Consider the following 57,671-nt stretch of genomic DNA (forward strand, 5'->3'; position numbering starts at 1 on the left):
TAACCCGGTCTCGGCCTCAATATCCCGATACCTCCATAAATCGGCGAGTTGAGTGCGCCGGTCCCGCGCACTCCCACGCCTCATTCCGGCAAGACAATGCCGAGCTTGGCCATCACGCCGCCATCGATCTTGAAATCGCTGCCTGTGATGAAGCGCGCCTTGTCGCTGGCCAGGAATGCGACGGCCTCGGCGATCTCCCAGGGCTGGCCGATGCGTCCGATCGGGTGACCCCTGCCCCAGGCGGCAAGCGTGGCTTCCGCGGTCGAATCGCCCTTGTGGAGATCGGCGGCCCAGCGCAGCATCGGCGTGTCGACAGAAGCCGGGCAGACGCTGTTGACGGTGATGTTCTCGCCGGCATGGTCGAGCGCCATCGCCCGCACCAGGGCGTTGATGCCGCCTTTGCTGGCGGTGTAGGCGGCGACGGAGGTCTGCGACGCGAAGGCCTGTACAGAAGAAATCGCCACGATCGCGCCGCCACCGCGCCGGCGCATTGCGGGAATGGCGTATTTGGCTGCCAGATAGATGCCCTTCAGATTGACATCGAGCACGTCGTCCCAGACCTCCTCCGGCGTCTCGACCACCGTACCGTAGCGCTGGATGCCGGCGCAGCACACCAGGATGTCGACGCCGCCGAAGGCGCTGGCCGCCTCGGCCGCGGCTGCCTCCATGTCCGCCGCCTTGCGTACATCGCCTGTGAAGCCACGGGCCCTTGAACCGAGGTCCGGGAGCGCCGCTTCGATGGATGCCTTGTCATTGGCCACGATGAGCACGTCGGCTCCACCCTGCGCAAAGCGCGTGGCGCAGGCCAGCCCCATGCCGAGGCTGCCACCGGTTACGATCACGGACTTGCCGGCAAAGTCACTCATGCATTCCCCCTTGCGTCGTCGGCCCCCGAAGGACTGACGCTTCCTTTTCTGTTGTCGAGCGTCTGTAGGAAGATTCTGCCGCTCTGTCCCGTTTTTTGAAAGCCATGCGGGACTCTCGCCATTTTGCGATTTTGTCAGCCTCAAGAATCGGGAAGACGCCCCGAACCATAGAACTGGAGCGAAGAAGCGTTGAGGCTTGGACGCATTCTCCTCGAAAGCGCGCCTGTGCTGTTGCAAAAATGTCCCATTTCAGGCAGGAGCGGCACTGGCTGACCGGTTTGTGCCGCAGCGGCCATTGATCTGCCATAATGGAGCTTCCAAAAAGGCAGTTCATTCTACTAAATTGTTTTTGTTTTTTTATTTTGATCCAGTTGGTCTCGTGGCGCCACATCGCTCGGATGGGGATGCCAAGCGCCGCAGCGGCTGGCATCTTGCGATAGGGCGCGTGATGATAGCAGCAATTATTCGGCGTTTTCTTCCTTCCAATCGAGTCGCCCAGCGTCATCAGCTGCCAATATTCGCCCTCGCGGCTTTGCTTGGCTCGACCGCCATGGTGCCTGTGCTCGTCTCGCCGGCCGCGGCGCAGATGCCCAATGCGGGCCCTCCCGCTGTGGGATTCATCGTTGCCGCCAAGATGCCGATCACCCAGACACAGCAATTCATCGGCCGCGTCGAGGCGATCAATCGCGTCAGCGTGGTGGCGCGCGTCACCGCCCAGCTCGAGGAAACCCCCTTCACCGAAGGACGCGAGGTCAAGAAGGGCGAGGTTCTCTTCCGGCTGGAACAGCCGCCCTACCAGGCCGCCCTCGACGTCAACAAGGCCCTGATCGCCCAATATGAGGCGCAGCTTCGCAACGCGAAGCTGACGACCGAGCGCGCCCAGGCACTGCTCAAGACGCCTGCTGGCCAGCAATCGACGGTCGACACGGCGATCGCCTCGCAGCAGGCCCTCGAAGCCCAGATCCTGGGGGCCAACGCCCAGTTGCGCACCTCGCAGATCAATCTCGACTACACCACCATCGCCTCGCCGATCGACGGCAAGATCGGGCGCTACGCCGTCACCACCGGCAATATCGTCGGGCCGACCACCGGAACCCTCGCCACCATCGTCAGCCAGGATCCGATGTATGTCACCTTCCCGGTCCCGTCGCCGCAATTCCTGGAAATGTCGAAATATTACGGTAGCCGCGGTGGTTTTGCCGCCGTGCGCATCAAGCTGAAGCTGCCCGACGGATCGACCTATGAGCAGGACGGCAAGCTCAATTATGTCGACCCGACCATTGCCAACGGCACCGATACGGTGACCCTTCGCGGCGAGATCGCCAACCCGACCATCGCCGGCGCCCAACCCGGCGAAATCAACCGCCGGCCGCTGATCGACGGCGAGTTCGTCACCGTCCTGCTCGAGGGCGTCGAGCCGATCCAGGTTCTCGGCATCCCGCGCGGTGCCGTACTGACCGACCAGCAGGGCAGCTATGTCTATGTCGTCGGTCCCGACAACGCCGTCGAGCAACGGCGCGTTCAGCTCGGCCAGACAACGCCGGCAACCGCCATGGTCTCGGCCGGCCTCAACGAGGGCGAGAAGGTGATCGTGGACGGCATCCAGAAGGTCCGTCCCGGCATCAAGGTCGCCCCCTCGCCGGCCCCCGCCTCCAACAATGGGGCGGCCAAGTAAGATGTTTTCATCCGTCTTCATCGACCGGCCGCGTCTTGCCGTCGTCATCGCCATCGTCATCACGCTGGCGGGCGCGCTCGCCATGGGCTTCCTGCCCGTCGCCCAATATCCCGACCTGGTGCCGCCGCAGGTCTCGGTCAGCGCGACCTATCCGGGCGCCTCGGCCGCCGTAGTCGAATCCTCCGTGGCCCAGCCGCTGGAAGCGCAGATCATCGGCGTCGACAAGATGCTGTACATGCAGTCGAACAGCGGCAATGACGGCAGCTACGGCCTCACCGTCTCCTTCGCGCTCGGCTCGGATCCCGACATCGACACGGTGAACGTCAACAACCGCGTGCAGGCGGCGCTCGCCAAGCTGCCGGATACGGTGCGAACCCAGGGCGTGACGGTGCAGAAGCGCTCGTCCTCGATCCTGCAGTTCGTCATGTTCTCGTCGGACGATCCCAAGCTCGATCCGCTTTTCATCACCAATTATCTGGCGATCAACGTGCTCGACCGGCTGTCGCGCACGCCCGGCGTCGGCCAGGCCAGCTTGTTCAGCCGCCAGAACTACTCCATGCGGATCTGGTTCGATACCCAGCGCATGACCAATCTGGGGCTGCAGCCCTCCGATATCGCTAGCGCGATCCAGGCGCAGAACGTCCAGGCGCCGGTCGGGCGCATCGGCGCCCAGCCTGCAGCCGCGGACCAGCAATTGCAGCTCAATCTGCAGACTCAGGGACGCCTGGCCACGCCCGAGCAGTTCGGCAATATCGTGGTGCGCGCCAATCCCGACGGCTCCGTGCTGCGCGTGCGCGACGTCGCTCGCGTCGAGATGGGAGCCCAGAATCTCGATCAGACCGCTCGCCTCAATGGCAAGCCGGCCGTCGCCGTCGCCATCTATCTGTCGCCTGGCGCCAATGCCGTCGCGACCTCCAAGGAAATCCAGAAGACCCTCGCGGAGGTTCAAAAGAACTTTCCCAAGGGGCTGTCCTCCACCATCGTCTATGACACCTCGACCTTCGTCTCCGACACCATCGGCGAGGTGATCCGGACGCTGATCGAGGCCTTCATCCTGGTGGTGATCGTCGTCTTCCTGTTCCTGGGCAGCCTGCGGGCCACCATCATTCCGGCCATCGCCGTGCCCGTCAGTCTGGTCGGCACCTTCGCCGTCATGCTGGCGCTTGGCTATTCGGCCAACACGGTGTCGCTGCTGGCCCTGGTGCTCGCCATCGGCATCGTCGTCGACGACGCCATCGTCGTGGTCGAGAACGTCGAACGCGTGATGGAGGAAGAGCCGGACCTGTCGCCGGTCGCCGCCACCAAGAAGGCGATGAGCCAGATCACCGCGCCGATCATCGCGATCACCCTGGTGCTGCTGTCGGTGTTCGTGCCGATCGCCTTCATCCCGGGCTTGACGGGAGAGCTCTTCCGCCAGTTCGCCGTCACCATCTCGGCCGCCATGCTGATCTCGGCCCTCAACGCCCTGACGCTGTCGCCCGCTCTGTGCGCCGTCTTCCTGCGCCACAGCAAGAAGCGCGGCATCATGGCCTGGGTGATGCGGCGGATCGACAATGTCCGCGACGGCTACGCCGCCGTGGTGACGAGGCTGGTGCGCGTCTCCGTGCTTAGCCTGGTCGCCGTCGCCGCCTTTGCGGTGGGCACCTATGTCCTCTCGCAGAAGACGCCGACCGGCTTCGTGCCGGAGGAAGACCAGGGCGCCTTCTTCATCGTTCTGCAATTGCCGGACGGCGCCTCGGTCAACCGGACTACCGCCGTGGTGGAGCAGGTCGAAGGCATCCTCAAGCAGATGCCGCAGATCCAGGACAATCTGGCGATCGTCGGCTTCTCCTTCCTTGACGGCGCCGCCCAGTCGAACAGCGCCTTCATGGTGGCGCGCCTGAAGCCGTTCGAGGATCGCAAGAAGGCGACGGACTCGGCTCAAACGGCGATTGGCAAGGTCTTCGGCGCGACGCAGGCGATCAACACCGCCCAGGTGCTCGCGCTCAACGTGCCCCCGATCATCGGCCTCTCCACCACCGGCGGCTTCCAGTACATGCTGGAGAATCTGGAAGGTGCCGAGCCGGTAGCCATGGCCGGCGTCGCGCAAGGCCTGATCGCGGCCGCAAACCAGGATCCGAAATTGTCGCGCGTGTTCACCACCTTCAGCGCGAACAATCCCTCGATCTTCCTCGATATCGATCGCGACAAGGCGCAGGCCCTGGGGCTGCAGATGTCGGACGTGTTCGCCACCCTGCAGGCGACACTGGGCTCGGCCTATATCAACGATTTCAACCTTTACGGCCGAACCTGGCAGGTCAACATCCAGGGCGAGATCGGTGATCGCAACGATACCGAGGCGTTGTGGAAGATTTATATCCGCAACAACAAGAACGAGATGGTGCCACTGCGCTCCATCACCTCGATCTCGACCCAACTCGGGCCGCAGACGATCGCGCGCTACAACAATTATCGCGCCGTGAGCGTCAACGGTTCACCCAAGCCCGGCATTTCCTCGGGCGATGCCATGACGGCGATGGCCGAGGTCTCGGCCAAGACCCTGCCACCCGGATACGGTTTCGAGTGGACCGGCACCTCCTACCAGGAAAGCCAGGCCTCCGGCCAGACGGGCATCATCCTCGGCCTCGCCGTGCTGTTCGCCTTCCTCTTCCTGGTGGCTCTCTATGAGAGCTGGGTGATTCCGATACCGGTGTTGCTCTCGGTGGTGGTGGCGGTGTTCACCTCCTTCCTCGGCATTCTGTTCATCCCGCAATTCCTGGCCTGGGTCGGCTCCATAACGGGCATGCCCGTCGCCACGCTCTCCCTCGACGTCTACGCCCAGATCGGTCTGGTGGTGCTGATCGCGCTCGCCGCCAAGAACGGCATTCTGATCGTTGAGTTCGCCAAGGAGCAGCGCGAAGCGGGCCTGCCGATCCGGGATGCCGCCATTCTCGGGGCCAAGATGCGGTTCCGTGCGGTGATGATGACATCGATCGCCTTCATCCTCGGCCTGGTGCCGCTGGTGATCGCCACCGGCGCCGCCATGGTCAGCCGCCGCGCCGTCGGCACCGCCGTGTTCGCCGGCATGCTGGGCGCCTCGATCCTCGGCATCTTCCTGATCCCGATGCTCTACGTCTTCTTCCAGGGCTTGCGCGAATGGGTGAAGGCCCGCTTCGGCGGCAAGGCCCATGCGTCGGGGGATACACCCTCCCATTAAGCTGGGCCCTTCCGCAGCGCTACATCCCCCGCCACGGCAACGTGGCGGGGTTTTTCATGCCTGAATGGGCAAAGGAAAGAACGGATCTGGCAACTTGGGGCGCGCCTTACTCTATTGCGGGGGAGCTTTGCGGCCTCAACCAGGAAATATACGACCCGTTTTGCCAATGCGCCCCCGCCGCACCGTTTGCAAGGATTGGAGGACATGACGGTCGGTGCAAGCGAATCCGCGCCGCGCAGGCGGAAAAAACGAAATAGCGAATGGCAAAGGAGCTGAACGCGGCCGGTGCATCAAGCAGTCCGGTACACCTGGCTAGAACAGGATCTACAAAAGAAAACGGAGGAATGAGCCTGCAACTCAATTCCTCCGATCCTGAATTCATCAACGTCGAGTTCTCACAGGTGAAATCTACGCTTGGATGCTACGTGAAGCACCGCCCGGCAGAAGAACACCCACAACCCCGCAACGCAGTCGCTAGCCTTGGCGCCTCTGCTAGCTTGGGTAGGATCTTACGGCAACACGCTCACAAGTCTACCCGTCAAAAATGCCGGGGTCTTTGCGAGAACATTCTTCCCGGCGTTTTTCGCTAAGAATTTCTCATTGAATTTCAACAAGATAGATCTTCAGGCCAATTCCGTCCCGGCGACCGGTCAAATCCATCCTCTGCGCCAAACTCGTCCATTGTTGTTCTTGCATGCGACAGCACGCGCAGACGAGTCCGCAAGTACAGCATCTGGAATCTATGGAAAGGACGAATGTTTTTTCTTTTCTCCTTTGCATGAATGGAGCAACCATGTAGAGAATATGGCCAAAATAGGGCTTTCATAGGTTGAGTTGGCCAAACACGATCCAGATGGAAACAATGACGGATAATTGTTCTGCGATTGCCTATATCGATACGGAATACAAAAATCCGCTGCGCGACAGAATTGCCCGAATCGAGGGATGGGTGTCGTCAGATCAGCCGATTGATTCATTTTCGGTCTTCGTCAATCGGCAGCAGCTCGGTTATGTCGATACCTGCGAGCGGCCTGACGTTCCCGTTGCAACCAACCGCCCGCATGCACTCGGCTGGAATGTCTATTTCGAACCCCGTAAACATTTGATCGGTGAACTCGGCACGATTCTGGTCGAGGTTGCGGTCAATGGCAACGTCGTTCAGCGTCGTTATCATCGCTATGACCCACGCCCCAATTCGGCGCGGCCAGCCATCTATTTCATGCATATCCCCAAGACGGCGGGAACCAGCACGCGGCGTGCCCTGCAAAGCGACCCGGATATCCAACTACTGCAGGTCTATCACCAGTACCCATGCCTGCATGAAGAGCAGTTCGCCACCTTCACCAACGGCGCCCTTGATGATGTCGACATCGTATTCGGTCATTATATGTATGGGCTTCACAGACATTCCGGCCGGGCCCACCAATATGTCTCCATCGTGAGAGATCCGATCGACCACGCCATCTCATGTTACCTCTACATGAAGTATGTCGTCGGGGATACGCGGATCGTCACATGCTCGTCGATCTTCGATGCATTCGACAATGTCGACGACGTGACATTCGATAATTACATCACGCGATATCTGGCCGGGTATGCAGACCAACAGAAAGTGGGCCCAGCGCAGTTCGAGACAGCCCTGAAAAACGTCAACAATGACTTTGCCTATATCGGTACGGTCGAAAATTACAGGCAAAGCCTGGAGGCAATCAGCTTCTACCTCGGCAAGGAGCTGCCGCATCATGTCGACAATGTCACACCGGCGTCGGATGAGATGGCGGCGCTCGACAAGAACGAGGTCGCAGAGCGTCTCGGCCCTCGACTGACCCATGACCTGAAGCTTTATCAGGCGATACGCCAGAGATTTCCGAGCAACTATTTCTTCGAGACGCGTACGCAATCCCACGCGGGATAGTCCAATCAAGGACGGCGGTCCGGAGGCGGCTCGCTCATCGGCTCGGGCTGACTTGACGACCCCCGGCGTCCGGTTCAGGTTCTCCGATGCGTCGCGAAAATGAAGGACTTTCCATGCGCACGAAACTGATTCTGGCCACGATGGCCGCCAGCCTGGCAATCGGACTGAGCGCCTGCGCGACGGAGCGCGGCATCCCCTACAGTGCCACCGATTGCGCCCGCGCCGGCCGACTGCCCAAACACTGGACGCCGAGTGCCGGCAATTGGTGTCAGCATTTCAAACCGAGATGGCAGTCGAACCGCCATTGGCGTCAACCGGCCTGAGCCCGAGCGTTCGCGCCGGGGGGCGTCGTGCTCACCGCGATTTCGCGGAAATCGCGGGCGCTTTCTGCCGCATCGGGCGGAATTGCGGCATCGGCCCGATGCCGCCGGTTGTTGTAGCAGCATCATTTTTGCCGAAAATCGGGCGGCCCCTTTTCGACACGGTGCTCTAACGCCGCTGCACGAAGTTCTGCGACCTTGCCCTGCGACCTACTTCGCCAACCTTATCGCCAGCAACGTACTGAACAGTTGCTGCCTGTCCGATTCCCTCAGATTGGGCTCGTGAACGACCTTGAAGAAGCTGGCGCGTTCACTCGGCGTGAACGGCCCGTTCTTGAGGTCTTGCGCCACCTGTTGCAGAATCTCCTTGCTCAACTGGGCGATGTCCTGACGCACCCTGTCGAGCGGACGCGGTTGCCATCCCGCCTCCGGCTGCGCAAGCCAATCTGCCAGATAGCGATATTCGACAGCCTTGGCGGCGTTGATCTGGGCAATGATGAAGGGTTCCACCGTGGCGGGATCCAGTCCCAGCTTCGCAGCCTCCGACTTGGCGCTCTCGAGCACCTTGGCCTCCTGCGCCAGATCTTCTATCGGCAGATGATTTTGCGCCTTATACCCAGCAACGTCCTTCATGTAGGAGAGACGATGGCTGACCTTTTCAGCCAGGGGCGTGATCTCGGCGGCAAAAGAGCTTGTCTGAGCCGCCAAGAACAGGCTCACAAACAGCACTGGCAACAGTCGCGCCATTGCCTGGTTCAATCCGATAGGTGACTTGTTCAATCCAGGATCCTCATGGTGATTGAAGCTGACCGTCCGAATGGCGCTGCGACCTATCCACACGATCGTGGAGGCGACTTCACGGATCGCGTGAAGCGCACTCGCCCGCTGCCGGCGCGAGATGCCATGATCCTCTTGCTCCACGCGCATCGAGCCGACACTCTTTGTGCGTTCATGCCATGATTGAGGGAATCGGAAAACCGCGATGAATGAACTCTGGCGCTTGGACGCGATGAAAATCGCCGCGCTCATCAAATCCCGGCAGGTGTCTGCGCACGACGTCGCGATGGCGGCACTTGAGCGGCTGTCTGCCGTCAACCCATCGATCAATGCCGTGGTCGACATGCGGCCTGAAGACGTCCTGGTCCAGGCCAGCCGGATAGACGCCGCCATTGCCCGCAGCGAAGAAACCGGAGTGCTCGCGGGCGTTCCGGTTACCGTCAAGGTCAATGTCGACCAGAAGGGATATGCCACCACCAACGGCGTGACCTTGCAGCAGGATCTGCTGGCGACGGATAACAGCCCCGTGGTCGATAGCCTGATCGAGGCCGGGGCGATCCTTCTCGGTCGCACCAACACACCCGCTTTTTCCTATCGATGGTTCACGAACAATCGCCTGCACGGCCATACGAAGAACCCGCATGATCCCACGCTGACGCCAGGCGGCTCGTCCGGTGGTGCGGCCGCAGCGGTCGCGAGCGGCATCGGCCATATCGCCCATGGCACGGATATCGCCGGCTCGATCCGCTATCCCGCCTATGCCTGCGGCGTTCACGGCTTGCGCCCCTCGCCCGGACGTGTGGCGGCCTATAATTCCTCGTCCCCCGAGCGCGATATCGGCGGCCAGATCACGGCGGTATCCGGGCCGTTGGCCCGCTCGATCGACGACCTCGAGCTCGCGCTCAAAGTGCTGTCGCGCCGGGACGCGCGAGATCCATGGTGGACGCCCGTGCCCCTGAAGGGACCGGAAGTGGCAAGGCGCGTCGCCCTTTGTCTCGATCCGGGCAAGATCGGCACCTGCGGGCCGATCCGCGTCAAGTTGCGCGAGGCCGCCCGGTATCTGGAGGCGACCGGCTGGATCGTCGACGAAGTCGAGGATCTGCCGCCGCTGCGCGAAGCAGCTGAGTTGCAGATCCGGCTCTGGATCGGCGAAGGCTACGAAGCCAAGCTGGCCGCCGCCGAAAAGGAGGACGATCCGGGGGCGCTCGCCGTTTTGCAGGGTCACCAGGCGCTTGGACGCTCCACGACCCTTGCCTCCTTTTCCCAGGCGCTGACCCGGCGCGCCACCCTGATCCGGCAGTGGCAGCTCTTCATGGAGACCTATCCGGTGGTGCTGCTGCCGGTATCGGCCGATCTACCCTTTGAGGATGATCTGGACCTCAAAGGCCGGACCGCGTTCGAACGGGTCTGGAACGCTCAGATCCCGCAGATCGGCGTGCCCTTCCTCGGCTTGCCGGGGCTCTCGGTCTTTACCGGATTGAACGGGCGGACCCCAACCGGGGTTCAATTGGTCGCGCCGCGCTTTCGCGAAGATCTATGCCTTGCGGCCGGCGCGATCATCGAGACTGCCTTCGGACCACCATCCGTCGTCGATCCCGTCGGCAGTTGATCCTTCCTTGCTGCAGCCTGGGAAGCTGCTCGCCCGCGCCATTCGCAGGAGCGGCACGGGCCATGGCGGAAAGGCCGATCAAAAGACCGGCCCACCATCACCGCGTGTAGTCGAGCTTGCCGTCCGCACCCTTTTTCCAGGTGTAGAGGACATAGCCTGCCTTGGTCAGGTCGCCTTTCTTGTCATAGGAGAGTTCGCCCAGCACGGTCTTGAAGGCCTTGCCCGAATGCATGACCTCGGCGATCTTCTGCGGATCGACCGACTTGGCTTCATCGGCCGCCTGCTTGAGGATCTGCACGGAGGCGTAGGCATAGAGCGTGTAGGTTTCCGGCCTGAAGCCGGTCGCCTCGAACTTCTTGACCAGGCCCGCATTGGCCGGGTCTTCTTCGGGCCTCGGCTGGAAGGTCATCAGCGTGCCGAGCACGGAATCACCGCCGATGGTGGCGAATTCGCCGGAAGCGACGCCGTCACCGGTGAGCATCACGGTGTTGGAGCCCTGATCGCGCAGCTGCTTGAGGATGAGGGCTGCTTCGGTATAGAGCCCGCCATAGATCAGAAGGTCGACACCGGCGGATTTCAGCTTGGTCGCGATCGCCGAATAATCCTTCTCCCCGACATTGATGCCCTCGAACACCGCTTCCTTGACGCCGGCGGCATTGAGATTCTTCTTGGCGACGTCAGCCAGGCCCTGACCATAGGTCGTCTTGTCGTGGACGATGGCGATCTTCTTGCCCTTGTAATTGGCCAGCGCGTAATCTGACCAGACCTTGGCCTGCTGGTCGTCGCGGCCGCAGGTGCGGAAGATGTTCCACAGGCCGCGTTCAGTCACCACTTCAGCCGTGGAGCCGGGGGTGATTTCGATGACGCCATTGTCGGCATAGACATTGGAAGCTGGCGTGGTCACGCCGGAATTATAGTGACCCACCACCCAGGTCACGCCGTCGCCGACGAATTTGTTGGCGACCGACACACCCTGCTTGGGATCGGAGGCATCGTCGCCGATGGCAACCGACAATTGCTGGCCCTGTACGCCTCCGGCGGCATTGATATCCTTGACCGCCATGTCGACGCCGTTCTTGAACTGGGCGCCGATGGCGGCGTTGGGGCCGGTCATCGGACCAGCCACGCCAAGCTTGACCTGCGCCTGCGCGCTCGCACCCAGGGCCAGGGAGGCTGCAAATACTGCGCCAATCAGTAAAGATTTTCTCATGGAAAAATACCCGTTTCGTTCGATCAATTCGTGAGTCGATTGTATTTCTTCAGGATATCTCTGAGACGATCATGCGGAATGGCAAAGGAGACATTGTCGTCGCGCCCCTTCATGGTTTCCGCCGCGATCATGGCATTGATGATCGCCTCCTCGGTTGCCTCTACAGTTGCACGCATCAACGGGTCCATCTTGTCGTTGGACATCGTCTCGACTGTGTTTATCTTTTCTCGTGAGAAGGCACCAGAGTTCGCAGTGGAGAAGGCGATGAAGATATCGCCGTCGCCATTGCTGCCGAAACCGCCGGTCCTGCCGATGCCGACCGGCACGCGGCGCGCCAGCCGCTTGAGCTGATTGGGCAGCAGCGGTGCGTCGGTGGCGACGACGACGATGATCGACCCGTCCGATTCCTTGCGCTGCCAGGACACGTCGGGCATCAGGTCGGTGATTTCCTTGCCGACCGGCACGCCCGCAATGGTCAGATCCGGACGGGATCCGAAATTGCCCTGTACCAGCACACCGAGCGTATAGCCGCCGTCTTCCTTGGACAATTTGCGCGAGGAGGTACCCGTGCCGCCCTTGAAGCGGAACAGGTTCATGCCCGTACCGCCGCCGACATTGCCTTCGGCAATCGGCCCGGATTTCGCCGAATCCAGCGCGGCATAGACATGCTCTTTCTTCACATGCATGCCGTTGATGTCGTTGAGGATGCCGTCCCAAGTCTCGGCGACCACGGGCAGGACCCAATAAAGGTCGCGCAGCAGCGGGGCAACGAGCTTGTTCTCGGCGGACCATGAGATCACCGCGTCACGCACCACGCCGACGCTGTGGGTATTGGTGATCATGACGGGGCCTTCGAGGAAGCCGCTTTCCTCGACCCAGGTCGTTCCGGTCATCTCGCCATTGCCGTTGAGGGAGTACCAGCCGGCGTAGACAGGATCAAATTTCTTGCCGCGCGGCAGGATTGCCGTCACGCCGGTGCGGACCGGCCCCTTGCCGACCTCGAGCTTGCCATGGCCCTCGATGATGGTGGAATAGCCGACGGTTACACCCGCGACATCGGTGATGGCGTTGTTCGATCCGGGCGTACCGTTGAAAGGAATGCCGAGATCGCGAGCGCGGGGCTTTTCGGCGGCGAGGGCCGTGCCGAGGCTGAATGCCAGGGCAATCGCGCCTGCCGCACCCAAGAGGCGTTTCGCAAGGAGCCGTTTCGTATTCTGTGCCATGAGGTTCCTCTCCAGTGAGAATGAGCGTGCCGTCGCAGGCGCAATCGTGCATGGCCGGCCCCTGCCGGCGGCAATGCAATCAGCGGTGATGGTGAGCGGCTCCATCTCGGCGGCCGACGGCTACCCCAGCCAGCCAACCTGTCTTTTTCGGCTCGACGAGAACAGGAGGGGTCTAAGACGCCTTGCGCCTGGGCCGAGTGACCTGAAATTGCAAAGGCGCGTTGAAACAAAGTATTGGAGCAAACGGGCCTTCCGACATGAAGGCGCTTTTCCCGAGACCCGACGGGGCGTGCATGGTTCCCCCTTGTTTTCTTGCTATGGCCAAGCTTATGAGCTGGTTGTAGTTTCCGGGGGAGGATGATCGAGCTCTCGGTGGAATACCATGCCACAACCAGGGTATTTCCCGGCTCAAGCGATACCCTGAAGTGGGTAGACTATGCGATTCACCACGCAAGATTTGTCTTTTCATCAGCGTTTCGGCCATCTCCTGGAGCAGGTGGAGAGCGAAACCTTCTGGCCGCGATTCGCTGCCTTCCTGCGCGAGAGCGTGCGTTTCGATTCCTGGGTGGTGCTGATCTTCCGCAAGGCCCATTCACCCCTGCTCGTGCATGAGGGCGACCTCGACAATGTCGTCGACGAGCTGTTCGGCAGCTATCTGCGCCGCTATTTCACCGATGACCCCTTCTATCGCTTCGCCTTGGGGGGCTTCTCGCCAGGGATCTATCGGCTTGACGAGATCACCAGCCCACAATTTCGGTCGTCCGCCTATTTCCGTGACTATTTCCGGTACAATGTTGTCGAAGATGAATTGCAGTTCCTCATGCCGTTCGGAAAAGGAGAAGAACGTCGTGGGGTCTTGTCCCTCTCGCTGGGATCGGAACAACGCTTTTCCGAACAGGATTACGGCCTGCTCTCGTTGATGAGTCATTGGGTGCTGCCGCTGATCGGCATGGCCGCGCGCAGCGCCCTCGCAGACACCCAGGTGCCGGCCGACAGGCCGGACATCTCCTCGACTGCCGATCTGGAGCAGCGCTTGCGCGCCCATGACGGCCCCCACCTGACGGAGCGTGAAATCCAGGTCGCCTTGCTGCTGCTTTCAGGCCAGAGCAACAAGGGCATTGCCATCCATCTCGGCATCTCGCCGGAGACGGCCAAGGTCCACCGGCGCAACCTCTATGAGAAACTCGGCATTTCCAGCCAGGCCGAGATCTTCACCCGTTTTCTCGGCACGGGACGCCTTCAGGCCTGACGAAACTCGCTGGTCGTTTGGTTTCGGAATGAAGCGCCGCAAGTTAATTTTGCCGGCTAATAAATATCTTGGGCTGCCGTCGACGGAACTGAAGCCGGCGATCCCACCCATGGCGATCGCTGGGGCGCCGCATCCGCAAGCAGGTTCCAATCAGCCCCGATCCTGCGGATTCCCGATCATGGCGCGCAAATCCGGCGCGCGTTCGAGCGATACACCTTCTTCGTGATGATCGAAGTCAGCGCACAAGTCCTGCCAGCGGATTGACTCGCGGCTATTCTCGGCCTTCCTGAGCAGGCATTGGCGATTCACCGGCGGGCTGGCGGCGCCCCCACGATTGATCCGGCATATGAGTGATGTTTCTTGACTGACGATCCCAAGGCCCCTGGCGAGGCGCGACAATCGGGAGGCCAGAGCTTCCACAGGCCCGGGCGCCGGCCCACGGTGGCCGATGTAGCGCGCGCCGCCAACGTCTCCTCGATGACCGTGTCGAACGTGGTCAACGAGCGGTTCGGCTCGATGACCAAGGAGACTCGGGCAACCGTGGAGCGGGCTATCCGCGAGATCGGCTATCGCCCCCATGCCAGCGGCCGCAGCCTCAAGCTTGCCAAGCGCTTCTCGATAGGCGTGGTGGTGATCGATGAATCGCCGACCTTCCTGGCCGATCCTTTCATCACCTATCTGATCGCCGGCCTCAGCAACTATCTCAACCAGCGCGACTACGGCCTGGTCGTCCAGGGCATGTCTGCTGAGCAGTTGCAGGAAGCCGCTCTGATGAAGCGGCATGAGACGGATGCGCTCTGCGTGTTTCTGTCGGGCCCGCAGGCATCGCGCCGCAAGCTGATCGCCCGCTTCGCGGCCCTCGATCAGCCCGTGGTGGTGTTCCAGGAACCGGCTCCTGACAAGCCCTTATTGCACTCCATCCGCCAGGACGATTTCGGCGGCGCCAGGGCATTGGCCGAGCATATGCTCGAGCGCGGCGCCGAACGGATCGTCTTCCTCGCACCGGAGGTCTCCTGGCCGGCGATCGAACAGCGCGTCGCGGGTGCGCGGGCTGCCATGACCGATGCCGGCCGCGCCGAAGCGTACAAGGTCGTCATCTGCGGTGATGGCGGCTTTGCGGCCACCCACCAGGCGCTGGCGGAGGAGACCGCCGCCTCCGGCTGGCCCTCGGCCGTGATGGGCGGCAACGACCAGATCGGCATCGCGGCCCTGAAATGGCTGGCGGGCCGTGGCCTGCGCGTGCCGGATGATATCCTTGTCAGCGGTTTCAACGCCTTCGACGCCTGGCAATATACCGATCCGGTACTCACCACCGTCTCCTCACCGGCCTATGCCATGGGCGCCAAGGCCGGCGAGATCGTGCTCGATACCCTGCACGGCAACCCGCCCGCCACGCGCGAACATCTGTTCCCGGTGGCGGTGCAGATCGGCGGTTCAACCTGAACGCCGGCCCGGCTTTCAGTTCGCCGCCTTGATGCGCTCGAGCGCCTTGCCTTCAAGATCTTCCACCCCCGGCTGGATCGGGGCGGCAAAACGGATATTGGCAAGATCCTGCTTGGTGAACGAGCCCTTCACGGAGGCCCTGACATTGTCCGGCAGCAGATCGATCCCGTCCTTCACGGCGATGATCGACCCCGTGGAAGCCGAGAGCTTCTTCACGATATCCGGGCGATAGACGAAGTTTATCCACTTGTAAGCGGCCTCGTCAGCCTTTCCCTTGCGTGGAAGCGAGAAGGTATCGATCCATCCGAGCGCCCCCGATTTCGGCGGCACATAAACGATATTGGGATTGTGGGTGACCAGCTTGAAGGCCGTGGAGTCCCAGGTTTCGGCCGCGACCACTTCGCCAGAGAGCATCAGGGCCGAGAGGTCGTCCCCACCCTGCCAATAAGCCTTGAGATTGGGCTTGCAGGCAATGAGCTTGTCGGCGACCTCATCGAGGATCTTCCTGTAGGCATCGAGATCGGAATAGGCTGCGAAAGGGTCCTTGCCGAGCGCAAAAGCGGTACCGACCAGAATGGTGCGCTTGAGCCGCATCGAGGTGCGGCCCTTGAATTTCGGGTCGCACAGGTCGAGCCAGTCGCGGACTTCCGCGGCCTTGGTCTTGTCGACCATCAGGCCGGACGTGCCCCAGTCGAACGGCACGGAATAGACCTCTCCCTTGAGGGCGGCATCGGCCTTCACCTTGTCCAGCAGCATTGGGTCGAGTGCGTCGACATTTACTTTCGACAGGTCGATCGGCTTGTAGATATTGTATTCGGCCTGCGCCGCAGCGACCCGGTTGAACCCGGGCTGGACGAGATCGAAGCCCGATCCGCCGGTAGCGCGGAGCTTGGCGATCATTTCCTCGTTGTTGGACAAGGTCACCTCGACTTCGATGTCGGGATATTCCTTTTCGAACAGCGAGATCACTTCATCCGGAGCATAGCCGCCCCATGTCAGGATACGCAATTTCTCCGCCTGGGCCCCGGCGACCGAAATGGTCGTCGCCGCGAGCGCAGCCATCACCAGTTTTGAAACCCGGCGTATGAACATTTTTCCCCTCCCCAATGAGAAAACCATCAAGGAAGAAGGGTGCGATGGCGGCCAGCGCCATTCCCGAAAGTTTGGGTATCCACTTTGGACCGTGGCGTGGCTCGCTTAGCCTTTCGGTTCCTTGCCTCGCTGCACGAGAATGCTGAGCAGCGCCAACACGCCTGATCCAACCATCAGGAAGACGGAGACGGCATTCAAGACCGGCGTCGAGCCCACCTTCACCATGCGATCATACATGGTGATCGTCAGCGGCGCATCGGATCCCACCAGCATCAAGGTCGTGTTGAAGTTCTCGAAAGAGACGAGAAAGGCCACGACGAAGGCAGAGAACAGTGCCGGCGCCAGATAGGGCAAGGTGACGGTGCGAAGCACCCGCAGGCGCGATGCCCCCAGATTGAGTGCCGCCTCCTCCAGGGCCTGATCGAATTTGCGCAGGCGCGCCGCAATCACCAGCGAAGTGATGGTGACCAGAAAGGAAAACTGGCCCAGTATGACAAGGAAGGTGCCCGGCCGGAGGAAATCCCACTCCAGGCCAAGCGCATCCTCCAGGCCATTGGCGATCGCACTCGCAAATACCAGGATGGAGATGCCGAGGATCACGCCTGGAATGACCAGCGGCACGATCATCAGCACATAGAGCAGGCTTTTGCCCGGGAACTGCTTGCGCTCGAACAAGAAGGCATTGCAGGTGCCGACCACGACCGACAAAGCCGAGACGGCCAGTCCAATATAAAGTGAATTCCACAGGCCTTCCATGAGCCGGCGATCGTGGAACATGCCTAGCTTCGGCCCGCTTGTGCCGAAGAACCACTCCAGCGTGAACCCTTTCCAGGGAAGCGCCGGAAAAATCGAATCGTTGAAGGCAAAGATGGCTGCTGCGGCCAATGGCGCGGCGAGGTAGAGGAAAAAGGCGAGCATATAGCCGCCATAGATCCAGCGCAGGAAGAGAGATTGCGGCGCGGCGACGTTCATGGGTTCAATCTTTCGCCACGGTGGAAGCCAGGCTCTGTCCGGTCAGGCGAAGCCCCAGCCAGACGACCAGCGAGGTGAAGACTAGGAGAAGCACGCCGAACGTGGCGCCGGATTCCCAATTGTAGCGGGTCACGAACTGCTCGTAGATCTGCTCGGTGAACCACATGCTGTTCTTGCCGCCGAGCAGGATCGGGGTCAGATAGCTTCCCGCCGTCAGCATGAAGACGATGATGCAGCCGGCGACGATGCCCGGCATGGCATAGGGCACGACGATGCGGCGAAATACGGTGAAGCGGCTGCCGCCCAGATTGTAGCCGGCCTCGATCAACGAGTTGTCCATGCCGTCCAAGGTCGAGACCAGGGGAACGATCATGAACAGCACGACCGTATAGACCAGTCCGATCACCACGGTGATGTCGTTGTAGAGCAATTCGATCGGGCCGCTGACCAGACCCGTATGCTGCAACAGGACGGAGATCAGGCCGGTCTCGCGCAGGAGCACGATCCAGCCGAAGGCGCGTACGAGGTCACTGACCCAGAGCGGGATCAGGCACATCAGGAACAGGGCGGCGCGTGAGCGCTGTCTGGCGATCTTGGCGATGTAATAGGCGACCGGAAAGCCGACGACCAAAGCCAGGGCCGTCACCAGGATCGACATCCAGGCGGTCCGCAACAGGGTGTTCCAGTAGACCGGCTCGCGCAGGAAGTCGGTGTAATTGGCGAAACCGAAGCTATATTCGCCCGGGCCCAGCTTCTCGCGCAGCGATAGATAGCCGATGCCGAGCTGTGGCAGGACGATGAGCAGCACCATCCACAGGGCAAACGGCGTGAACAACAGGATCAGTGACAATTTGCCGGCGTCGGAACGGGGCATCACGTCTACCCCGCCTGGCTGAAGCAGAGGCAGTGATCTCTCCGCCAGGAAATGTCGGCCTTGTCGCCGGGCTTGACCGGTGAGGAACCGTCCATGACGGCATGGCCGACTTCAACCAAGCTGCCTCCCGCCAGCCGCACCAGCACGCGGCTGTTGGCGCCGTTGAACAACAGGCTGTCGACCGTGCCAGGGAGCCGGTTACCATCCCGAGATTCGCCCAGGGCGATGGTCTCGGGACGAACGAAGACCTCGACCTTCGCGCCGGCAGCCACCTTGTCGTCTCGCGCCATGGCGATGACCTCGCCGCCATCGTCGAGCTCGACACGGGCCTGGCCATTGCTGAAGGCCGTCACTCGGCCGGGCCAGCGATTGGCATCGCCGACGAAGCCTGCAACGAAACCCGTTTTTGGATTGTTGTAGAGCTCTTGCGGCGAACCAATCTGCTCGAAGCGGCCGGCATTCATCACGGCCACGTTGTCGGACATCACCAGGGCTTCGGACTGGTCGTGCGTGATGTAGAGGAAGGTAGTGTTGAACTGGTTTTGCAACTGCTTCAGTTCGATCTTCATCCGTTCGCGCAGCTTGAGGTCGAGCGCGCCGAGCGGCTCGTCGAGCAGCAGGACATCGGGTTCCAGCACCATGCAGCGCGCGATGGCGATGCGCTGCTTCTGGCCGCCGGACAATTGCGAGACCTGCTTTTCGGCTACACCCGGCAGGCCGATGCGCTCCAGCACCGACCCCACCTTGCGCGCGATGTCGGCCTTGTTCTCGCCGCGGCAGCGCAGGCCATAGGCAATGTTTTCGCCGACATTCATCATCGGGAACAAGGCCAGATGCTGAAAGACCATCTTGACGCTGCGCCTGTTCGGCGGCGCCGAGAGAACCGACTTGCCCTTGATGCGAATGTCGCCATTTGACGGCGCTTCGAACCCGGCGATCATGCGCATGAGCGTGGTCTTGCCGCAGCCGGACGGCCCCAGGATCGAAAAGAACGAGCCGCGGGGCACCTCGAACGAAACATCGTTGACCGCAACATACCGGCCGAACTTCTTGGTCAGGCTCTCGCATTCAAGATCGTGCATGGAAGCTCGTCGGTTTGGGCTGAATTGCCGGTCCGCAGGGCACTAGCCCATGCGGACCTCTTCATTGTGGGTGCGTCTCAGTTGGAGGCGGCCGCCTTGATGCGTTCCAGCGCCTTGCCTTCCAGATCCTCGAGCCCCGCCGGGATATTGGCGAAGAACTTGAGATTGGCCAGCGCCTTGTCGTCAAAGGCCACCTTCACGGCTGCCTTCTTGTCATCCGGCAGGAGATCGACACCGCCCTTGACCGCCGAGATCGCGCCTGTCGAGTCCGACATCAGCTTGACGATGTCGGGACGCAGGACGAAGTTGATCCACTTATAGGCGGCTTCATCAGCCTTGCCCTTGCGCGGAATGGCAAAGGTGTCGATCCAGGCCAGGGCCCCAGTCTGCGGCGGCACATAGACCAGGTTCTTGTTCTGGCCGTAGAGCTTGAAGGCGGTCGAATCCCAGGCTTCCGACGCAACCACCTCGCCCGACAGCAACAGCGTCGACAGATCGTCGCCACCATTCCAGTAGGTCTTCACATTGCTCTTGCAGGCGATCATCTTCTCGGTCACCTCATCCAGCATCTTCTGGTAGGCGGCCTTGTCGCCATAGAGCGCGAACGGATCCTTGCCGAGTGAAAAGGCCATGCCGAGCAGGATCGTGCGCCTCAGCCGCATCGACGTCCGCCCCTTGTACTGCGGATCGCAGAGGTCGCCCCAGCCCTTGATGCCAGCAGCTTTCGAGGCGTCGACCACCAGGCCGGAAGTGCCCCATTGATGGGGAACGGCATAGACCTTGCCGTCGATCGTGGCGTTGGTCTTCACCGCTTCGAGCAGATTGTCCTGCATGGCGGCGGTATCGATCTTCGACAGATCGAGAGGCTTGTAGATGTTGTATTCCTGCTGCGCCGCAAAGATGCGATCATGGCTCGGCTGGGCAAGGTCGAAACCGGCCCCGCCGGTCGCGCGCAGCTTGGCGATGATTTCCTCATTGTTGGAAAGCGTCACCTCGACATCAATGTCGGGATATTCCTTCTCGAACAGCTGGATGACATTGTCGGGCGCATAGCCGCCCCATGTCAGAATTCGAAGGGTTTCGGCGCTGGCAATGTTCGAAACGACCATGGCGGCGGTGGCGCCGACAAGCGCGGCGATAAGTTTCTTCAAGATCACAACTCCCTCCAGATTTGTCAGCGGCCGATCGACCCGTCAGCCTGCCTCCCGGCAAGACTATGAAAGGCTTGGTTGCGGCACATAAGGTCCACTCTCGATCAATGATGAGGCCGCTTGCCGGCTTAGAACGGAATTCGATCGATACGGCTCGAATTCCGGTCAAAATCCCAAGGAAACAGACGCATTTTCCGATCTGAACAGTCGGAAAATGCCATGGCGATCAGATCCGAAGTGTCACCGTCTTGGTCCTGGTATAGGCGGAGAGCGCAAGCAGGCCTTTTTCCCGGCCGATACCCGATCGGCGGTTGCCGCCGAAAGGCGTTTCGATGCCGCCTGCGAAATACTCGTTGACGAACACCTGGCCGGCATCGACATCGCGGGCGATGCGATGCGCCTTGGCCAGATCGCGGGTAAACAGGCCGGCAACCAGTGCATATTGGGTACAATTGGCCGCTGCGACGGCCTGCTCGACGCCATCGACGATCTGCACAGCCAGCACCGGCCCGAAGATCTCCTCCTGGACGATGGGATCGTCCCAGTCTGCGCCGTCCACGATGGTCGGCTCGAAGAACCAGCCCTTGCCGGTCGCCGGATCCACGGTCACCTTGCCGCCGGTGACGATCTCGAGCCCTCTTGCCTTGGCTCCCTCGACATAGGAGGCCACCTTGCCCAGATGCTCGGCCGAATTGATCGCGCCGAAATCGACCCCCTCGGTCAGGCCGTGGCCGATCCTGAGGCGACGGGCGCGTTCGACGAGCCTTTCGATGAACTGGGCATGGATCGAGCGCTCGATAACCAGCCGTGAACCGGCCGAGCAGATCTGCCCGGCATTCTCGAAGATCGCGCCGACGACATTGTCGAGCGCCAGATCGATATCGGCGTCGGCCAGGACGATATTGGGCGACTTGCCACCGAGCTCGAGCGTGACGGAGGCGATGTTCTGGGCTGCCGCCTTCATCACATTAATGCCGGTGACGGTCGAGCCGGTAAAGGTGACGTGCCTGATATCAGGATGCGAAACCAGCGGGGCGCCAGCCGCGATGCCGGTGCCGGTCACGACGTTGCAGGCCCCGTCGGGCAGTCCAGCCAGGACCAGGATCTCGGCCAGCAGCAGCGCCGTCATCGGCGTCTGTTCCGCCGGCTTCACCACGGCGGTGCAGCCAGCGGCCAGGGCCGGCGCGATCGAGCGGCAGGTGGTCGACAGCGGGTAGTTCCAGGGCACGATATGCGCGGTGACGCCGACCGGCTCCTCGATCGAATAGGAGGTGTAGTTCGGCCCGAGCGGATAGGCCTTGCCCTCATGCTTGTCGGCGGCGCCGGCATAATATTCGAAGGCCCGCGCGGAGCCGCGCACGTCGCCGCGGGCTTCGGCGAGGGTCTTGCCGCTGTCCAGCACTTCGGCAACAGCCAGGCGCTCGATGTTCTCGCGGATCAGCTCTGCCGCACGCATCAGCACACGCCCGCGCTCGGCCGGCGTCGCCCTGCCCCATTCGCCATGCTGGGCCTGCCTGGCGGATGAAACCGCTTCGGCGACGTCCTCGGCCGTTCCGGCAGCAAATCGCGCATGCGGCTCCGCTCGGCCGGGATCGAAGGTCTCTATCGCCTGTCCGGAGGCCGACTGGCGCCAACCGCCATGAACGAAGTGCTGGGACGGCAGCGGTTCGAGTTCCGCCGCAACAGTTGCGAATGCGTTGGTCATCATGCCACCTCGCTGACCTGGTAGCTCGATCGGGCAAGCCATTCGGGATCGATTTCCACGCCCCAGCCCGGTTCGTTCGAAACGGTGACCATGCCATCCTCGACCGCATAGGGCGATTTGACGAAAAGTCCTTCCTGCCAGGGATAGTAGTCCGGCCCCTCGATCGAAAACTCCAGATATTTGCCCGCCCCCTCGATGGCACGCAGCAAATGCATGGTGAACAGCGTCACCAGCCCGAGATTGGCGCTATGGGGCGTCACCGGCAATCCTGCGGCTCTCGCCATGGCGCAGACGCGCAGGGTGCGGCTGATGCCACCGAGATAGAGGATATCGGGTTGCACGACATCGACGGCCCGCATCTCGATCATGTGCCGCCAGGTCGGGATCTCGCAATCCTGCTCGCCGCCGGTCACGGCGATGTCGAGCGCGTCAGTGACTTCCTTGGTCTGCTCGAGCTCCCAATAGAGGCAGGGTTCCTCGAAATGCTCGATACCATTGTCCCTGAGCAGGGACCCGACTTCGATCGCCCGCTTGGGCGAGAAGCCGCTGTTGGCGTCGACCAGCAGGGACACCTTGTCGCCGAGCGCCTTGCGGATGGTCGGAACGATCTCCTCGGTACGTCCCGGCCATTCGTCGACGTCATGGCCATATTCGGCGGCGATGCGGAACTTGAAGGCGTCGAAGCCGAATTGGTCCCGCAGGCGCTTGAAACGTTCAGCTTCCGCGGCCGGGGTGATGTCGCGTTTCATCGAGGAGGCATAGGCACGCAATTTCCCCGGTGTCCCACCGAGCAGGCTGACGACGGGCAATCCGGCCGCCTTTCCGCGCAGGTCCCAGATCGCGGTGTCCAATCCGCCAAGGGCCCGCTTCATGTAGGAGCCAGGAAATTTGTGCTCGCGCTCGATCACCCTGTCGGTCAGCGCATCGATATCGTCGAAGTCGACGCCGAGCACATAGGGAGCAACCTGCCGGTGCAATACGGTCGAGGTGATGTCGGAATGATAGGTCGAAACCTGGCCGAGCCCTTGGGTTCCGTCCTCGGCCGTGATGCGGACGAAGCCGACATATTGGGTGGAGAATGTCTCGATGCGTTTGATCTTCAAGTCCGCTCTTCCTGAAAATGCCAGCCAATGCGATCGAGACTGACCTATCAAACCGGTCCGTGGGTCATAAGGTCCACTTTCGAAAAACCTGAAAGCCGGTTATGGCGGATCGGTGAACCAAATGTTCACAGGGGCCGAAGCGAAACCGCTGGAGCCTGTGCTTAAGCGTTTTGCGATTAGGCGGAATCACCTCGAATCGCAAAGACGCTCTAGCCAATCCTTTAGATTGGCTTGGAAACAAAGAGTTAGAGCAAACAAGCGTTCACGCTTGAACGCGTTTTGCTCTAGGAAGCCGTAAGAAAAAGCGAGCGCGGCTGCCGGCATTTGTCGCGGTGTGCCGCGGCCTTGCGCTCCAACCGTCGGGAAACATGGTCAATGGTCAAGCGGTCTTCGGGCGAATTGCTGTTTTCGATCGCCGTCGACCGCTCTCTGGACAAATCCATCACCACCCAAGTCTATCATGCGATACGCCAGCTGATTGCGGCGAGCCATCTGCCCGCCGGCAAGCGACTGCCGTCGAGCCGCACGCTGGCAAGGGAGTTGGGGATCTCGCGCACCACCGCGATGACGGTGTTCGAACGCCTGACCTCGGAGGGGCTGATCGTTTCGCGAACTGGGTCGGGCTCCTATGTTTCGGAGCTTGCCGAAACCAGAAAGCCGGAACAGGCCCTGGTGGTGCATTCTCCTGGCCCCGTCTCCGCCAAGCTCGCCGACATCATTGCCGATGCCTCGCCGCGCTTCTTCCAGAGACTGTCCCATCCGCATCACATACGCGCCTTTGTGACCGGCCTGCCGGATTATGCGGCATTTCCGATGGCGGTCTGGGCCCGCCTGACCGCCAAGCATTGGCGCGAGCCCCGCGAAGAGGTGATGGGTTATTCCGACGCCAACGGCCATCCGCGCCTGCGTCTGGCGATTGCCGAGCACCTCCGCGCCAATCGCGGCCTTTCCTGTGACGTCGACCAGATCTTCATCGTCAACGGCGCCCAGCAGGCCTTCGACCTGATCGGCCGCGTCCTTCTCAATCCGGGCGACCATGTCTGGTTCGAAAATCCCGGCGCCATCGGCGCCCGCAACAGCCTGGTTGCCTGCGGCGCCTCGATCGTGCCCGTTCCCGTCGACCAGGAAGGGCTCTCCGTGGAGGCGGGGCTCACTCTGGCGCCCGACTTCCGCCTTGCCTTCGTCACCCCGTCGCACCAGCATCCCACGGGGGCGGAGATGAGCCTCGCACGGCGAGCGCAATTGCTGGCGGCAGCCAACCAGAACAATGCCTGGATCATCGAAGACGATTATGATGGCGAGTTTCGCTACGATGGCCGCCCCCTCCCCACCCTGAAAAGCGGCGATACCGGCGAACGCGTCATCTATGTCGGGACGTTTTCCAAAACGATGTTTCCGGCACTGCGTCTGGGCTTCTACATCGTGCCCAAACCGTTGGTGCCGATCTTTCAGCGCATCTGCGGCGCGTTCCTGCAAGGCGTGCCCTCGAGCATCCAGGCGGTTCTGGCCGCCTTCATCGACGAAGGCCATTTTGCCACCCATCTGCGCCGCATGCGGGAGATCTATGCCGCTCGCCATGCCGTCTTCCACGAAGCAGCCGAAGGATATCTCGGGGGGCTGTTGCACACGAACCGCTCGGTTGCCGGATTTCACGCGGTCGGTCGCTTTGCAGCCCCGTTCATGAATGATGAGACTGTCGCGGCGGACGCAGACGCAGCCGGTCTCCAGGTCTCCCCCATCAGCCGGTTCTGCCTCGACCAGGCGCAGATCCATCGCGGGCTGGTACTCGGCGTGAGCGCCATCGACGAGCGTACCATACGCAAGGGCGTGGAGACGCTCGCCGGCGTCCTGGCAAAGCAGCGCCCCTGAGCGTTTCCAAATTCCCGGGAAGATGCCTTAGCCATTGTCCCGGAGAATCATTCCCGCCGCCTTTTCGGCCACCATCATGGTCGGCGCATTGATATTGCCCGAGGTGACATTCGGGAAAATGGAAGCGTCGACCACACGCAGCCCCTGCAACCCATGCACCCGCAAGCGATCGTCCACGACATTGGTTCCGTCGTCCGGCCCCATGCGGCAGGTGCAGGAGGCGTGAAAGACGCTGCCTGAGCGGGCGCGAATATCCGCGACCAGATCAGCTTCGTTGCGGATGTTCGGGCCAGGCTTCATCTCATCGAGGATGACGGCGCGCATGGCGGGCTGTTCGGCAATCGTCCGGATGAGGCGCACGCCTGCCAGCATCTCCTCGATATCGCCGGCCGTCGACAGATAGTTCGGCTCGATGACAGGCGCAGCCATTGGGTCGGGCGACCCGATGGCAATGGAGCCACGGCTTTCGGGCCTGCAGGGCTGGACCCCGATGAAGAAGCCGGGAAACGGATCAGGCAGGGTCAATCGCCGCACGCCTGGCGTCGGCTTGCTGTAGCTGACTGGCGAAAAGTAGAGCTGCATGTCCACCCGCCTGGCATCGGGCCTGGATTTGACGAAACCGCCAGCCTGGTTGACGCTGAGCGATAGCGGTCCGTCGCGAAACAGAAGGTAGCGTGCGCCGAGCGTCGCCCTGCCCCACCACGGACGCAGCAGGGAATTGAGCGTTGGCTTGCGCGAGCGATAGAGATAGTCGATGCCGAGGTGATCCTGCAGGTTCTGCCCGACCGCGGCGATGTCCTTCACGACAGCCTTGTCGAATTTCCTGAGCAGGTCCCCAGGGCCGACCCCCGAATGCTGCAGCAGGATCGGCGAGTGCACCGCGCCGGCCGCCAGGATGATCTCGCGCCGGGCCCGAACGGCATGCTTTTGTCCGTCGCACTGATATTCGACCCCGCTCGCCTGCAGGCCGTCGAACAGGATGCGGGTGGCAAAAGCGCCGGTGACGATCTTCAGATTGGAGCGCCTGGCAACCGGATGCAGGAATGCCGTTGCGGATGACGCACGAAAGCCCTTCCTGGTGGTGATCTGGTAGACCGAGACACCTTCCTGGTTCAGGCCGTTATAGTCCGGTGTCCGGGCAAAGCCGGCCTGCTCCGCGGCCTGAAGCCAATCCTGGCAAAGCGGGTGCACGGATGGCGTCATGTCCGTGACATCAAGTTCGCCCGATCCACCGCGCCAGGCATCGCCTCCCCGTTCGAACGTCTCGATCGATTTGAAATGGGGCAGGACATCGTCCCAGCCCCATCCGGGATTGCCGGCGCTTTTCCAATCCTCGAAATCGTTTCGCTGGCCGCGGACATAGACCATGGCGTTGATGGAAGACGAGCCGCCCAGAACCTTTCCGCGCGGCCAATAGCTCGTGCGTCCCGCCAGGGCTTCCTGCGGCCGGGTCTCGAACTTCCAGTTCACCTTCGGATTGTAGAAGCTGTGGCCATAGCCGATCGGCATGCGGATCATGAACCGTTGATCGCTTCCGCCAGCCTCCAGGAGCAACACGCTGAATTCACCCGTGGCGGTCAGACGATTGGCAAGCAGGCAACCGGCAGATCCTGCCCCGACAACAATGAAATCGAAATCCGCCACGCACCGTCTCCCAGAGCGTCTTGCGATTAGACGGAATCACCCAGAATCGCAAAGACGCGTCGAAACAAAGAGTTAGAGCAAACAAGCGTTCAGTTGTGAACGTGCTTTGCTCAAGACCTCACGAGCGGGTTTTTACATGGTGTCACCGGGCGGGGCAGGAGCCATTGCCACAATAGGGTAGAGCCATTGCCGCGGCTTCTTTCATGCGCGCGAGCGAAGGAGGCCCCGAGGTGCAAGCTCCCGAGGGCGCGCATGGAAATGCGATAGCTGACTGGGCAGCGCCTCTTCATCGAAGGCCTTGAACCGCCCTCATCCGGATGCCCGCGCGATCTTGCGGGCTCCTTTGGGCGAGATCGACAGCGAGCCACGATGGATGTTTCGATCGTCCATTCTCGATGTGATGCACAGCCCGGGCTTCAACAGCACATCTGAACTGGACAGAAGCAAATAATGGCTCTGCGAGGCCGCGATGGCCCTTGAGCAAAACCCCTTAGCGGCGTTCGCGCAGGCATTCGATCCATTCCGGCCCCATGACGAAGCGAACAATGCCCGCCCCCGCCACGAGCCCGGCAAGGGGTAGAACCAGAAAGGGCCAAAGTTCGATGGTCATTACGTCGCTCTCCTCACACGGGCGGCCTTCTGCCCTGCCGGCATGACAGGCCGATGACGCGAGCCCTTGCGATCGCAGTCGAGCATGCGGAACTGGGACCCCAGCGAGCCAAGCGCCGCCCTCGCTTCAGGAATTGGCTTGCGGCCCTCTGCTCTTCTCGGTGGCGTAGAGCGCGACCGCCATGGCGCGATTGCGCACCTCGAGCTTGTCGTAGAGATTTTTGAGGTGATATTTGACCGTGTTTTCCGAGATCCCCGTGCGTGCGGCGATCTGCAGATTGGTCCAGCCATCCGCCAGCACGGCAAGCAGTTCGCGCTCGCGAGTCGTCAGGCGCGAGAGTGGCGTGTCATTGATCTTCGACACGTCCAGATAAGGGATGCAGATCCGGCCATGGGCGACCGCCACCAGCGTGTCGAACAAGATGGCGGGATCGTCGAACTGATAACAATAGCCTTGCACACCCAGGCGCACGCATTGCTTGAGAATGGCGACGTCGTGGTCGTTCGAGAACATGACGACACGCACATGCAAGCTGCGCTGACGCAGTTCTTCCAGCACCTCGGCGCCGTTCATGTCGGAGAGCTTCCAGCCAAGGACGGCCACGTCGAATTTTGGCTCGGCCGCAGCCGCGAGAAAAGCCTCACCGGACTGCATGCTGCCGACCAGCTCGAAGCGCACATCATTCTTGATCATGTCGCCGAGGGCAGCCACCACCAGTGGGTTGCGCTCGGCGATCAGCACCCTGAACAGGCCTTCCGGAGCTCCCCGCATCCTATCGACCTCGATGCCCTGACGCTGGCGTTTCCCCTCGGCGTTCATATGCCCCCCGATTTGCGGCGCGCGCCACCTCTGATCCGACGTCTTCTGTTTTGGGCCTTCTGTGTTTCGGGGCGTTTCAAGCCACGACGACGATCCAGTTCCTTCCGCCTCTCATATTCATACAGTGAAACATTTTTTCATTCCAGTTCATTCTTCGATTTCAGGGTGCCGGAGCCGTTTCATTCCCCCATTGGTTGTCCGCAATGAACCAATCTTTGTCCGCAAATCGCAACATAGTTTGTCCTTAGACAAAAAATCCGCTCCGAGGGCGTCGTATCGTTTTCGCGACCGCCGGTCGGTCAAGGACGGAATTCATCCCCCGGATCTGATTGCATCGCGTTGCATCCGATCGGTCTTTCTTCGGCCTTGCCGCCACGCGTCGCTTCGGCGCCTGGGTGCGCAACTGCAGGCCGGGCCGCGCGTTTCATAGGGAAAACAGGGCGCGTGTCATCGCGTGGTCGGGGTCCGCCAACCCATCCAGGATGTTGAAATGGTGGCGGTCCGGTTCTTCGACGACATCCGTCTCGACGCCGAGTCCCCGCCAGATATTGCCGAGCAGCGCGTTCTGCCGGAGGAATTCGGACGTTTCCCGCGCACCGGCCCAGCAGATCAGCCGGCTTCCGGGCAATGGCTCGAGCAAGGCCGGGCTCTCGCTTTTCGCCTCGGTCATGTCGATCTTCAGCGTCGCATTGCGCGCGATATTCATCAGCGGCCGAAGATCGTGCAGGCCGGATACAGAGAGCGTCCCAGCGATCCGGCCATGCAACTCGTCCGGGAGGGGCGTCGTCTGGCTGATCATGCGCGTCACCAGTTGGCCGCCGGCGGAATGACCGACCAGACGGATCGGTCCGGGGACGATGCTGGCGGCAGCGCCGATGGCCTGACCGATAAACCTCGTAATGTCGGAGATGCGCACATTCGGAGCAAGCGGGTAACTGGGTATCGCCACCGCATATCCGTGCGCCAGCGGTCCCCCTGCAAGATGCGACCAGAAGCTCTTGTCGAGTGCCATCCAAAATCCGCCATGGACGAAGACGACCAGGCCCGCCGGGCTCCCTTTCGGATAGAACAGGTCGAGGCGTTGGCGGAGATCGCTGCCATAGGTGAGCTCCAGCCGTGCACGGTCGTCAGCAACCAGCGCGTCGCGAGCCACCCGGGCTGGCTCCACCCAGGCGTTCGGCCACGCTTCGCTCTTGGGGATGTTCGCGGCGTTGTCGTAGGCCCAGGTCCAGTCGACCACCCGGTATTGCATCTCTCTCTCGCTTTCAGGCCCGCACCCGGACAGCGGGCACTTGCGACACCCCGCTCCCGCTTTCCGGAATGGCCAACGCTCAGTCGTTGGCCTCTGGAGGCAGGAAGTCGACGTCGTGTTCAGCGGAAGCGCGTATGACCGCTTCGACATCGGACATGTTGTGCAAAGTCTTGAACAGGTCACGCAGCCTGCCGGCAGGAGACACCCAGAAAAGCGCTCGAGCGGGCTGGTCCGACTTGTTGAAATAGCCATGCGGGATGCCGCGGGGCAGGCGCACCAGGTCGCCGGGTTTCGCCGTCAGCCATTTTCCGTCGAGTTTCAGCTCCAGTTGGCCTTCCAGCAGAAAGATGAATTCCTCCTGTGTCGGGTGGACATGGACCGGCACGAATTGGCCGGGTTCGGAATTCGTCTCGAAGGCGAAGGCCGACCCGCAATCGGCCTTCGGAAAATACCGCTGGCCAAGAATGTTCCATTCGACCTGCTCATACCCCTCGCCGTGCGGCGTGATGCCGCCATCCAATTCCATCGTCATGACGATCCCTCCCCTCTTGTCTCATTGTTTGCAGGAAAAGCTTGCGCTGCTCGGCTTTGCAACTACCGCACGTTCGCCGTGCCCACGACCTCGCCCAGAGCCCGTTCGAGATTGCCCACCGTGCGGTCGATATCAGCGAGCTTGTCGAGGCCGAAAAGGCCGATACGGAAGGTCTGAAAGTCAGCGGGCTCATCGCACATCAGCGGTACCCCGGCTGCCGCCTGCACGCCGACGGCAACGAACTTGGCACCGGACTTGATGCCAGGATCGTCGGTGTAGCAGACGACGACGCCAGGTGCCCCGAAACCCGACGCGGCAACACTGGCAAAACCGCGTTGGGCGAAGAGCTGCCGCACCCGAGCGCCGAGTTCGAGCTGGGCCGCCTTCACCTTTTCGAAGCCTCTCGCCTCGGTTTCCAGCACAGTGTCGCGGAAGCCGCGCAGGGCATCGGTCGGCAAGGTGGCATGGTAGGCATGGCCACCCTTCTCATAGGCTTCCATGATCTCCAGCCACTTCTTGAGGTCGCAGGCGAAGGAAGAGCTGGTGCTGGCCTTCACCTCGGCTTTGGCGGCTTCGCTCAGCATGACGATGCCGCTGCAGGGAGAAGCGCTCCACCCCTTCTGTGGCGCCGAGATCAGCACGTCGACGCCGACCGCTTTCATATCGACCCAGACACAGCCAGAAGCGATGCAATCGAGGACAAAAAGCGCCCCGACCTTGTGAGCCGCGTCAGCAATTGCCTTCATGTACCCGTCGGGAAGCATGATGCCGGAGGCGGTTTCCACATGCGGCGCGAAGACGAGATTCGGACGCTCGGCCTCGATGACGGCCACGGCCTCCTCGATCGGCACGGGCTGGAAGGGTTGCTGGCGTGCCCCAGATTCCGATTGCGTCTGCCGCGCCTTCAGCACGATGCTCTCGGCGGGGATGGCGCCCATATCGAATATCTGCGTCCAGCGATAGGAGAACCAGCCATTGCGGATGACCAGCACCTTCTTGCCGTGGGCGAGCTGGCGCGCGACCGCCTCCATCGCATAGGTGCCACCACCGGGCACCAGGGCCACGCCCCCACCTTCTTCCGTGTTGTAGACCCGGCGCAATGTTTGCGAGATGTCCCGCATCACACCCTGGAAGACCTGCGACATGTGGTTGAGCGCGCGATCGGTGAACACGACCGAATATTCGAGGAGACCATCGGGGTCCACGGTCGGCAGCAGGGCAGTCATCATCCATTTCCTTTTGGCGCAATGTGCATCCGGATGGCGAGACACTACAGCAATTGGGCCAGCCGCCAAGCATGCTCGAACGAAGGAATCGGCGGTTCTTCGGGGACATCGATCGCTTGCTGCGATCAATCAGGCCAAAACGAAAATTCCCGGCTCGCGAGAGCCGGGAATACCAATGCCGTTCGTCAAACCGCAGGCCGCGCTTTTCCTAAAACTCCCTGCTTCAGGCAACCTTGTCGGGTACCGCCCTGCCATCGAAAAAGGCGGTGAGATTGTCGACTGCCCGCATGCCCATCGCGACCCGGGTTTCCTCCGTGGCGCTGCCCAGATGCGGCAGCAGAACTACATTTTCCAGGCGCATCAGCGCGGCAGGAACGGCCGGTTCGCCGTCATAGACGTCGAGGCCCGCGCCCGCGATCGTCCCGCTTTCGAGCGCGTCGACCAGGGCCTGCTGGTCGACGACGTCGCCGCGCGCGGTGTTGATCAGGAAGGCGCTCGGCTTCATCGCCCGCAACCGGGCCGCATTGATGAGATGCCGGTTCTCGGCGCCGCCGGGGCAATGCAGGGAGACGAAATCCGCCTCGGCCAGCACCTCCTCGACGCTTGCCAGCTGCCGTGCGCCCATGGCGCTGACAGCCTCGTCGTCGACTTTCGAGCGGTTGTAGAAGACGACCTTCATGTCGAAACCGAAATGGGCGCGCCTGGCCGCTGCCTTGCCGATCCGGCCCATACCGATGATGCCGATCGTCTTGCCGCTCACCTTGGCGCCGATCATGTGGGTAGGGCACCAGCCCGTCCATTGGCCGGCGCGCAATTGGCGCTCCCCCTCCCCGGCCCGGCGCGCCACGGCGAGCAGCAGGCTCAGGGCGATGTCGGCGGTGCAGTCGGTGAGCACGCCCGGCGTATTGGTCACGGTCACGCCGCGGGCGCGCGCCGCGTCGATGTCGATATGGCTGAAGCCGACTCCGAAATTGGCCAGGAGCCTGGTGCGCACGTCCACCTCGGGAAAGACCGAAGCGGGCAGCCTGTCGCTGACCGTGGGCAGCACGGCATCGAACTGGCCAAGCGCATCGCTCAATTGCGATGGGCTCAGCGGCGTGTCGTCCCGATTGAACGTCGTGTCGAACCTATCGGCCAGAATCCGTTCGACCGAGGCGGGCCAACGCCGCGTCACGAGTATCCGAGGTTTCATCACGCTTCCCCCTTACGACACCCTCGATTCGACGAGGATGGGCGGCCCAGAGCAATTAATAAGCCAGCAAAGTATAATCAGACCTCACCCTGCTCGCCATGACGGCCTCGAAGCGGCCCGCAATCGAAACAAGATAGCACCGGGGCACGCGCGGTCGCCGAGATGGCCACGGCCACGCGTCCCCAGGAGCAAAGCGCGTTCATGTCTGACTGCTTGTTTGCTCCAGCTTCTCGTTCCGACGCGCCTTTGCAATTCTTGGCGATCCCGCCTCATCGCAAAGCGCTCTGGAACCTGTTCAGGCCGCTTTCCTGTTCTCCAGCACGCTTGCCACGACTGGTCCAAAGGCTGCCGGCGTCGGCACGATCGCGACACCGGCCTCGCGCAGGATCTCGACCTTTTCCTGGGCCGACTCGCCGAAGGCGGAGATGATGGCGCCGGCATGGCCCATGCGCTTGCCCTTGGGCGCCGACAGGCCAGCGATATAGGCGATCAGCGGCTTGCGCATATGATGCTTGGCCCATTCGGCGGCTTCCGCTTCCTGCGGTCCGCCGATCTCGCCGATCATCACCACGGCGTCGGTATCCGGATCTTCCTCGAACAACTTCAGGATATCCTTGAAGGACGAACCGTTGATGGGATCGCCGCCGATGCCCACGCTGGTGGAAACTCCGATGCCCAGCGCCTTCATCTGCGAGGCCGCCTCGTAGCCGAGCGTGCCCGAGCGGCCGACGATGCCCACGCGACCCGGCAGATAGATATTGCCGGGCATGATGCCCATCAGTGCCTGGCCGGGCGTGATCACGCCGGCACAGTTCGGGCCGATCAGACGCATGCGGTCCTCATAGCGGAAGCGGCGCATATAGCGCTTCACCCGCATCATGTCCTGGGAGGGAATGCCGTCGGTGATGCAGACGCAGAACTTCAGGCCGGCATCGGCGGCTTCCATGATGGAATCGGCAGCAAAGGGCGGCGGCACGAACACGATCGAGGCCTCCGCGCCCGTCTCCCGCACGGCGCCCTTGACCGTGTTGAACACCGGAATGCCGTGATGGTCCTGCCCGCCCTTGCCGGGGGTGACGCCGCCGACGACATTGGTGCCATAGCGCTTCATGTCCTGGGCGTGGAAGGAGCCGATCTTGCCGGTCAAGCCCTGGACGATGACACGCGTTTTGCGGTTCAACAGAACTGCCATTTCGCTTCCCCCTCAATGCTTCTTGGATTTGGAAAAGGCCTGCATCGCCTCGACCGATTTTTCGGCCGCTTCCGCCAGGGTGTCGGCCACGATCACCTTCTCGCCGGACTCGGCGAGGATGCGCCGCCCCTCTTCGACATTGGTACCGGCGAGGCGCACCACCAAAGGCACGTTCACGCCGACCTCGCGCATCGCCTTCACCACACCCTCGGCCACCCAGTCGCAGCGGTTGATGCCGGCGAAGATGTTGACCAGGATGGTCTCGACATTCTTGTCGGCAAGCACGGCGCGGAACGCCTTGGCGACACGCTCGGGCGAGGCGCCGCCGCCAATGTCGAGGAAGTTCGCCGGCTCGCCGCCGGCGATCTTGATCATGTCCATGGTCGCCATGGCCAAACCCGCACCATTGATGATGCAGCCGATATTGCCGTCGAGCCCGACATAGGACAGGCCGCGGTCGGAGGCGAAGGTCTCGCGCGGGTCTTCCTGCGACTTGTCGCGCAGTTCCGAAATCTCGGCGCGGCGGAACAGAGCGTTCTCGTCGAAGGACATCTTGGCATCGAGGGCGATCAGATGCCCGTCGCGGGTGACGACCAGCGGGTTGATCTCCAGCATGGAAGCGTCGTAGTCGCGGAAAACGCGATAGCAGCCGAGCAGCGTATCCACCGCCTTGCCGATCAAATTGTTCTCCAGCCCGAGGCCGAAGGCGATCTCGCGGGCTTGAAACTGCTGCATGCCCGCCCCAGGGTCGACGATGGCGCGGATGATGGAGTCAGGCTGCTTTTCAGCGATTTCCTCGATCTCCATGCCGCCGGAGGCGGACGCCACGATCATCACGCGCTCGGATTTGCGATCGAGCACGATGCCCAGATAAAGTTCCTGGCGGATGTCGACGGTTTCCTCGACATAGAGGCGCGAGACGAGCTTGCCCTTCGGGCCGGTCTGGTGGGTGACCAGCTTGCGGCCGAGCATGGCCTCGGCAGCATCAGACACCTCGGTGTCGGACTTGCAGATGCGGATGCCGCCGGCCTTGCCGCGGGCGCCGGAATGGATCTGGGCCTTGACCACCCATTTGTCGCCGCCGATCTCGCTGGCGCGATAGGTCGCCTGCTCGGGGCTGTAGGCAAGACCGCCGCGCGGGATCTGCACCGAATAGCGAGAGAGCAGTTCCTTGGCCTGGTATTCATGGATATCCATGTCGGTAACCTCGTCAGTTGGGCAGGCCGGCGCGCGGCTGGGTCGACTGTTGGATGGCCTCGTGCATGACCAGGACATTGCGAGCCATGCGTTCGGACGCGGCATCGATCATCTTGCCGTCGAGCGCAGCGGCACCCTTGCCCTGCTCCTCGGCCTCCCGGAGCATCTCGATGATACGGCGGGCACGGTTCACTTCCTTTTCGGGCGGCGAGAACACCTCATTGGCGAGCGCGATTTGCGTGGGGTGGATCGCCCACTTGCCCTCGATGCCGAGTGCTGCAGCGCGCCTGGCCGCCGCGACATAGGCTTCCGGATCGGAGAAATCGCCGAACGGACCATCGATGGCGCGCAGGCCATAGGCGCGGCAGGCCACCGTCATGCGCGACAGGGCCGCATGCCACTGGTCACCGGGGTAATCCGGGTTGAGGCCACCGATCGAGACCGTGCGCGCCTTGCAGCTCGCAGCATAGTCGGCCACCCCGAAATGCAGCGCCTCGAGCCTTCCGCCATAAGCGGCGATCGCCTCGACATTGGCCATGCCGAGCGCCGTTTCGATCAAGCCCTCCAGGCCAACACGGTTCTTGAAGCCCTTGGCCGTCTCGATCTGGTTGACCATGGCCTCGACCATGTAGAGATCGGCGGGCACGCCGACCTTGGGCACCAGGATGGTGTCGAGCCGGTCGCCCGCCTGCTCCATCACGTCGACGACGTCGCGATACATGTAATGGGTATCGAGCCCGTTGATGCGTACCGAGATGGTCTTGCCGCGCGCGCGCCAGTCGATCTCGTTGAGCGCCTCGATGATATTCTTGCGCGCCCGTTCCTTATCGGGCGGTGCAACTGCGTCCTCGATATCGAGGAAGATATAGTCCGCCCCGCCATCGGCGGCCTTGCGGATCATCTCCGGATTGGAACCCGGTACCGCGAGTTCGCTGCGCTGCAGGCGCAGTTTTCGCAGGTGATGGATGGTATGGCTCATGATGGGTGTCCCTTGGGATGGCGGCGGCCCCTTTACCCTCCCCTCGATGGGGTCGACCGTTCCTCTTGGAATGGTCTGGGGTCGGCCTGAAAGGCCGGGGTGGGGTGAACGAACTCAGGTCCTGACGAGAGGAGCGACCAATTCCTGCGAAAGGGTCACCCCACCCCGACACTGCGTGTCGACCCTCCCCATCAAGGGGAGGGTAAGGTTGGGCCTCAGGCCGCCTTGGCCAGGTTGGGCTGAGCCGACAGGCGATAATGCTCGAGGGCTGCGCCAACGCCGGAACCGGGCTGGACCTTCACGCCGCAATCGCGCAATGCCATTTCGGCCGCCGAGATCGCACCGCACATCATCACGTCGTTGACCCAGCCAAGATGCCCGATGCGGAACACTTTGCCGGCAACCTTGTTGAGGCCGACGCCCAGGGAAGTCTGGTAGCCATAATGGGCCCGCCGCACGATCTCGGCACTGTCGATCCCTTCGGGCACCAGCACTGCGCTCACCGTATCGGAGTTCCATTTTGCTTCCTTGGCGCAGAGCTTCAGCCCCCAGGCCTCTACCGCCTTGCGCACGCCGGTAGCCAGGCGGTTGTGACGCTCGAAGACATTGTCGAGGCCTTCCTCCTGGAGAAGATCGAGAGCGGCGCGAAGCCCACGCAGCAGTTGCACGGCCGGCGTGTAGGGGAAATAGCCGGTGTCATTGGCGCGGATCTGGTCCTCGAAAGAGAAATAGCAGCGCTTGTGCCCGGCTGCCTTGGCCGCTGCGAGCGCCTTCTGGCTGACCGACAGGAAGCCGAGGCCAGGCGGCAGCATGAAGCCCTTCTGCGAACCCGAGACGGCACAATCGACGCCCCATTCCTCCTGGCGAAAATCGATCGAGCCTATCGAGGAGACGCCATCAACGAAGAGCAGGGCTGGATGCCTGGCGGCGTTAAGCGCGGCGCGCACGCCGGCAACATCGCTGGTCACGCCGGTGGCGGTTTCATTGTGGGTGACGAAAACAGCCTTGATACGGTGTTCCTTGTCCTGGAGAAGCCGCTCGGCATAGATCTCCACCGGACAGCCCGTGCCCCATTCGACATCGACCACGTCGACGTCGAGCCCGAAGCGTTCGGCCATATCCACCCACAGATGCGAGAACTGGCCGAAGCGCGACATCAACACGCGGTCACCGGGGCTCAGCGTGTTGGTAATCGCCGATTCCCAGGCACCCGTGCCTGAAGAGGGGAAAATGAAGACGCGGCCGGTCTCGTTGCGGAACACCTTCATCAGGTCGGTGAACAGGCCGCGGGTGAAGGCCGGGTAGTCCGGGGCGCGCATGTCCTCCATCGGCATGTTCATCGCCTGGCGGACGATTTCCGGGACATTGGTCGGTCCTGGAACGAAAAGCTGGGTGAAGCCGGCCATCTAAATCCTCCCGAAATGTGCGGCGGGTCCTGAGCCTGCCGATTGCTTTCGAGGGTGATGATCGGTTGAGGGGGGTCCTGCCCACAACACCTGTCGGGATAGATTCATGAGCCTGAGGGCGTTGGACGCCCCCTACACTTTCAGAGCCTCGGGCGCCCCATAGGATAGGCGGAATCCTACCCGAACCGCCCCAAAGGGGTTTTGCCAAACCAGCGAGAGGGCGCGCCTCAGTGCCCTGCGGATCCCAGATCGTCTGAATGGCCGGCCTTGAGACGGGACCATTGGGCCGTAGGGCGTCCATCGACACGTACCCTTTCAACCCCTTCGAGGCGGCGCGGCCATCCGGCCGGCGAATCCTCCCATGCCTCCTGCCGCCCGTAGACAGTCAGGTCGAGCAGCCGGTAATTGTTGTCCATCGCCTCGACGCCTCGCCGCGTCGTCCAATAGGTCTCGAAGACATCCGATCCCTGCCGCAGATAACAGCCGATATACATCAGGCCTAGCCGGCGCCCGACCAGGAGCGCATCGAGCGAGGTGCGAGGCGCCGAATACCAGGGCATTTGCCAGCCCATGAAGTCCCGGTAACGGGCGCTTTCTGCATAGGGGCCCTGGCAGAAGGTGGCATAAGTGACATCGCGCGAATGCACATAGGACAGTTCGCGGATTTGCGATGTGACCCAGGTACAGCCTTCGCATTGCTCCGGCGCGGGGTGGCCGGTATGCCACATGAAGTAATAGGCGATGAGCATGCGGCGCCCCTCGAAGGCATCCAGCAAGGTCACTGTCCCCTGGTCGCCGATGAGAGGGAGTGCGCCATCCATCTTGACCATGGGCAGCCGTCGGCGGGCAGCGGCAATGGCGTCCCCCTCCCTGGTATGGGCCTTTTCCCGGACCTGCAACGCCTCCAGCTTTGCCTGGAATATATCGCGATCGACTATTTCAGGGGCTCCGAGCCGATCTCCGGTGCTGTCGTTGATCATCGTTCTCGCCTTCGCTGATTGCGTCGATGGCGACAAGGCTAGCGCCGGATTTCGAAACGCCGCGAGTTACAAGTGTGACGGGATTTCGATACGCTCACCTGTCCACGATCCGCACCTGATGTGTCAGCGCACCATGATCTGCTGGAATTGGATATTGAGAGACATTCGCCGCGCTGATGGCACTGCCCACCGCAAGGCGATTTCTTGGCCGCCCGTCCCATTACGGCATGATGATACCGATATTCTCGTCGCCACAGACGAGGCTACGCATCCCTGGAACGAGCCGACCAGAAGATCGACGATGAAGGCGGCGCCGGCCATTGCAAGCTCCCCAGAGCTCAGATCTCGCAGACCGCTATAATACCAACGTATAGGAGCGACAGAAACATTCAGTAAAAGAAGCTGGCATAAATTTGATGAGATGACGGAGGGAGCGCAATCCTCGAATGAGATGATTTGGCTTGGGGGGCGAGCCGCACTTTCGGACTGATTTGCCGGAGGAAGCACCAAGATGGTTTCAAGGCCCGCATGACCTTATCGCCGACAGAGATTCTAATCGGGGTTCGCGTGGATGAAGGACGTTGCTTGCAAGCCCTGCAGGCCGAACGCACCTTCTATTCATATGGTGTCACCGGACGAGCATCTGCTCGAACACACACCAACATACCTCCGATCTCTATTGATCTGATCGGCGGCTGCGGCCTCAACCGCACGGCTCTGATGCGCTGCCTCGTGGGGTCGGAAACAGCCCTTGCGGCGGAAGGCTTCAAGGATGTCGAGGCCTGGGCGGCAGCTGCCGTTCGTGCCACCGATATTCTCTTGATTGCCTCGGAGCATCCACTCAGCATCACCGCGATCGGCCGAGACATCGGAGCAATATTGGAGACGGCACCTGCAGCCCGCATTCTCGTGCTCGCCGACGTCACCACCCAGGCCATGCTGATCGCTCTTCTCAAGCAGGGCGCAAAGGGTGTCGTCCCCTCCGAATCGACGATCGACAACGTCATCTTTGCCGTCCGCCTCGTCCGTCGAGGGGGATTGTTCACTCCTCTTCTGGAAGCGGGTCGAAGGAAAGCCGGTACACGTGATCCTGAGGTGCAGGAGCAATCTTGGCAGGCGCTAGTGACGCCGAGGCAACTCGAAATCATCCACGAATTGCGCAAGGGCTCGTCCAACAAGGACATCGCCCACGAGCTGCAGATGAGCGAATTCACCGTGAGAGTACACGTCCGCAACATCCTGCGCAGGCTGAAGGCGCGCAGCCGCGCCGAAGTCGTGGCGAGAACGAATGATCTCCAGTTCCCACCTGCTCGGCCCCATGCGTTCATGGAAGCGCCTGCGACCGCCGATCAAGCTCGCTAGCCGGCTCATCCCGTACTGTTCATTCGCCATTGCCCGGGATGGCAAGCCGGATGCAGCGGGTCTGCCCCAGCGATTACCCCCCGCCACACAGGCCAGAAGCGCCCATGCCCCACAAGCTCTATTCATTGCTGCGAACACTGGAGCGGCATCGCCTCTGGTTCATGATGGATCGTCTGGGTTCTGATTCCGTCACCCTGACGGTGACGATCGAGGAAAACCGCCTGGAGATCGACGTCTTCGAAGACGAGCGGGTCGAATACACCTGTTACAAATCCGATCAGAAGATCGCCGGCGGAGGCAAGAATCTCGACGCTCTGATCTCCGGCCTGGCAGCCATCGGGCGGCAATGGCCGCCTGCCTCGCGATAGAGCGAAGGACGCGGCAGCTCCCACAAGCACATTGGCGACGGGCGCACCGGGGATCGGCCTGAGACTTCTGTCCCGGACCTCCTGTATGCACCGACAAGTCATGCGTTGCATTTGTCGCCGATAACAAGGGGACTCGCCTCCTGTAACCGGTAGCAGGAACATTGGCTCAGCGCCCCTGGCTCTGTTGCGCTCCGCCTGGCCCCTGAATTCCTCGCCCAAAGCGAAACCCGACCGGGGAGGTCAATTCCCGGCCGGGCTCCAATAGCTCAGGGTCTCGCGAACCCAAGACGATATTAGGGAATCACTCGGCGTGGCACCACAAGCACGAGGTTGTATTAATTCGTAATTGGATAGATATCGCGCGTAATTATCTTTGACTATAACACAACCAGAGGTCGTTTTTTGTAGTTTAATTTCTAAGTTTTGGTTGTAATTTTAAAGATATCTTCTTAGTTTCTTTCTCGAACACTGATTAAATTGTGGCCTTTTTGTTACACAAACATCCAAAAAGGCTACATCAACTACCATATGGCTTGGATTCCTTTTGCGGTGACTCAGGAAGTGTCGCAAGCTCACTCCCGGTAACAACCTCAACGGGGGAGTCGCATGACGACCAAATCTCTGCTTCTAGGAACCATCGCCGGCATCGCTGTCATCGGCGCCGCCCAAGCCGCCGATCTGCCCATGACCAAGGGCGAGGCCGTCGAATATGTGAAGGTCTGCACGGCCTTCGGCCCGGGCTTCTTCTATATCCCCGGCACCGACACCTGCCTGAAGATCGGCGGCGAGATCCGCGCCGACTATCGTGCCTTCGGCGGCAAAAATTTCAGCCGCAACGATAATCGGTCGGCCTTCAACACCGAGGCGCGTATCTGGTTCGACGCCCGCACCCAGACCGATTGGGGTATGCTGCGTTCCTATTTCCAGATCGACGCTGACTCGCACCCCATCTCGAAGCAGGGCCGGGCAAGCGGTGGGTATAACGGCAACACCTTCACCATCGACAAAGCCTTTATCCAGTTTGGTGGCTTGACGGCCGGCTATGCCCATTCCTTCTTCGGCTTCTACGACAACGAATATGGCGATACGATCTGGGCGCCCTATTACACCGAAGTCAACACCGTCAACCTGCTTGCCTACACCGCCCAGTTCGGCGGCGGCTTCAGCGCCACACTGTCGATCGAAGATGGTCGCGACCATCGTGTAAACGGCTTTGCCACAACGAACAGCTACTATGCGGCACAAGGCGGCCAGCAGGTTCCGGACGTTGTCGGCCAGTTGCGCTGGGATCAGAACTGGGGCTCTCTGGCTGTTCAGGCAGCCGGCCATCAATTCCGTTCGGCTCAGCTTTTTGATACGACCGGCGCTCCGATTGCCTCGCCAAATAAGAGCAAATATGGCTGGGCAGCCGGTGGAACGGCTTTGATCAAGCTCCCGTTCATTGACGGTGGCCATTTCATTGTTGAAGGTCAGTATGCCGACGGTGCCCTGGATTATCTCGGCGCAGGTAACACCTGGTATGCCAACAGTGATTACTTCTTGAACTCCAATGCCAATATCCGTTCTGGCAAGGGCTGGTCCGTCACCGCTGAACTTGGTGGCAATATCACGCCTGTCCTGAATGCCAATCTGGTTGGAGCGTATATTGACACCAAGTATGATGATTTGCTTACGACGGATGCATCATCTTCCCTAAAGGAATACACCCTCGCCGGTAACCTCACTTACACGATCGTCAAGGGTCTGACGGCAGCCGCCGAGGTTGCCTACACCCATGGAAAATTCGACAATTGGTCGGGAGTTTCAACCGGAACGAATACAGCTCCTGTGAAGGACTACAATGTCTGGCAGGTGGGCATTCGTTTGAAGCGCGTGTTCTAAAGCTTTATCTTCAGTCAACGATGAAGAGGGCCCGGCTTCGTCCGGGCCTTTTTTGATAGGCACCGCCGAAATCGCGACGCAGAGAAAAAACTCGCCGATCGGATCACAACCCCACGAATCCAACGTTGGCGTAACTTCAGCAGCATATAATAGCTGGCTAATTATCATGGATAAAGTTCTTGTCATCGGCAGCGAAAAGCTTCGGCCTTGGCGCGATTGCCACAAGTGCGCATGTCGCACCAGCGCCGGCCGGCACCCCGCCCGCGATCGACGAAGAACCAGGTGCAGCGAGTGCATTGGCGCAGGCGCGTGACGTCCTCACTGCGCAAGAACTCCTCGAAGCATAAGGCGACGGCATCCAGCCAGCGCTGAGGGCTGCGGGCGTCCGGCTGCCAGCGAAATTGCCGCCCCTCCCCTGAAAAAGCGCCTCGCCCCATGGCATCGCGGATCGAACGCTCCAAGTCGATCACGCTCTGGGAACCGGTATCGGTCCGACCGACAAGGCCAAGCATCGCTTCATAAGCCTGCTCCCGGAACCGATGCAGCCTGGCCAGTTCGTCATCATCGTCGAGGGACGCGTCCTGGAAAAAAGCAGCAAGTTCCGGCCTCGGCAACAGGCCTGCCCCACCAGCCCACTTCCGCACGGCATCCCAGTTGCCGATCTTGTCGCTCAGGCGGGTCTTGCCGGTGTCGGCGACGGTGTTGATGAAATCGAGCGCAGGGTGGCCGCCGACATAATCGGCCTCGCTCCACCCTTCGGCATATCGGCTCTGAGACTCAGAAATAACCATTAATTACAGTTTAGGGGTTGCGCCCTGAAAAATCCAGCGTAACCTATAATTATATCAAAAATGGTTATTCGGAGGACACCATGCTTGAGCTCGCGAACCGTTTCAGCTTCGAAGGCAATCAGATCGCCTGGGACATGCTGGGTGATGGGCCACCGCTGGTGATGGTGCACGGCACGCCCTTTTCCTCGCAGGTCTGGCGCCGTATCGCGCCCTGGCTCGCAAGGAAGCGGCGCGTATTTTTCTATGACCTGCTCGGCTACGGCCAATCCGATATGCCTGACAAGGATGTCTCGCTCGGCATGCAGAACCGCCTTCTCGGTGCCATGCTGCGCGAGTGGGGCTTGGAACGGCCCCAGATGCTGGCGCATGATTTCGGCGGCGCCACCGCGCTGCGTGCCCATTTTATCGACGGCGTCGCCTATTCCGATCTGACCCTGATCAATCCCGTCGCGATCGCTCCGCAAGGATCTCCCTTCGTCATGCATGTCGGCCGCTATGAAGCCGCCTTTGCAGGGCTGCCGGCCTATGCCCACCACGCCCTCCTCTCGGCCTATATCGGCAACGCCGTCGCACGGCCACTCAGCGAGGAAGTGCTGTCGGTCTATCGGGACCCCTGGCTAGGCGACATCGGCCAAAGCGCCTTCTATCGCCAGATCGCGCAGATGAGCCAACGCTATATCGAGGAAGTCGAGACGCATTATCGGCGTCCGGATTTTCCCACGCGTATCCTGTGGGGAGAGGATGACGCCTGGATTCCCATCGCCCAGGGACGCAAGCTCGCTGACCGCCTGACGGGTGGCACCCTCATCCCCGTGCCCCGGGCCGGCCATCTCGTTCAGGAGGACGCGCCGGAGGCCATCATCGCTGCGGTCCTGGACGATCGCCCTTGAGCAAGTTTGGCGCCCCCTGGCCTAAGCGAGGACTTGAAGGAGGGCGGAAACTGTAACGCATGGCAGGAGGTCTGGAGGCGACGGAATCAGCCTGTTCCGGAACATCCAGCATCGATATCGTTCTCTGCAGCTCCCCTCACCATTTTCCGAGAGCCAAGCCGACGCTTCTGCAACCACACACGCTCGGGCTGCCAAGCTCGCCTGCATATTGCGACCATCAGCGATCGACCAGCCGGGCCCTTTCAGCGGGGCGTACCTTACTCGACAGAGGGTCCTGGACGCCTCCCTTCCAACCTCCGGTCCGAGATTGGCATTGCAGCTATGGGCCTGCCCTGCCCCGCCCACTCCCTCGCGTCTCAGAAAAGAGAGTTCGCGAGCGAACCTTGTCGCCTGCAATCGATCGATGGTCGTGCTTGCTGCAGATCGTGGAATCATAGTTCCCGCGGTCGAAAGCCCCTCGGCAAAACGACTTTGGCTGAGGCAAGCACAAGGCGCCCACTCATTTCGAGATATTTGCCTCGGAGAGGATAGAATCCCTAGGAGTCAGACTTCGATTCCCGTCAATAGGCAGTGGCGCAAATCTTTTATTTTTCTTCCCCGGCCCAGCCCTCGTTTTGACAGCCGTGCAAACCGCGAAAAACAAGCGATAATACAAAAAGTTAGAATCAAAACGGGCGATGCCGAAAGTGATTCGAGACACTATTTCGGCGTTAACCTTTCATTAACCTAAAATTCATTGCCGCTGCGCGAGAATCGGGCATAATTCCCGCTTGAAATGTTGTTTCACGCGAAAAAGCGTTATTCCGAGAATCGTAGTCGATGAACATGTCGATTTCTAACCAGGACCTGGAGGCGTTCAGCTTTCACGAGACCATTCTCCAGCAGGGGGAATTGATCTCGGACAAGCTCAACATGCTTCGGGTCGAACACTATCCGCCAAATGCGATGAAGAGCCTGCGCTCCTTTTCGCTGGCGGAGGTCGCCTATTTCCTCGGCGTTACCCAATCCAACGTCAAGAAGCTGCATCTAGAAGGCAAGGGCCCGATCCCGACCACTTCCAGCTCCGGCCGGCGCAGCTATACGGCCGAGCAGATGCTGGAATTGCGGCAATATCTCGACCGGCATGGCCGCGCGGACTTCAAGAAGTATGTCCCCCATCGCCGGGCCGGCGAAAAGCTTCAGATCATCTCCGTGGTAAACTTCAAGGGCGGTAGCGGCAAGACCACCACAGCCGCCCACCTCGCCCAGCATCTGGCTCTCACCGGGCACCGGGTGCTGGCCATCGACCTCGATCCGCAGGCATCGCTTTCGGCCCTGCATGGCATCCAGCCCGAGCTCGACAAGAACCTCTCGCTCTATGAGGCTCTTCGTTACGATGACCAGAGGAAGCCGATCACGCAGGTGATCCGACCGACCAATTTCCCCGGCCTCGACATCGTGCCGGCCAATCTGGAGCTGCAGGAGTACGAGTACGACACGCCGCTTGCCGCCTCAAACCGTGCTTCACCGGACGGGCGCCTGTTCTTCACGCGCATCACCAACGCGCTGAAGGAGGTAGAGGACCGCTACGACGTCGTCGTGATCGATTGTCCGCCACAGCTCGGTTATCTTACCTTGACGGCGCTGACGGCATCGACCTCGGTGCTGATCACCATTCACCCCCAGATGCTCGACGTCATGTCGATGAGCCAGTTCCTGCTGATGCTGGGCGGCGTGCTGCGCTCGATCAGCAAGGCGGGGGCGGAAGTGCGCCTGCAATGGTTCCGGTATTTGGTTACGCGTTTCGAACCCATAGACGGGCCGCAGACCCAGATGGTCGGCTTCATGCAGGCCCTGTTTCCCCTGCAGATGCTGAAAAGTCCGATGCTGAAATCCACGGCGATTTCGGATGCCGGCATCACCAATCAGACCTTGTACGAGGTCGACCGCTCCCAATTCATCCGATCGACCTATGACCGTGCGATCGAGGCTCTCAATGCCGTGAATGAGGAGATCACTACTCTGGTCCACAAGGCATGGGGTCGACGATGAACCTGATTTTTGACAGCCGTGCAGATCGGCAAAAAATCGCATATTTTCAACATGTTGAGCGAAAGCAGGGGAGGGCGCTTTGGCACGCAAGAATCTTCTAGCGAGCATTACCGGCCCCGCTGCGGATCGAACGGCGCATGAAACGCGTTCCGACTACGCTACACGCGGCGCATCGCGCTCCATGATGCTGTCGATCGAGGAACTGGCCGAGAGCGCCAAGCGCCTCACCGCCGGCGAAACCATCGTGGCGCTCGATCCCCATCTTCTCGACGCCTCCTTCGTCTCCGATCGCATCGAGGATGATGAAGAGGAGTTCGCCCTGTTCCGCCAGGGAATCGAAAAGGAGGGGCAGCTTCAGCCCATCCTTGTCCGCCCCCACCCGGACAGCGACGGGCGCTATATGATCGTCTTTGGCCATCGGCGGGCGCGCGCAGCGCGGGAACTCGGCATCAGCGTGCGTGCTGTGGTCAAGAATGTCGAGGAAATCGCCCATATCATCGCGCAAGGCCAGGAAAACACCCGCAGAGCCGATTTGTCCTTCATCGAGAAGGCGTTGTTCGCCGCCAGGCTGCTGGCCATGGGGCAAAGCAAGGACACGGTCAAATCGGCCCTTACCGTCGACGATACGCTGCTGTCGCGCATGCTATCCGTGGCCGAAATCGTGCCTTCGTCAGTTATCGAAGCAATCGGGGCCGCCAAGACGATCGGCCGCGATCGCTGGGAAGATCTCAAGAAGCTCCTTCTTCGGCCTGGTGCCACCAGCCAAGCCGAAGAGCTTCTCGCTTCCGAGGACTTTCGCCATCTCGATACGCCTGCCCGTTTCAACCGGCTGCTGACGCATCTTCAGCATGCACGCAAGCCAGCCCGATCAGCACCGACACCACAATCGGTCGGCAATTGGTCCCCGCAGGACAAACGCGTGGCAGCCAGCTACCGAAACACCGGCAAGGCTTTCAGCCTATCGCTCAAATCGAAGGATGCGGGCGAGTTCGGCCACTACCTTTCGTCGAATCTGGAGGCGCTTTACGAAGCCTTCAGGGAAGCGAAACAACGCAACCAAGCAGGAGATTAACCCCGCAAAAGAAAAAAGCCCCCGAGCGTCGCCGCGCGGAAGCCTTTTCTGTCGTAAGCAAACAGAGAATCTCATTTCCGCGAATCACTGTCAAGCGTTTCAGGCGTCGTACTTCGACGAGCCGATTTCTTTTGCCTGGATAAGGTGAAAGAGAGTGCAGATTCATCGTGCAACGTCGCCCTTTGGGCGGCGAACGCTGTCGCTTGCCCAGATTGCAAGCCAGGCGATCGCCAAGACGCGCCCTACAACGCGCGCATTTCCGAAGTGGGAAATCTACCAGGCACTGTGCACGGCACGGGCGCGTCTCGGTATCTCCGAGCGCGCACTGGCCGTGCTCAATGCGCTGCTGACCTTCCATCCCGAAACCACGCTCTCGGGTGAGGCCATCATCGTCTTTCCTTCCAACGAACAGCTCAGCCGCCGTGCGCACGGCATGCCAGCCTCGACGCTAAGGCGCCATCTCGCTATCCTCGTCGAAGCCGGCCTGATCATCCGGCGCGACAGCCCCAACGGCAAACGCTATGCCCGCCGAGGCCGCGGTGGCAGCATCGAACTCGCCTATGGCTTCGACCTCGCCCCGCTGCTTGCCCGCGCCGACGAGTTCATTCGGCTCGCCACACAGGTGGAGGACGCCGCCCGATCCCTCAAACTCGCACGCGAACGCATTACCATCTGCCGGCGCGACATCTCCAAGATGATTGCCGTTGCACAGCGCGAACTCATGGCGGAGAACCCAGCGGAGGAGCAGAGCCAAATCTGGCTCGACCTGCACGCCCTCTATCGCGATCTCATCGAAGGCATGCCGCGGCGCGCCACGCTCGAACAGCTCGAAATGCTGGCAGACCAGCTCTCCACGCTCGCCGACGACATCCTCAACCGATTGGAATTACAGATCAAAACTGCACAAGTGAGCACCATTGAGTCCAGCAATGAGCGCCACATACAGAAATCAAATCCAGAATCCCTTCTTGATTCTGAACCGGTAACCCCAGCTAGGCTCGATGCGGAGCCGACACCTGCAAGCCGCACCGCAGCGCTCAGTAGCAGCTACACGCTCGGTACTGTCCTGCAAGCCTGTCCCGGCATCCTCGATTATACCCGCAACGGTATCGCCAATTGGCGTGATTTCCTCAGCGCCACAACCTTGGCCCGCTCCATCCTGCGTATCAGTCCGAGCGCCTGGGAGGAGGCGCAAACTGTGATGGGCGAGGCACAGGCCGCCGTCATCATCGCCTGCATTGTGCAGAGAGCCGCCAACATCAACTCAGCCGGTGGCTATTTGCGCAGCCTCACTCGCAAGGCGGAAGCCGGACAATTATCGCTCGGGCCCATCCTGATGGCGCAAATCCACACACGTGAACCACAAAAGCCAGGGGCCTAGATGGGTGCCAAAATCTCAACGGGACTGACGATGTCCACTCCAAAAAAAACGGCCGGAAAACCGGCCGTTGCTTGGATAGGCATCCAAGAAGTTTCTCTTGGGAGGAAACCCCAGGAACCCATCGACCCACCGGGGAAGATTGGGGACGCGTTCCCGACTATTCGGATATGGAGAAGGGCAACTCTCGGTTCAAGGCCGGATGGTGTTAAATATCGGCAAGGTTGGAATCGACGCCCCTTGAGTGACGAAGGCTAAAAATTACGCTTCCCGATGTGGCGGAAGCTAGAGCTGTGTTAGGTTCCGTTATTTGATTTTTCATTAGGGTTATCAGGACTTTGAAAATAGCTGGTATAGAGCTCGACAAGTTGCCCTGGAGCGAAATCGCGGTCCCGCTCGCGATCGCCGAGGACAGGCTCGCACGGCTTGATGAAAGGTTACGCACCAGCTCCATCCGGGAAGGCTGGATCGCGCGCACCCACTTCTATGACGCGGCCGGCAGCCTGTGGCTCGATGGCGAACTGGTTCATCTCGAGGACCTCGTACTGCATGACGCCGCGATGGACGCTCGCACGCCGACCCATGAGCTGACGCGTGCCCACACCGTGTTACGGGCCCGACGACGCATTGCTTCCGCACCTGCCGATTGGGCTCTCACGCAGGAAGGGCTGGCGGGTCTTTTAGGCAGGGAGTTGCCCACCCAAAGCGGATCGGCCCCCACTTCTTGGGAACCCGGCGACCAAAAGCATCGGGAAAGGGACCCTGCGTTCGTCGAGCCCGATGAATCGGCAGCAGACCAGGCCTGGGCCGCCGAGCTCGCCGCAATCGATGCCATCGTCTCTCGATCAGCGGCAGTGCTGGCCGGAGAGGCCGCATCGCCCTCCAATCGCAAACCGGACATCGATGATGCCGACTGGAACGAGGAAGCCCGCCTCGAGGAATGGCGCGACGATATCCAGCGCCTGGACAATCTGCCGCCGGTACTGGCCGCGGCGGCGGCGATCATCGCCTGGGAGAACATCGAACCCTTGCAGTCCGCGGCTTGGCTGGGGCGCGTGTTGGCGGCTGCGATCCTCCGGGCCCGGGACAAGGCTCGCGCCCATCTGCCCTGCCTGTGCGTGGGATTGCGCGCTTTACCGCGCGAGACCCGATTTGCTCGTGGCACCGGGCCGCGCCTCCTGACATTCATTGAAGCCATTGCGGCCGCCGCTGAACAAGGACTGAAGGATCACGACCGCTGGATCCTGGCTCGGCACCAGCTCGAACGCCATTTGGCCGGCCGCCGCTCCACGTCGAAATTGCCGGCCTTGATCGAGCTGATGCTGACAACCCCGCTCGCCTCGGCACAGCTCATTGCCAAGCGGCTCGATATCACGCCACGAGCGGCCCAGGATCTCATCGCGGAACTGGGCGTGCGAGAGATCACCGGACGAGGGCGCTATCGGGCCTGGGCGATCATCTAGGCGTGGTCAGCAGCCATTTATCGGCTGCAACCGCAAAGTGCCTGAGTTCCCTAAAACGATCGAGACCGAGGAGTACCCAGCTCTTGCAGGCGTTTGACGGCATCTTCAGAAAGAGGGCGCGAGCGACGGGTACTGTTATCGATGAGCACCACGACACTTTGTCCCTGAGCGACACAGACCCCATTCTGGAACACCGCCTGATCGAGCGTGATCGAACTGCGGCCGATAGTGCTGACCTTCGTTCCGATTTCCACCGTACCGGGCCACAGCACCTCGGCCCGGAAGTCGATGACGACACGGGCCAGCACGAAGGAGCTTTCGGCGTCCGCCACGGGGGAGGCAAGATCATGAAGAAGCTCGACCCGGCCTGTTTCCAGGAAGGTGGCAAAGACCGCATTGTTCACATGGGCCTGCCGGTCCGTATCACCATAGCGCAGCTTGTCTGTGGTCATGAAGTCGTAGTCCGCCGGAACTGGCAGGTCAGGCATTGGGCAACTCCGGATTGGCCTTGTGGTGAGGAGCCTGGCGCGCGAGGCCGTCGAAGAGGTCGAGCAGGCGCTCGCGCCAGGCGTAGATCGTATCGTCAGCCGCCAGGAACTCGATAGCACTGGTGCAGCGGGCCCACATGAACATGCCGAAGACGCAATAGTCGGCATAATTGGGCTGCTTGCCCCCGAGATAGGCCTGTCCGCCTAGTAAATGGCGCAGGGGCGTGAGCGTGTGACGCAGCCGTTCGAGATGGACCTGCTGGTCCTGGACGACCTGCTCCAAGGTCTTTCCGAACCGCTGTTCCCGGGTCGCGCGGAAATAATCCCGGTCTTTCTGGTCGAGGACATTGTAGATGTCGAGCAGGATCAGGCGGGAGACAGCGGGCAGCAAGGCCGTATCGGCCCAGCTATTGACGAAACGCGTCACGGTAGCTGCTTGCGGCGCGCCGAAGAGGGCAGGGCTGTTGGCAAAGCGCTCTTCGAGGTGAAGTGCGATACGCCAGGAATCGGAGACGACATGGGCGCCGTCGATGAGGACGGGCACCAGCCCCTGACCAGAAAAGGCAATGGCCTCCTTGTCGGTGAAACGCCATGGCCGCCGGTCGGCCTGAAGACCCTTATGGGCCAGGGCCATGCGGATCTTCCAGCAATGCGGGCTGAAGCGAAGCTGCGGGTCGGATCCGGCGAGTTCGTAGAGAATGAGTCTTGGCTCGTTGGCAGGTCTTGGCTCGTTCATGCCATCTCCCATGCACAAGATTGCATCCAGTCGTTTCGGGACGAGCCGGACAGGCGTCGGCGGAGAATCAGGATCGATTACACCCAGAGATAAGCGCGTTCATGATTGAACGCTCGTCTGCTCCAACGTCGCATTTAGACGCGTCTTTGCGATTCTAGGTGATTCCGTCAAATCGCAAAACGCTTCAGTCGGCTATAACATGGGACGGCCCTGAATCGGTTCCGCGCATGCCCGGAATATGATCGACCGTGATGACCTCGCGGCAATGGGCTTCGAAGGCGTCGACGATGCGCGGACGTCGCATGTCCTTGAGGCAGGCCAGCCCCATCACCATCGGGGCCGTATTGCCTTCAAGTTCGATATAGGCGAGGGGGCGGCCATTTTCCGCCATCATATTCACCGGCCGCACCGTCAGCATGGAAAAGCCGAGGCCCGCACCGACATAGGACCGCAGGGTCGAGGGGCTGGCCGTCTCGGCGACGATCCGCGGGGTGATGCTGCGCTGCTCGAACATCGACAGGAAATATTGGCGGCTGAGGGGAAGGTCGAGCAGGATGAAGGGTTCGTCCGCCAGTTCCTCCAGCCTCACGCTCGAGCGTGAGGCAAAACGGTGGTCGGCTGCCAGCAGCACATAGGAGGGCATCTCCGCCAAAGGCTGGAAGCTCATATCCGGCGTCAGGTTGAGCTGATAGGTCAGCGCGATGTCGATCCGGGCCGAGCGCAGGCCCTCCAGCAACTCGGCCTCACTTCCCTCCGTCACCACCATTTGCGCGTCAGGATATTTCGACACGAAGCCGCTCCAGAGCTCGGGCATGATCAGGGAGGAGAAGGTGCGGAACGAGCCGACATTGATGGGGCCCGACACGATCGAGCCTGCGGCATTGGCAACATCGTAGAGTTCATAGGCGGCGCGCAAGGACTCTTTGGCAGCCCTGAGCAGGCGTTTGCCCGGCGTGGTCAGCGACAGGCCCTGGGCATGCTGGCGCACGAAGATCTGCACGCCCAATTCGGTCTCCAGATGCGAGATCGCCGCCGATACCGAGGGCTGGGAGATGTTCACCAGCTCTGCCGCCCGGGTGACGCTGCCGGTCTCGCCGGCGGCGACGAAATAGCTCAATTGCCGCAAGGTAAAACGCATGGGTTGCTCCTCACGCGGCCTGCAATGGCATGGACACCAGTTCTGCAGGTCCTGGATCGCGATTATACTGCCTGACAAAATTCCCTGTTCGGCGCGGCAGGTCAAAGCGGCAACTGGCCGCTCGGAAGGGGAGGCGATAGCCGTTGATCCCGCTCCGCTCGCATGCTGCTCCGGAAACTGGACTAGGATCAAAGACCGACGGCAAGGCGATCAACCAGCGCGGCGAGCATGGCATCGCAACGGCCGAGTTGATCGGCGCTGACATATTCGTCCGGCTTGTGGCCTTGTGTCATGAAGCCGGGGCCGCACACCGCCGTCGCCAGGCCGAGCCTGTCCTGGAACAGCCCCCCCTCCGTGCCGAAGGCCACCTTGAAGGCTGGCTCCCGGCTTTGCGTGATCAGGCGCAGCAGTGCCACCACCGGTGAATCCATGGGAGTTTCCAGCCCCGGATAGGCATTGACCTCGTCGATCGCGATGGCCGCTTCCGGAAAGGCGGGACGCAGGGGGGCGACGATCGCCTCGGCGTCGCCCTTCAGATTGGCGATGATGGCCTGGGGGTCATCGCCAGCGACATTGCGGATCTCGAATTCGATCTCGCAGCATTCGGGCACGATGTTAAGGGCTTGGCCCCCGCGCATACGCCCGGCATGGAGGGTGGTGTAGGGGATTTCATACTGATCGTCGCGCCTGCCGGTCTCGGCGAGGTCGCGCTGGCGCGCCCGCAGCCTGCCGAGGAAATCCGCGCCCAGATGCAGGGCGTTGAGCGCCGTCGGCGCCAGGGCCGAATGGCCGGCGCGGCCGGTGCAGCAGGCTCGCAAAGCCACTTTGCCCTTGTGCCCGGTCGCAATGCGCATGCCGGTCGGCTCGCCGACGATGCACAAAGCAGGGCGGATCGGGCTGGTCGCCAGCCGCTCGATCAGGCTGCGCACGCCGACACAGCCGATTTCCTCGTCATAGGAAAAGGCAAGATGAAGCGGCGTTTTGAGATCCCGCCTGGCCGCATAGAGGGCAGCGGCGAGGGCGGCCGCCACGAAACCCTTCATGTCGGCGGTGCCCCGCCCGTAATAGCGGCCGTCTTGTTCATGCAGCCTGAATGGATCCGTGCTCCAGGCCTGGCCTTCGACCGGCACCACGTCGGTATGGCCGGAGAGGACGACCCCGCTGCCGGTGGCGGGACCGATGGTCGCGAGCAGATTGGCCCGGGTGCCGTCCGGGCTCTCGACGAGGTCCCAGCCGACGCCGGCCCGGTCGAGCAGGCCGGTCACATAGCCGATCAGGTCGCGGTTGGGTTGCCGGCTGAGGGTCGCAAAACCGATCAGGCGCGCGAGAATGTCCAGAGTCGTCGGTTCGGCTGCCATGCTGTCATCGCCAAATGCAGGAGGCCCGGTCCTGTGGACCGAGCCCCGATCATCATATCCGGTCAGAGATCGCCCGGTACGCCATAGCTCGGCGCCCGGCTCGGGTCGAGGGCCCGCGAGACATAGGCTTCCATCTCACCCTTCCAGCGCTGCCAAAGCTGGTCGAGGTCTTCGATCGGATCGCCCTCGCTCCAGTCGACCCTGAGGTCGGCGACCGGCCAGGCGACGTCCCGCACCAGCAGCATGCCGATCGAATGCACCGGCCCTTCTTCGCCGCCTGCCTTCACGGCGGCACGCATCGCGCCGATCAGGCGATCGCCGAGCGAATGCTCTGCCATCTCATTGAAAGCGGCGACCATGGCGACCGGCACCTCCGGCGACGATAACAGGTTGCCGGCCGCAGCGACTCCGGATCCTTCGACCACCCGATGGGTACCGAGCGTTCGGCTGCCCGAGAAGGAGGCGGTACGGCCTTGGCTGTCGACCAAAGCGAGCTGGCGAAACTCGAGATGCGGCGCATTCGCCTTGAGCCGCTCGAGCGCCTCCGCAGCCGACAGTCCCTCCGCCATCAGATCGAGGCCCTTCGGCCCGAGCCGGGGATCGGTGATGTTCTGCGTGGCGACGACGCCGACGCCGGCCCGCGCATGGGCGCAGCGGGCGGCGACACAGGGCGAGGAGGAGGACACGGCAATGCCGAACATGCCGGTCCGGGCGCAGTGTGCCGAGATCGAGAAGGTCATCGGGCTCTCCCTCAGGCGGCGTCGGGGATGACGGCCGTCACCTCGATCTCGACCACCCATTCCGGCCGCGCCAGGGCAGGCACCACAAGGCCGGTCGAGCAGGGATGGACGCCCTTGAACCACTCGCCCATCTCCAAATAAACGGCCTCGCGATAGCGGATATCGGTCAGATACACCACGATGCGGCAGATATGGGCCATTTCGCTGCCGGCCTCCTCCAGCAGCATCTTGATGTTTTCCATGGACTTGCGGGCCTGGGCCCGGGGATCGCCGACATGCAGGCTCTCGCGGGTGTCGAGGTCCTGGGAGACCTGGCCGCGCAGGAACACCATGGTGCCGCGGGCGACCACGCCCTGGCTGAGATCGGTGTTGAGCTTCTGCTCGGGATAAGTGTCCTTGGTGTTGAAGGGACGAAGACGCTTGTGGATCATGATTGGGTACTCCGGGTGCCGAATTAGCGCTGGGCGGTGAGGATGCGGTCCGACAGGCCGGCGGATTTCTTGGTGAAGCGCAGGGCGTCGTTCCAGTCGAAATTGCGGTAGACGGCACCGAGATGGGCGAAGGGTGGCGACTGGGCGAAGAGCTGGAAGGTGAGCCGGTGGCCGGCATAGTCGGAGTTCAGCAGGTCACGGGCAAAAGCCAGCAGCTTGCGCCGGTCGTTGCTGTCCCAGTTCTCGTTGAGCGTGTAGTACTTCTTCAGCCAGACGCCGGCTTCCTCGTCGGCGAAGCTGGCGGCATCGGGCGTGACGCAGATCTGGCCGCCGCAGAGCTCGCGGGCGATATGCATCATGTGGTGGAGCTGCGAGCAGGCATGCACGCGCCCCGTCATCAAGAGAGACTGGTTGGGCATCATCAGGCCGCCCGGGCTCTTTTCGGCATTGGTGATCGAGGCGGTCAGATGTGCGTTGATGCCCTCGCGGTAGCAGGCGAGCGTCGCCAGCTTTTCCTGGACCGCCTGCTGGTTTTCCAGGCCGGTCTGGCGCACGTTCCACAGGGCCGCGCCGATCAGCATGTCGGCGAGCTTGAGATTGCGCTGCACGAAGGCGAAGGCCGAATAGCGATGCAGCGTGGCGCGGATGAAGGCGGCCGCCTTGGTGTGCTGGTAGAACAGCACGTTTTCCCAGGGGATCAGCACATTGTCGTAGATGACGAGGCAGTCGACCTCATCGAAGCGATTGGCGAGCGGATAGTCCTCGGCCGGGGCCCGGCCGGCAAAGCCGGTGCGGGCGATGAAGCTCAGATTGGGGGAAGAGAAGTCGCATACGAAGCCGACGGCATAGTCGGACAGTTCCGAATTGCCCCAATTGGCGATGGTCGGCTTGGTGAAGGCTTGGTTGGCATAGGCTGCCGCGGTCTCGTATTTGGCCCCGCGCACCACGATGCCGGCATCGGTCTCCTTGACGACATGCAGAAGCATGTCCGGATCCTGGTCCTGTGGCCGCTTGGAACGGTCGCCCTTGGGATCGGTGTTGGCCGAGACGTGGAAGGGGTCCCGGTCGACGACGCGCTGGATGTGGTTGCGGATATTGACGGAGAAGCGCGGGTCGACCTCGTTCAGGATGTCCTGGCCGTCATAGAGCGACCACATCTCGCCGGCCGTCTCGTCGCCGACGCGGGTGACGACCCCGCCGACATCCTCCAGGACGGTGTCGGTAGCCAGGCGTTTGGCGTGCCAATCGCTTTGGCTGTGGGGCAGCTTGAGGCCGATGGAATAGCGCTCGCCGTTTTCCTCATAGCTGAGGATGTCGCGGGTGGCGTCCTCATGCGCGAGGTCGTAGATGCGCGCGCGGATGTCGACCAGCGGCTTGAATTGGGGGTGGGCGGTGACGTCTTTGACGCGCTCGCCATTGATCCAGATACGCCGGCCGTCCCGGATCGAATCCCTGTATTGCTGCCCCGTTCTGAGCATCGTCTTTCCTTCGAAGTTTTCTGCGACATGAAGGCATGTCGCGAGGTGTGCGGCGGGTGAGGCCCGCTTTGCTTGGGCGCCTCGTTGAAGGCGCGAACCGTCGATCAGGGCAGGCAGGGCTCGCCCCGTGATGCGGCAGGTTGGTGGTGCCGGCCATTGCGGCCGACACCGGTGAGCGACAGCCGGTTAATTGGTCTTGGTGGTCCAGGCGCCGTCCTTGACGACCTTGATCTCGATCTCGACCGGGATCTGGGTCTGGCCGTGATCGTCGAACGAGGTAGTTCCCAGCACGCCGTCATGCTTGATCGAGCGGATGGCCTGCGCCAACTTGGCCTTGTCCTCGATGCCGTTGTCGGCGATCACCTTCAGGAGGATCTGCGTCGCCTCATAGGCATATTTGGTGTAAGGGCTGGGCGCCTCGGCGTAGTTCTGGGCCTTGTAGTCGGCCTCCATCTTGGTCAGGGCAGGGTTCGACTGGGAAGCCGGATAGCTCACCATGGTGCCCTCGGCGGCCTTGCCGGCAACCGCGATGAATTCGGGGTCGTAGAAGCCGGAGATGCCGATCATCGGCGAGGTCAGGCCGAGTTCGGCCATCTGCTTGCGCAGGATGCCGGCCTCGGTGATGACGCCGCCAAAATAGATGGCATCCGGCGCCTCGCCCTTGATGCGGGTGAGGATGGTGCGAAAATCCGTGGTGCCGACAGGCAGCAGGTCGGTCGAGGAGGTCTGGCCGCCGGCATCGCCGAAGAACTTCTTGAAGACATCGGCATTGGAGACGCCATAGTCGGAGGTATCGGCCACGATGGCGATCTTCTTGGCGCCCAGCGTCTTGAAGGCCCAGTCCGCCAGCGGCTTGTTCTCGGCCACGAGCGTGGGCGTGACGCGGGTGATCTCGGCCAGGTTCTGCTCGGTGATCTTCGGGCCGATGGCGCCCCACACGATCATCGGCATCTCGAAGCGATGGAAGACCGGGATGGTGGCGAGCGCCACAGGGCTGTTCCAATGGCCCGTGGCCGCCACCACCGCTGAATCGTTAGCCAGCTTCATGGCGGCCGACACGCCGGTCTGCGGGTCGGACGCATCATCGAGCGCCACGCCTTCGACCGTATAGGGATAATTGCCCTCATTGGCCTGCTTGATGGCGAGCAGGAAGCCATTGCGGGCGCCCAGGCCCTGGGGCGCGTTGCCACCGCTGAGCGGGCCGAGGAAGCCGAGCTTGATGGTGTCCTTGGCGAAGGCCAGCGTCGGCAGTGACGCCATGGCGGTCGCCAGCAGCACACTGCCGAGAAGGCGGCGCCGGCGTGCGTTGAAGATGGTCATGTCTATTCCCTTGCTCGATGGTACGCCGGACCACGGGTGGGATGCCTGGACTTGTCTTCTTGTTTGAGAGTCCGTGGCCGGTCGGCTTTGTCCGAGGACGAAGGCAAGGGTGCGAAGTTTTTGCGAAAGCGAGAAGTCGCAATTTTTGAAGCACTGCCTCAGAAATGCCTAAGCAGCGCCGGCTTTCATCGCTGCCCCGCCTATGCCTAGAAAAGAAGACCGGACACTCGGCAAACGAGGCGGGAGGGGAATTCTATGGATGCGCTGCTCGCGCAATATCTGCTCAACTGGTTGGTGTTGGCCAGTATCTATGCCTTGGTGGCCTTGGGGTTCAGCCTGCTGTTCGGCGTGCTCAATGTCATCCATTTCTCGCATGGTGACGTCTC

At 61.6% G+C, this 57,671-nt stretch carries 50 protein-coding genes (2 of these 50 running past the window's edge); 18 read left to right on the forward strand and 32 right to left on the reverse strand.

All coding sequences use genetic code 11. The features are described from left to right. Positions 1-3: the 3' portion of an alpha/beta hydrolase-fold protein gene (locus tag ACN6KF_RS26500; RefSeq protein WP_434959909.1), read on the forward strand. 1,038 nt of this gene lie to the left of the window's left edge; the window shows 3 of its 1,041 coding nt (coding positions 1,039-1,041); the start codon falls outside the window, past its left edge; its stop codon occupies positions 1-3. A 77-nt stretch (positions 4-80) separates the two neighbouring features. Here ACN6KF_RS26500 and ACN6KF_RS26505 read toward each other — a convergent pair whose 3' ends face one another. Further along, positions 81-866 (reverse strand): SDR family NAD(P)-dependent oxidoreductase, encoded by a 786-nt coding sequence (locus ACN6KF_RS26505; protein WP_434959910.1) that lies wholly within the window; start codon positions 864-866, stop codon positions 81-83. Next, positions 859-1,371: a hypothetical protein gene (locus tag ACN6KF_RS26510; RefSeq protein WP_434959911.1), complete on the reverse strand. Its 513-nt coding sequence runs from the start codon at positions 1,369-1,371 to the stop codon at positions 859-861. Before ACN6KF_RS26510 ends, ACN6KF_RS26505 begins: the two co-directional genes overlap by 8 nt. Positions 1,372-1,416: 45 nt before the next feature. Between ACN6KF_RS26510 and ACN6KF_RS26515 the strand changes: the two genes are divergently transcribed. From ACN6KF_RS26515 to ACN6KF_RS26530, 4 genes are all read left to right on the forward strand, one after another. Then, the gene (locus tag ACN6KF_RS26515) at positions 1,417-2,541 is read left to right on the forward strand and encodes an efflux RND transporter periplasmic adaptor subunit (RefSeq protein WP_434959912.1); all 1,125 of its coding nucleotides are present in this window, start codon (positions 1,417-1,419) and stop codon (positions 2,539-2,541) included. A 1-nt stretch (position 2,542) separates the two neighbouring features. Further along, positions 2,543-5,737, forward strand: coding sequence for an efflux RND transporter permease subunit (locus ACN6KF_RS26520; protein WP_434959913.1), 3,195 nt, complete (start codon positions 2,543-2,545; stop codon positions 5,735-5,737). An 853-nt stretch (positions 5,738-6,590) separates the two neighbouring features. Continuing rightward, positions 6,591-7,652 (forward strand): sulfotransferase family protein, encoded by a 1,062-nt coding sequence (locus tag ACN6KF_RS26525; RefSeq protein WP_434959914.1) that lies wholly within the window; start codon positions 6,591-6,593, stop codon positions 7,650-7,652. Positions 7,653-7,765: 113 nt separating this feature from the next. Further along, entirely contained in the window at positions 7,766-7,975 is a 210-nt protein-coding gene (locus tag ACN6KF_RS26530; protein WP_434959915.1) for a hypothetical protein, read from the forward strand. 207 nt (positions 7,976-8,182) lie between these two features. Here ACN6KF_RS26530 and ACN6KF_RS26535 read toward each other — a convergent pair whose 3' ends face one another. Beyond that, positions 8,183-9,001 (reverse strand): chorismate mutase, encoded by an 819-nt coding sequence (locus tag ACN6KF_RS26535; protein WP_434959916.1) that lies wholly within the window; start codon positions 8,999-9,001, stop codon positions 8,183-8,185. On the opposite strand from ACN6KF_RS26535, the gene ACN6KF_RS26540 reads away from it, so the two are divergent. Further along, on the forward strand, positions 8,955-10,358 hold the full coding sequence (locus ACN6KF_RS26540) for an amidase family protein (protein ID WP_434959917.1): 1,404 nt from the start codon (positions 8,955-8,957) through the stop codon (positions 10,356-10,358). The two genes, ACN6KF_RS26535 and ACN6KF_RS26540, sit on opposite strands and share 47 nt — an antisense overlap. Before the next feature lie 97 nt (positions 10,359-10,455). Here ACN6KF_RS26540 and ACN6KF_RS26545 read toward each other — a convergent pair whose 3' ends face one another. Then, a complete protein-coding gene (locus tag ACN6KF_RS26545) occupies positions 10,456-11,568 on the reverse strand; it encodes a branched-chain amino acid ABC transporter substrate-binding protein (protein WP_434959918.1) in 1,113 nt (370 codons plus the stop codon). Positions 11,569-11,591: 23 nt separating this feature from the next. After that, positions 11,592-12,791 (reverse strand): DmpA family aminopeptidase, encoded by a 1,200-nt coding sequence (locus tag ACN6KF_RS26550; protein ID WP_434959919.1) that lies wholly within the window; start codon positions 12,789-12,791, stop codon positions 11,592-11,594. Between the two features lie 457 nt (positions 12,792-13,248). Between ACN6KF_RS26550 and ACN6KF_RS26555 the strand changes: the two genes are divergently transcribed. Next, complete coding sequence (locus tag ACN6KF_RS26555) at positions 13,249-14,040, forward strand: response regulator transcription factor (RefSeq protein ID WP_434959920.1); 792 nt, start codon at positions 13,249-13,251, stop codon at positions 14,038-14,040. A gap of 360 nt (positions 14,041-14,400) precedes the next feature. After that, complete coding sequence (locus ACN6KF_RS26560) at positions 14,401-15,483, forward strand: LacI family DNA-binding transcriptional regulator (protein ID WP_434959921.1); 1,083 nt, start codon at positions 14,401-14,403, stop codon at positions 15,481-15,483. A gap of 15 nt (positions 15,484-15,498) precedes the next feature. Here ACN6KF_RS26560 and ACN6KF_RS26565 read toward each other — a convergent pair whose 3' ends face one another. From ACN6KF_RS26565 to ACN6KF_RS26595, 7 genes are all read right to left on the reverse strand, one after another. Beyond that, complete coding sequence (locus ACN6KF_RS26565; RefSeq protein ID WP_434959922.1) at positions 15,499-16,575, reverse strand: extracellular solute-binding protein; 1,077 nt, start codon at positions 16,573-16,575, stop codon at positions 15,499-15,501. Positions 16,576-16,680: 105 nt separating this feature from the next. Next, positions 16,681-17,547 (reverse strand): ABC transporter permease, encoded by an 867-nt coding sequence (locus ACN6KF_RS26570; protein WP_434959923.1) that lies wholly within the window; start codon positions 17,545-17,547, stop codon positions 16,681-16,683. A 4-nt stretch (positions 17,548-17,551) separates the two neighbouring features. After that, a complete protein-coding gene (locus ACN6KF_RS26575; RefSeq protein WP_434959924.1) occupies positions 17,552-18,421 on the reverse strand; it encodes an ABC transporter permease in 870 nt (289 codons plus the stop codon). Positions 18,422-18,426: 5 nt separating this feature from the next. Beyond that, the gene (locus ACN6KF_RS26580) at positions 18,427-19,503 is read right to left on the reverse strand and encodes an ABC transporter ATP-binding protein (protein ID WP_434959925.1); all 1,077 of its coding nucleotides are present in this window, start codon (positions 19,501-19,503) and stop codon (positions 18,427-18,429) included. A 77-nt stretch (positions 19,504-19,580) separates the two neighbouring features. Beyond that, positions 19,581-20,660: an extracellular solute-binding protein gene (locus ACN6KF_RS26585; protein ID WP_434959926.1), complete on the reverse strand. Its 1,080-nt coding sequence runs from the start codon at positions 20,658-20,660 to the stop codon at positions 19,581-19,583. A 220-nt stretch (positions 20,661-20,880) separates the two neighbouring features. Further along, the gene (locus ACN6KF_RS26590) at positions 20,881-22,362 is read right to left on the reverse strand and encodes an aldehyde dehydrogenase family protein (RefSeq protein WP_434959927.1); all 1,482 of its coding nucleotides are present in this window, start codon (positions 22,360-22,362) and stop codon (positions 20,881-20,883) included. Next, positions 22,359-23,462: a mandelate racemase/muconate lactonizing enzyme family protein gene (locus ACN6KF_RS26595; protein ID WP_434959928.1), complete on the reverse strand. Its 1,104-nt coding sequence runs from the start codon at positions 23,460-23,462 to the stop codon at positions 22,359-22,361. The genes ACN6KF_RS26590 and ACN6KF_RS26595 overlap by 4 nt, the downstream gene beginning before the upstream one ends. 375 nt (positions 23,463-23,837) lie before the next feature. Between ACN6KF_RS26595 and pdxR the strand changes: the two genes are divergently transcribed. Next, positions 23,838-25,331, forward strand: a complete 1,494-nt coding sequence (gene pdxR, locus ACN6KF_RS26600) for a MocR-like pyridoxine biosynthesis transcription factor PdxR (protein ID WP_434959929.1) — start codon at positions 23,838-23,840, stop codon at positions 25,329-25,331. Between the two features lie 27 nt (positions 25,332-25,358). Here pdxR and ACN6KF_RS26605 read toward each other — a convergent pair whose 3' ends face one another. The 11 genes from ACN6KF_RS26605 to ACN6KF_RS26655 all read right to left on the reverse strand — a co-directional run bounded on the left by ACN6KF_RS26605 (position 25,359) and on the right by ACN6KF_RS26655 (position 38,360). Beyond that, positions 25,359-26,975, reverse strand: a complete 1,617-nt coding sequence (locus ACN6KF_RS26605; protein WP_434959930.1) for a GMC family oxidoreductase — start codon at positions 26,973-26,975, stop codon at positions 25,359-25,361. Between the two features lie 736 nt (positions 26,976-27,711). Continuing rightward, a complete protein-coding gene (locus ACN6KF_RS26610) occupies positions 27,712-28,356 on the reverse strand; it encodes a LuxR C-terminal-related transcriptional regulator (RefSeq protein ID WP_434961309.1) in 645 nt (214 codons plus the stop codon). 472 nt (positions 28,357-28,828) lie between these two features. Beyond that, positions 28,829-29,656, reverse strand: a complete 828-nt coding sequence (locus tag ACN6KF_RS26615; RefSeq protein WP_434959931.1) for an alpha/beta hydrolase — start codon at positions 29,654-29,656, stop codon at positions 28,829-28,831. 79 nt (positions 29,657-29,735) lie between these two features. Beyond that, a complete protein-coding gene (locus ACN6KF_RS26620; protein WP_434959932.1) occupies positions 29,736-30,188 on the reverse strand; it encodes a cupin domain-containing protein in 453 nt (150 codons plus the stop codon). Positions 30,189-30,250: 62 nt separating this feature from the next. Beyond that, positions 30,251-31,417, reverse strand: coding sequence for an aminotransferase class V-fold PLP-dependent enzyme (locus ACN6KF_RS26625; RefSeq protein ID WP_434959933.1), 1,167 nt, complete (start codon positions 31,415-31,417; stop codon positions 30,251-30,253). Between the two features lie 220 nt (positions 31,418-31,637). Then, complete coding sequence (locus ACN6KF_RS26630; RefSeq protein WP_434959934.1) at positions 31,638-32,609, reverse strand: 2-hydroxyacid dehydrogenase; 972 nt, start codon at positions 32,607-32,609, stop codon at positions 31,638-31,640. Positions 32,610-32,901: 292 nt separating this feature from the next. Further along, positions 32,902-33,798: a succinate--CoA ligase subunit alpha gene (gene sucD, locus ACN6KF_RS26635; protein WP_434959935.1), complete on the reverse strand. Its 897-nt coding sequence runs from the start codon at positions 33,796-33,798 to the stop codon at positions 32,902-32,904. 12 nt (positions 33,799-33,810) lie between these two features. Beyond that, complete coding sequence (locus ACN6KF_RS26640; RefSeq protein ID WP_434959936.1) at positions 33,811-34,995, reverse strand: malate--CoA ligase subunit beta; 1,185 nt, start codon at positions 34,993-34,995, stop codon at positions 33,811-33,813. Between the two features lie 13 nt (positions 34,996-35,008). After that, positions 35,009-35,974: an HpcH/HpaI aldolase/citrate lyase family protein gene (locus ACN6KF_RS26645; protein WP_434959937.1), complete on the reverse strand. Its 966-nt coding sequence runs from the start codon at positions 35,972-35,974 to the stop codon at positions 35,009-35,011. Positions 35,975-36,189: 215 nt separating this feature from the next. Then, complete coding sequence (locus ACN6KF_RS26650) at positions 36,190-37,380, reverse strand: aminotransferase class V-fold PLP-dependent enzyme (RefSeq protein ID WP_434959938.1); 1,191 nt, start codon at positions 37,378-37,380, stop codon at positions 36,190-36,192. A gap of 227 nt (positions 37,381-37,607) precedes the next feature. After that, positions 37,608-38,360 carry a DUF899 family protein gene (locus ACN6KF_RS26655; protein ID WP_434959939.1) on the reverse strand — a complete coding sequence of 251 codons (753 nt, stop codon included), beginning with the start codon at positions 38,358-38,360 and terminating at the stop codon, positions 37,608-37,610. A gap of 585 nt (positions 38,361-38,945) precedes the next feature. Here ACN6KF_RS26655 and ACN6KF_RS26660 point away from each other — a divergent pair. The 3 genes from ACN6KF_RS26660 to ACN6KF_RS26670 all read left to right on the forward strand — a co-directional run bounded on the left by ACN6KF_RS26660 (position 38,946) and on the right by ACN6KF_RS26670 (position 41,971). After that, entirely contained in the window at positions 38,946-39,722 is a 777-nt protein-coding gene (locus tag ACN6KF_RS26660; protein ID WP_434959940.1) for a LuxR C-terminal-related transcriptional regulator, read from the forward strand. A 104-nt stretch (positions 39,723-39,826) separates the two neighbouring features. Then, positions 39,827-40,090: a hypothetical protein gene (locus tag ACN6KF_RS26665; RefSeq protein WP_434959941.1), complete on the forward strand. Its 264-nt coding sequence runs from the start codon at positions 39,827-39,829 to the stop codon at positions 40,088-40,090. Between the two features lie 606 nt (positions 40,091-40,696). Beyond that, positions 40,697-41,971: a porin gene (locus ACN6KF_RS26670; protein ID WP_434959942.1), complete on the forward strand. Its 1,275-nt coding sequence runs from the start codon at positions 40,697-40,699 to the stop codon at positions 41,969-41,971. Positions 41,972-42,153: 182 nt separating this feature from the next. On the opposite strand, the gene ACN6KF_RS26675 is transcribed toward ACN6KF_RS26670, so the two are convergent. Next, the gene (locus tag ACN6KF_RS26675; RefSeq protein ID WP_434959943.1) at positions 42,154-42,762 is read right to left on the reverse strand and encodes a CGNR zinc finger domain-containing protein; all 609 of its coding nucleotides are present in this window, start codon (positions 42,760-42,762) and stop codon (positions 42,154-42,156) included. A gap of 80 nt (positions 42,763-42,842) precedes the next feature. Between ACN6KF_RS26675 and ACN6KF_RS26680 the strand changes: the two genes are divergently transcribed. The 5 genes from ACN6KF_RS26680 to ACN6KF_RS26700 all read left to right on the forward strand — a co-directional run bounded on the left by ACN6KF_RS26680 (position 42,843) and on the right by ACN6KF_RS26700 (position 49,596). Beyond that, on the forward strand, positions 42,843-43,652 hold the full coding sequence (locus ACN6KF_RS26680; RefSeq protein WP_434959944.1) for an alpha/beta fold hydrolase: 810 nt from the start codon (positions 42,843-42,845) through the stop codon (positions 43,650-43,652). 819 nt (positions 43,653-44,471) lie between these two features. After that, a complete protein-coding gene (gene repA, locus ACN6KF_RS26685; RefSeq protein ID WP_434959945.1) occupies positions 44,472-45,683 on the forward strand; it encodes a plasmid partitioning protein RepA in 1,212 nt (403 codons plus the stop codon). 79 nt (positions 45,684-45,762) lie between these two features. Beyond that, a complete protein-coding gene (gene repB / locus ACN6KF_RS26690) occupies positions 45,763-46,755 on the forward strand; it encodes a plasmid partitioning protein RepB (protein ID WP_434959946.1) in 993 nt (330 codons plus the stop codon). A gap of 154 nt (positions 46,756-46,909) precedes the next feature. Further along, entirely contained in the window at positions 46,910-48,136 is a 1,227-nt protein-coding gene (repC, locus tag ACN6KF_RS26695) for a plasmid replication protein RepC (protein ID WP_434959947.1), read from the forward strand. 365 nt (positions 48,137-48,501) lie between these two features. Continuing rightward, complete coding sequence (locus ACN6KF_RS26700; RefSeq protein ID WP_434959948.1) at positions 48,502-49,596, forward strand: RHE_PE00001 family protein; 1,095 nt, start codon at positions 48,502-48,504, stop codon at positions 49,594-49,596. Positions 49,597-49,646: 50 nt separating this feature from the next. Here the strand turns inward: ACN6KF_RS26700 and ACN6KF_RS26705 are convergent, their stop codons facing one another. The 8 genes from ACN6KF_RS26705 to ACN6KF_RS26740 all read right to left on the reverse strand — a co-directional run bounded on the left by ACN6KF_RS26705 (position 49,647) and on the right by ACN6KF_RS26740 (position 57,285). Continuing rightward, complete coding sequence (locus tag ACN6KF_RS26705) at positions 49,647-50,084, reverse strand: acyl-CoA thioesterase (protein WP_434959949.1); 438 nt, start codon at positions 50,082-50,084, stop codon at positions 49,647-49,649. Then, positions 50,077-50,820 carry a glutathione S-transferase family protein gene (locus ACN6KF_RS26710; protein WP_434959950.1) on the reverse strand — a complete coding sequence of 248 codons (744 nt, stop codon included), beginning with the start codon at positions 50,818-50,820 and terminating at the stop codon, positions 50,077-50,079. Before ACN6KF_RS26710 ends, ACN6KF_RS26705 begins: the two co-directional genes overlap by 8 nt. Positions 50,821-51,004: 184 nt before the next feature. After that, the gene (locus ACN6KF_RS26715) at positions 51,005-51,958 is read right to left on the reverse strand and encodes a LysR family transcriptional regulator (protein WP_434959951.1); all 954 of its coding nucleotides are present in this window, start codon (positions 51,956-51,958) and stop codon (positions 51,005-51,007) included. Between the two features lie 188 nt (positions 51,959-52,146). Next, a complete protein-coding gene (gene argE, locus ACN6KF_RS26720) occupies positions 52,147-53,316 on the reverse strand; it encodes an acetylornithine deacetylase (RefSeq protein ID WP_434959952.1) in 1,170 nt (389 codons plus the stop codon). A 62-nt stretch (positions 53,317-53,378) separates the two neighbouring features. Continuing rightward, positions 53,379-54,056, reverse strand: a complete 678-nt coding sequence (locus ACN6KF_RS26725) for a DUF1028 domain-containing protein (protein WP_434959953.1) — start codon at positions 54,054-54,056, stop codon at positions 53,379-53,381. 11 nt (positions 54,057-54,067) lie between these two features. Then, a complete protein-coding gene (locus ACN6KF_RS26730) occupies positions 54,068-54,487 on the reverse strand; it encodes a RidA family protein (protein ID WP_210249950.1) in 420 nt (139 codons plus the stop codon). A 23-nt stretch (positions 54,488-54,510) separates the two neighbouring features. Continuing rightward, positions 54,511-55,965, reverse strand: a complete 1,455-nt coding sequence (locus tag ACN6KF_RS26735; RefSeq protein WP_434959954.1) for a 4-hydroxyphenylacetate 3-hydroxylase family protein — start codon at positions 55,963-55,965, stop codon at positions 54,511-54,513. Positions 55,966-56,151: 186 nt separating this feature from the next. Next, positions 56,152-57,285, reverse strand: a complete 1,134-nt coding sequence (locus tag ACN6KF_RS26740; protein WP_434959955.1) for a branched-chain amino acid ABC transporter substrate-binding protein — start codon at positions 57,283-57,285, stop codon at positions 56,152-56,154. Between the two features lie 255 nt (positions 57,286-57,540). Here ACN6KF_RS26740 and ACN6KF_RS26745 point away from each other — a divergent pair, with 255 nt between their 5' ends. Beyond that, a protein-coding gene (locus ACN6KF_RS26745) for a branched-chain amino acid ABC transporter permease (protein ID WP_434959956.1) crosses the window boundary here: on the forward strand, positions 57,541-57,671 show its start. The gene runs 787 nt beyond the window's last position; 131 of the gene's 918 nt are visible here — the first part of the coding sequence; the start codon lies at positions 57,541-57,543; the stop codon falls past the right edge of the window.

It is taken from the genome of Labrys methylaminiphilus subsp. lupini (assembly GCF_051161885.1).
GTDB lineage: Bacteria > Pseudomonadota > Alphaproteobacteria > Rhizobiales > Labraceae > Labrys.

Bases quoted from the DNA above. Each gene is read 5' to 3' on its own strand.
- argE (WP_434959952.1), bottom strand. From the start codon at position 53,316: ATGGCAGCCGAACCGACGACTCTGGACATTCTCGCGCGCCTGATCGGT.
- ACN6KF_RS26740 (WP_434959955.1), bottom strand. From the start codon at position 57,285: ATGACCATCTTCAACGCACGCCGGCGCCGCCTTCTCGGCAGTGTGCTG.
- ACN6KF_RS26590 (WP_434959927.1), bottom strand. From the start codon at position 22,362: ATGATGACCAACGCATTCGCAACTGTTGCGGCGGAACTCGAACCGCTG.
- ACN6KF_RS26715 (WP_434959951.1), bottom strand. From the start codon at position 51,958: ATGCGTTTTACCTTGCGGCAATTGAGCTATTTCGTCGCCGCCGGCGAG.
- ACN6KF_RS26505 (WP_434959910.1), bottom strand. From the start codon at position 866: ATGAGTGACTTTGCCGGCAAGTCCGTGATCGTAACCGGTGGCAGCCTC.
- ACN6KF_RS26730 (WP_210249950.1), bottom strand. From the start codon at position 54,487: ATGATCCACAAGCGTCTTCGTCCCTTCAACACCAAGGACACTTATCCC.
- ACN6KF_RS26710 (WP_434959950.1), bottom strand. From the start codon at position 50,820: ATGAACGAGCCAAGACCTGCCAACGAGCCAAGACTCATTCTCTACGAA.
- ACN6KF_RS26515 (WP_434959912.1), top strand. From the start codon at position 1,417: ATGGTGCCTGTGCTCGTCTCGCCGGCCGCGGCGCAGATGCCCAATGCG.
- ACN6KF_RS26665 (WP_434959941.1), top strand. From the start codon at position 39,827: ATGCCCCACAAGCTCTATTCATTGCTGCGAACACTGGAGCGGCATCGC.
- ACN6KF_RS26640 (WP_434959936.1), bottom strand. From the start codon at position 34,995: ATGGATATCCATGAATACCAGGCCAAGGAACTGCTCTCTCGCTATTCG.
- ACN6KF_RS26655 (WP_434959939.1), bottom strand. From the start codon at position 38,360: ATGATCAACGACAGCACCGGAGATCGGCTCGGAGCCCCTGAAATAGTC.
- ACN6KF_RS26705 (WP_434959949.1), bottom strand. From the start codon at position 50,084: ATGCCTGACCTGCCAGTTCCGGCGGACTACGACTTCATGACCACAGAC.
- ACN6KF_RS26610 (WP_434961309.1), bottom strand. From the start codon at position 28,356: ATGCGGGGAGCTCCGGAAGGCCTGTTCAGGGTGCTGATCGCCGAGCGC.
- ACN6KF_RS26670 (WP_434959942.1), top strand. From the start codon at position 40,697: ATGACGACCAAATCTCTGCTTCTAGGAACCATCGCCGGCATCGCTGTC.
- ACN6KF_RS26620 (WP_434959932.1), bottom strand. From the start codon at position 30,188: ATGACGATGGAATTGGATGGCGGCATCACGCCGCACGGCGAGGGGTAT.
- ACN6KF_RS26675 (WP_434959943.1), bottom strand. From the start codon at position 42,762: ATGGTTATTTCTGAGTCTCAGAGCCGATATGCCGAAGGGTGGAGCGAG.
- ACN6KF_RS26530 (WP_434959915.1), top strand. From the start codon at position 7,766: ATGCGCACGAAACTGATTCTGGCCACGATGGCCGCCAGCCTGGCAATC.
- ACN6KF_RS26510 (WP_434959911.1), bottom strand. From the start codon at position 1,371: ATGACGCTGGGCGACTCGATTGGAAGGAAGAAAACGCCGAATAATTGC.
- ACN6KF_RS26540 (WP_434959917.1), top strand. From the start codon at position 8,955: ATGAATGAACTCTGGCGCTTGGACGCGATGAAAATCGCCGCGCTCATC.
- ACN6KF_RS26650 (WP_434959938.1), bottom strand. From the start codon at position 37,380: ATGGCCGGCTTCACCCAGCTTTTCGTTCCAGGACCGACCAATGTCCCG.
- ACN6KF_RS26615 (WP_434959931.1), bottom strand. From the start codon at position 29,656: ATGCAATACCGGGTGGTCGACTGGACCTGGGCCTACGACAACGCCGCG.
- ACN6KF_RS26645 (WP_434959937.1), bottom strand. From the start codon at position 35,974: ATGAGCCATACCATCCATCACCTGCGAAAACTGCGCCTGCAGCGCAGC.
- pdxR (WP_434959929.1), top strand. From the start codon at position 23,838: ATGGTCAAGCGGTCTTCGGGCGAATTGCTGTTTTCGATCGCCGTCGAC.
- ACN6KF_RS26535 (WP_434959916.1), bottom strand. From the start codon at position 9,001: ATGAGCGCGGCGATTTTCATCGCGTCCAAGCGCCAGAGTTCATTCATC.
- ACN6KF_RS26565 (WP_434959922.1), bottom strand. From the start codon at position 16,575: ATGTTCATACGCCGGGTTTCAAAACTGGTGATGGCTGCGCTCGCGGCG.
- ACN6KF_RS26525 (WP_434959914.1), top strand. From the start codon at position 6,591: ATGGAAACAATGACGGATAATTGTTCTGCGATTGCCTATATCGATACG.
- ACN6KF_RS26550 (WP_434959919.1), bottom strand. From the start codon at position 12,791: ATGGCACAGAATACGAAACGGCTCCTTGCGAAACGCCTCTTGGGTGCG.
- ACN6KF_RS26570 (WP_434959923.1), bottom strand. From the start codon at position 17,547: ATGAACGTCGCCGCGCCGCAATCTCTCTTCCTGCGCTGGATCTATGGC.
- ACN6KF_RS26575 (WP_434959924.1), bottom strand. From the start codon at position 18,421: ATGCCCCGTTCCGACGCCGGCAAATTGTCACTGATCCTGTTGTTCACG.
- ACN6KF_RS26520 (WP_434959913.1), top strand. From the start codon at position 2,543: ATGTTTTCATCCGTCTTCATCGACCGGCCGCGTCTTGCCGTCGTCATC.
- ACN6KF_RS26725 (WP_434959953.1), bottom strand. From the start codon at position 54,056: ATGACCTTCTCGATCTCGGCACACTGCGCCCGGACCGGCATGTTCGGC.
- ACN6KF_RS26680 (WP_434959944.1), top strand. From the start codon at position 42,843: ATGCTTGAGCTCGCGAACCGTTTCAGCTTCGAAGGCAATCAGATCGCC.
- ACN6KF_RS26580 (WP_434959925.1), bottom strand. From the start codon at position 19,503: ATGCACGATCTTGAATGCGAGAGCCTGACCAAGAAGTTCGGCCGGTAT.
- ACN6KF_RS26625 (WP_434959933.1), bottom strand. From the start codon at position 31,417: ATGATGACTGCCCTGCTGCCGACCGTGGACCCCGATGGTCTCCTCGAA.
- ACN6KF_RS26735 (WP_434959954.1), bottom strand. From the start codon at position 55,965: ATGCTCAGAACGGGGCAGCAATACAGGGATTCGATCCGGGACGGCCGG.
- ACN6KF_RS26545 (WP_434959918.1), bottom strand. From the start codon at position 11,568: ATGAGAAAATCTTTACTGATTGGCGCAGTATTTGCAGCCTCCCTGGCC.
- sucD (WP_434959935.1), bottom strand. From the start codon at position 33,798: ATGGCAGTTCTGTTGAACCGCAAAACGCGTGTCATCGTCCAGGGCTTG.
- repA (WP_434959945.1), top strand. From the start codon at position 44,472: ATGAACATGTCGATTTCTAACCAGGACCTGGAGGCGTTCAGCTTTCAC.